Source organism: Winslowiella iniecta (genome assembly GCF_001267535.1).
GTDB classification, from domain to species: domain Bacteria; phylum Pseudomonadota; class Gammaproteobacteria; order Enterobacterales; family Enterobacteriaceae; genus Erwinia; species Erwinia iniecta.
In genome coordinates this window covers 40421-98091 of record NZ_JRXE01000018.1, presented here as the reverse complement: position 1 = coordinate 98091, position 57671 = coordinate 40421, and the positions used below count along the sequence as shown (strand labels likewise).

Annotated in this window: 58 protein-coding genes, 5 tRNA genes and 1 pseudogene (1 of these 64 cut by a window edge); 12 read left to right on the top strand and 52 right to left on the bottom strand. The window is 52.4% G+C overall.

All coding sequences use genetic code 11. The features are described 5' to 3' along the window. Positions 1–293, top strand: the 3' portion of a protein-coding gene (locus tag NG42_RS13900) for a GNAT family N-acetyltransferase (RefSeq protein WP_052900050.1). It extends 235 nt beyond the left edge of the window; only the last 293 of its 528 coding nucleotides appear in the window; its start codon lies beyond the left edge, outside the window; it ends in the stop codon at positions 291–293. On the opposite strand, the gene NG42_RS13895 is transcribed toward NG42_RS13900, so the two are convergent. The 6 genes from NG42_RS13895 to ffh form a co-directional block, all read right to left on the bottom strand. Continuing rightward, entirely contained in the window at positions 264–971 is a 708-nt protein-coding gene (locus NG42_RS13895) for a GNAT family N-acetyltransferase (RefSeq protein ID WP_052900049.1), read from the bottom strand. The genes NG42_RS13900 and NG42_RS13895 overlap by 30 nt on opposite strands. A 141-nt stretch (positions 972–1112) precedes the next feature. Next, complete coding sequence (rplS, locus tag NG42_RS13890; RefSeq protein WP_031374778.1) at positions 1113–1460, bottom strand: 50S ribosomal protein L19; 348 nt, start codon at positions 1458–1460, stop codon at positions 1113–1115. A 52-nt stretch (positions 1461–1512) separates the two neighbouring features. Continuing rightward, on the bottom strand, positions 1513–2277 hold the full coding sequence (gene trmD / locus NG42_RS13885) for a tRNA (guanosine(37)-N1)-methyltransferase TrmD (protein ID WP_053115850.1): 765 nt from the start codon (positions 2275–2277) through the stop codon (positions 1513–1515). A gap of 35 nt (positions 2278–2312) precedes the next feature. Next, positions 2313–2861, bottom strand: a complete 549-nt coding sequence (gene rimM, locus NG42_RS13880; RefSeq protein WP_052900047.1) for a ribosome maturation factor RimM — start codon at positions 2859–2861, stop codon at positions 2313–2315. Positions 2862–2879: 18 nt separating this feature from the next. After that, a complete protein-coding gene (rpsP, locus tag NG42_RS13875) occupies positions 2880–3128 on the bottom strand; it encodes a 30S ribosomal protein S16 (RefSeq protein WP_052900046.1) in 249 nt (82 codons plus the stop codon). A gap of 148 nt (positions 3129–3276) precedes the next feature. Beyond that, positions 3277–4638 (bottom strand): signal recognition particle protein, encoded by a 1362-nt coding sequence (gene ffh / locus NG42_RS13870; RefSeq protein WP_052900045.1) that lies wholly within the window; start codon positions 4636–4638, stop codon positions 3277–3279. 168 nt (positions 4639–4806) lie between these two features. Between ffh and NG42_RS13865 the strand changes: the two genes are divergently transcribed. Together NG42_RS13865 and NG42_RS13860 are read left to right on the top strand one after the other, a co-directional pair. Next, positions 4807–5595 carry a cytochrome C assembly family protein gene (locus NG42_RS13865; RefSeq protein WP_052900044.1) on the top strand — a complete coding sequence of 263 codons (789 nt, stop codon included), beginning with the start codon at positions 4807–4809 and terminating at the stop codon, positions 5593–5595. Between the two features lie 25 nt (positions 5596–5620). Beyond that, entirely contained in the window at positions 5621–6907 is a 1287-nt protein-coding gene (locus tag NG42_RS13860) for an HlyC/CorC family transporter (RefSeq protein WP_052900043.1), read from the top strand. A gap of 85 nt (positions 6908–6992) precedes the next feature. Here the strand turns inward: NG42_RS13860 and luxS are convergent, their stop codons facing one another. The 15 genes and pseudogenes from luxS to tam all read right to left on the bottom strand — a co-directional run bounded on the left by luxS (position 6993) and on the right by tam (position 18011). Next, positions 6993–7508 carry an S-ribosylhomocysteine lyase gene (gene luxS / locus NG42_RS13855; RefSeq protein ID WP_052900042.1) on the bottom strand — a complete coding sequence of 172 codons (516 nt, stop codon included), beginning with the start codon at positions 7506–7508 and terminating at the stop codon, positions 6993–6995. A 152-nt stretch (positions 7509–7660) separates the two neighbouring features. After that, a pseudogene (gene gshA, locus NG42_RS13850) lies at positions 7661–9264 on the bottom strand (glutamate--cysteine ligase). Positions 9265–9295: 31 nt separating this feature from the next. Beyond that, positions 9296–9724 carry a YqaA family protein gene (locus tag NG42_RS13845; RefSeq protein ID WP_052900040.1) on the bottom strand — a complete coding sequence of 143 codons (429 nt, stop codon included), beginning with the start codon at positions 9722–9724 and terminating at the stop codon, positions 9296–9298. Continuing rightward, complete coding sequence (gene yqaB, locus NG42_RS13840) at positions 9721–10287, bottom strand: fructose-1-phosphate/6-phosphogluconate phosphatase (protein ID WP_052900039.1); 567 nt, start codon at positions 10285–10287, stop codon at positions 9721–9723. Before yqaB ends, NG42_RS13845 begins: the two co-directional genes overlap by 4 nt. 221 nt (positions 10288–10508) lie before the next feature. Beyond that, a tRNA-Arg gene (locus NG42_RS13835) sits at positions 10509–10585 on the bottom strand. A 42-nt stretch (positions 10586–10627) separates the two neighbouring features. Beyond that, positions 10628–10704: transfer RNA gene (locus NG42_RS13830), tRNA-Arg, on the bottom strand. Between the two features lie 53 nt (positions 10705–10757). Then, a tRNA-Arg gene (locus NG42_RS13825) sits at positions 10758–10834 on the bottom strand. A 108-nt stretch (positions 10835–10942) separates the two neighbouring features. Then, a tRNA-Arg gene (locus NG42_RS13820) sits at positions 10943–11019 on the bottom strand. A gap of 8 nt (positions 11020–11027) precedes the next feature. Further along, positions 11028–11120 (bottom strand) — tRNA-Ser (locus NG42_RS13815). A 296-nt stretch (positions 11121–11416) separates the two neighbouring features. After that, entirely contained in the window at positions 11417–11602 is a 186-nt protein-coding gene (gene csrA, locus NG42_RS13810; RefSeq protein ID WP_026112062.1) for a carbon storage regulator CsrA, read from the bottom strand. 247 nt (positions 11603–11849) lie between these two features. Further along, a complete protein-coding gene (alaS, locus tag NG42_RS13805; protein WP_052900038.1) occupies positions 11850–14477 on the bottom strand; it encodes an alanine--tRNA ligase in 2628 nt (875 codons plus the stop codon). Between the two features lie 138 nt (positions 14478–14615). Next, entirely contained in the window at positions 14616–15125 is a 510-nt protein-coding gene (locus tag NG42_RS13800) for a regulatory protein RecX (protein ID WP_052900037.1), read from the bottom strand. Positions 15126–15416: 291 nt separating this feature from the next. Further along, positions 15417–16481 (bottom strand): recombinase RecA, encoded by a 1065-nt coding sequence (recA, locus tag NG42_RS13795; protein ID WP_052900036.1) that lies wholly within the window; start codon positions 16479–16481, stop codon positions 15417–15419. 80 nt (positions 16482–16561) lie between these two features. Then, the gene (gene pncC, locus NG42_RS13790) at positions 16562–17071 is read right to left on the bottom strand and encodes a nicotinamide-nucleotide amidase (RefSeq protein WP_052900035.1); all 510 of its coding nucleotides are present in this window, start codon (positions 17069–17071) and stop codon (positions 16562–16564) included. Between the two features lie 166 nt (positions 17072–17237). Next, positions 17238–18011 (bottom strand): trans-aconitate 2-methyltransferase, encoded by a 774-nt coding sequence (gene tam, locus NG42_RS13785; protein WP_052900034.1) that lies wholly within the window; start codon positions 18009–18011, stop codon positions 17238–17240. 125 nt (positions 18012–18136) lie between these two features. Between tam and NG42_RS13780 the strand changes: the two genes are divergently transcribed. Continuing rightward, positions 18137–19039: a dihydrodipicolinate synthase family protein gene (locus tag NG42_RS13780; protein ID WP_052900033.1), complete on the top strand. Its 903-nt coding sequence runs from the start codon at positions 18137–18139 to the stop codon at positions 19037–19039. Between the two features lie 62 nt (positions 19040–19101). On the opposite strand, the gene NG42_RS13775 is transcribed toward NG42_RS13780, so the two are convergent. After that, entirely contained in the window at positions 19102–19443 is a 342-nt protein-coding gene (locus NG42_RS13775; RefSeq protein WP_052900032.1) for a zinc ribbon domain-containing protein YjdM, read from the bottom strand. Positions 19444–19738: 295 nt separating this feature from the next. Here NG42_RS13775 and NG42_RS13770 point away from each other — a divergent pair, with 295 nt between their 5' ends. After that, complete coding sequence (locus NG42_RS13770) at positions 19739–21802, top strand: alpha-amylase (protein ID WP_052900031.1); 2064 nt, start codon at positions 19739–19741, stop codon at positions 21800–21802. Here NG42_RS13770 and NG42_RS13765 read toward each other — a convergent pair. From NG42_RS13765 to NG42_RS13675, 19 genes are all read right to left on the bottom strand, one after another. After that, the gene (locus NG42_RS13765; protein ID WP_156324265.1) at positions 21744–22808 is read right to left on the bottom strand and encodes a hypothetical protein; all 1065 of its coding nucleotides are present in this window, start codon (positions 22806–22808) and stop codon (positions 21744–21746) included. The two genes, NG42_RS13770 and NG42_RS13765, sit on opposite strands and share 59 nt — an antisense overlap. Beyond that, on the bottom strand, positions 22805–24220 hold the full coding sequence (locus tag NG42_RS13760) for a hypothetical protein (RefSeq protein ID WP_052900029.1): 1416 nt from the start codon (positions 24218–24220) through the stop codon (positions 22805–22807). The genes NG42_RS13765 and NG42_RS13760 overlap by 4 nt, the downstream gene beginning before the upstream one ends. Further along, positions 24217–25047: an outer membrane lipoprotein-sorting protein gene (locus NG42_RS13755; protein ID WP_082203890.1), complete on the bottom strand. Its 831-nt coding sequence runs from the start codon at positions 25045–25047 to the stop codon at positions 24217–24219. Before NG42_RS13755 ends, NG42_RS13760 begins: the two co-directional genes overlap by 4 nt. 47 nt (positions 25048–25094) lie before the next feature. Continuing rightward, complete coding sequence (locus tag NG42_RS13750) at positions 25095–25850, bottom strand: SDR family oxidoreductase (protein ID WP_052900028.1); 756 nt, start codon at positions 25848–25850, stop codon at positions 25095–25097. Positions 25851–25871: 21 nt separating this feature from the next. Further along, a complete protein-coding gene (locus NG42_RS13745) occupies positions 25872–27197 on the bottom strand; it encodes an ABC transporter permease (protein WP_052900027.1) in 1326 nt (441 codons plus the stop codon). Continuing rightward, positions 27194–27865, bottom strand: a complete 672-nt coding sequence (locus NG42_RS13740; RefSeq protein WP_053115849.1) for a hypothetical protein — start codon at positions 27863–27865, stop codon at positions 27194–27196. Before NG42_RS13740 ends, NG42_RS13745 begins: the two co-directional genes overlap by 4 nt. Continuing rightward, a complete protein-coding gene (locus NG42_RS13735; RefSeq protein ID WP_082203889.1) occupies positions 27858–28556 on the bottom strand; it encodes an ABC transporter ATP-binding protein in 699 nt (232 codons plus the stop codon). Before NG42_RS13735 ends, NG42_RS13740 begins: the two co-directional genes overlap by 8 nt. Then, positions 28547–29611 carry a hypothetical protein gene (locus NG42_RS13730; RefSeq protein ID WP_052900026.1) on the bottom strand — a complete coding sequence of 355 codons (1065 nt, stop codon included), beginning with the start codon at positions 29609–29611 and terminating at the stop codon, positions 28547–28549. Before NG42_RS13730 ends, NG42_RS13735 begins: the two co-directional genes overlap by 10 nt. Continuing rightward, positions 29598–30872 carry a beta-ketoacyl synthase N-terminal-like domain-containing protein gene (locus tag NG42_RS13725; protein ID WP_053115847.1) on the bottom strand — a complete coding sequence of 425 codons (1275 nt, stop codon included), beginning with the start codon at positions 30870–30872 and terminating at the stop codon, positions 29598–29600. The genes NG42_RS13730 and NG42_RS13725 overlap by 14 nt, the downstream gene beginning before the upstream one ends. Continuing rightward, positions 30869–33430 (bottom strand): beta-ketoacyl-[acyl-carrier-protein] synthase family protein, encoded by a 2562-nt coding sequence (locus NG42_RS13720; RefSeq protein ID WP_052900024.1) that lies wholly within the window; start codon positions 33428–33430, stop codon positions 30869–30871. The genes NG42_RS13725 and NG42_RS13720 overlap by 4 nt, the downstream gene beginning before the upstream one ends. Positions 33431–33508: 78 nt before the next feature. Beyond that, positions 33509–34714, bottom strand: coding sequence for an aminomethyltransferase family protein (locus tag NG42_RS13715; RefSeq protein WP_053115846.1), 1206 nt, complete (start codon positions 34712–34714; stop codon positions 33509–33511). Between the two features lie 6 nt (positions 34715–34720). Continuing rightward, positions 34721–35053, bottom strand: a complete 333-nt coding sequence (locus tag NG42_RS13710) for an acyl carrier protein (RefSeq protein ID WP_053115845.1) — start codon at positions 35051–35053, stop codon at positions 34721–34723. Between the two features lie 29 nt (positions 35054–35082). Then, positions 35083–35589 (bottom strand): ApeI family dehydratase, encoded by a 507-nt coding sequence (locus NG42_RS13705; protein ID WP_241488358.1) that lies wholly within the window; start codon positions 35587–35589, stop codon positions 35083–35085. Positions 35590–35680: 91 nt separating this feature from the next. Further along, entirely contained in the window at positions 35681–36436 is a 756-nt protein-coding gene (fabG, locus tag NG42_RS13700) for a 3-oxoacyl-ACP reductase FabG (protein ID WP_052900022.1), read from the bottom strand. 23 nt (positions 36437–36459) lie between these two features. Beyond that, positions 36460–36831: a holo-ACP synthase gene (gene acpS, locus NG42_RS13695; RefSeq protein WP_052900021.1), complete on the bottom strand. Its 372-nt coding sequence runs from the start codon at positions 36829–36831 to the stop codon at positions 36460–36462. 5 nt (positions 36832–36836) lie between these two features. Further along, a complete protein-coding gene (locus NG42_RS13690) occupies positions 36837–37868 on the bottom strand; it encodes a fimbrial protein (RefSeq protein ID WP_052900020.1) in 1032 nt (343 codons plus the stop codon). Between the two features lie 2 nt (positions 37869–37870). Continuing rightward, a complete protein-coding gene (locus tag NG42_RS13685; RefSeq protein ID WP_052900019.1) occupies positions 37871–40438 on the bottom strand; it encodes a fimbria/pilus outer membrane usher protein in 2568 nt (855 codons plus the stop codon). Positions 40439–40475: 37 nt separating this feature from the next. Next, positions 40476–41162, bottom strand: a complete 687-nt coding sequence (locus tag NG42_RS13680) for a fimbrial biogenesis chaperone (RefSeq protein WP_053115844.1) — start codon at positions 41160–41162, stop codon at positions 40476–40478. Between the two features lie 90 nt (positions 41163–41252). Next, a complete protein-coding gene (locus NG42_RS13675; RefSeq protein ID WP_052900018.1) occupies positions 41253–41798 on the bottom strand; it encodes a fimbrial protein in 546 nt (181 codons plus the stop codon). A gap of 44 nt (positions 41799–41842) precedes the next feature. Between NG42_RS13675 and NG42_RS22695 the strand changes: the two genes are divergently transcribed. Together NG42_RS22695 and NG42_RS13670 are read left to right on the top strand one after the other, a co-directional pair. Further along, positions 41843–42211: a hypothetical protein gene (locus NG42_RS22695; RefSeq protein WP_156322127.1), complete on the top strand. Its 369-nt coding sequence runs from the start codon at positions 41843–41845 to the stop codon at positions 42209–42211. Positions 42212–42441: 230 nt separating this feature from the next. Next, positions 42442–42831: a helix-turn-helix domain-containing protein gene (locus NG42_RS13670; protein ID WP_053115843.1), complete on the top strand. Its 390-nt coding sequence runs from the start codon at positions 42442–42444 to the stop codon at positions 42829–42831. 31 nt (positions 42832–42862) lie between these two features. On the opposite strand, the gene NG42_RS13665 is transcribed toward NG42_RS13670, so the two are convergent. After that, a complete protein-coding gene (locus NG42_RS13665; RefSeq protein WP_052900060.1) occupies positions 42863–43423 on the bottom strand; it encodes an RBBP9/YdeN family alpha/beta hydrolase in 561 nt (186 codons plus the stop codon). Positions 43424–43620: 197 nt separating this feature from the next. On the opposite strand from NG42_RS13665, the gene NG42_RS13660 reads away from it, so the two are divergent. Both NG42_RS13660 and mutS read left to right on the top strand, forming a co-directional pair. Beyond that, positions 43621–44772, top strand: coding sequence for a porin (locus tag NG42_RS13660; protein WP_052900017.1), 1152 nt, complete (start codon positions 43621–43623; stop codon positions 44770–44772). 443 nt (positions 44773–45215) lie between these two features. Beyond that, on the top strand, positions 45216–47771 hold the full coding sequence (gene mutS / locus NG42_RS13655; protein ID WP_052900016.1) for a DNA mismatch repair protein MutS: 2556 nt from the start codon (positions 45216–45218) through the stop codon (positions 47769–47771). Positions 47772–47856: 85 nt separating this feature from the next. On the opposite strand, the gene rpoS is transcribed toward mutS, so the two are convergent. The 8 genes from rpoS to ftsB form a co-directional block, all read right to left on the bottom strand. Further along, positions 47857–48849: an RNA polymerase sigma factor RpoS gene (gene rpoS, locus NG42_RS13650; RefSeq protein WP_052900015.1), complete on the bottom strand. Its 993-nt coding sequence runs from the start codon at positions 48847–48849 to the stop codon at positions 47857–47859. Positions 48850–48906: 57 nt separating this feature from the next. Further along, entirely contained in the window at positions 48907–49956 is a 1050-nt protein-coding gene (gene nlpD, locus NG42_RS13645) for a murein hydrolase activator NlpD (RefSeq protein WP_052900014.1), read from the bottom strand. 183 nt (positions 49957–50139) lie between these two features. After that, positions 50140–50766: a protein-L-isoaspartate(D-aspartate) O-methyltransferase gene (locus NG42_RS13640; protein ID WP_052900013.1), complete on the bottom strand. Its 627-nt coding sequence runs from the start codon at positions 50764–50766 to the stop codon at positions 50140–50142. Then, the gene (gene surE, locus NG42_RS13635; RefSeq protein ID WP_052900012.1) at positions 50760–51521 is read right to left on the bottom strand and encodes a 5'/3'-nucleotidase SurE; all 762 of its coding nucleotides are present in this window, start codon (positions 51519–51521) and stop codon (positions 50760–50762) included. Before surE ends, NG42_RS13640 begins: the two co-directional genes overlap by 7 nt. Next, a complete protein-coding gene (truD, locus tag NG42_RS13630) occupies positions 51502–52551 on the bottom strand; it encodes a tRNA pseudouridine(13) synthase TruD (protein WP_052900011.1) in 1050 nt (349 codons plus the stop codon). The genes surE and truD overlap by 20 nt, the downstream gene beginning before the upstream one ends. After that, positions 52551–53030 (bottom strand): 2-C-methyl-D-erythritol 2,4-cyclodiphosphate synthase, encoded by a 480-nt coding sequence (ispF, locus tag NG42_RS13625; RefSeq protein WP_052900010.1) that lies wholly within the window; start codon positions 53028–53030, stop codon positions 52551–52553. Before ispF ends, truD begins: the two co-directional genes overlap by 1 nt. Positions 53031–53042: 12 nt before the next feature. Further along, positions 53043–53750 (bottom strand): 2-C-methyl-D-erythritol 4-phosphate cytidylyltransferase, encoded by a 708-nt coding sequence (gene ispD, locus NG42_RS13620; protein WP_052900009.1) that lies wholly within the window; start codon positions 53748–53750, stop codon positions 53043–53045. Positions 53751–53759: 9 nt separating this feature from the next. Further along, on the bottom strand, positions 53760–54071 hold the full coding sequence (gene ftsB, locus NG42_RS13615; RefSeq protein WP_052900008.1) for a cell division protein FtsB: 312 nt from the start codon (positions 54069–54071) through the stop codon (positions 53760–53762). A 193-nt stretch (positions 54072–54264) separates the two neighbouring features. Here ftsB and NG42_RS13610 point away from each other — a divergent pair, with 193 nt between their 5' ends. The 3 genes from NG42_RS13610 to NG42_RS13600 are packed head-to-tail and all read left to right on the top strand — an operon-like array spanning position 54265 to position 56551. Further along, entirely contained in the window at positions 54265–55026 is a 762-nt protein-coding gene (locus NG42_RS13610; protein WP_052900007.1) for a basic amino acid ABC transporter substrate-binding protein, read from the top strand. 51 nt (positions 55027–55077) lie between these two features. Next, positions 55078–55842, top strand: coding sequence for an amino acid ABC transporter permease (locus NG42_RS13605; protein WP_052900006.1), 765 nt, complete (start codon positions 55078–55080; stop codon positions 55840–55842). After that, on the top strand, positions 55829–56551 hold the full coding sequence (locus tag NG42_RS13600) for an amino acid ABC transporter ATP-binding protein (protein WP_052900005.1): 723 nt from the start codon (positions 55829–55831) through the stop codon (positions 56549–56551). The genes NG42_RS13605 and NG42_RS13600 overlap by 14 nt, the downstream gene beginning before the upstream one ends. Positions 56552–56619: 68 nt before the next feature. On the opposite strand, the gene NG42_RS13595 is transcribed toward NG42_RS13600, so the two are convergent. Together NG42_RS13595 and cysC are read right to left on the bottom strand one after the other, a co-directional pair. Then, positions 56620–56940 carry a DUF3561 family protein gene (locus tag NG42_RS13595; protein WP_052900004.1) on the bottom strand — a complete coding sequence of 107 codons (321 nt, stop codon included), beginning with the start codon at positions 56938–56940 and terminating at the stop codon, positions 56620–56622. Between the two features lie 126 nt (positions 56941–57066). After that, the coding region (gene cysC, locus NG42_RS23135; RefSeq protein WP_072133748.1) for an adenylyl-sulfate kinase at positions 57067–57671 on the bottom strand (605 nt) is incomplete at its 5' end.

The window sequence follows — 57671 nt, the reverse complement described above, 5'->3', positions numbered from 1 at the left end:
ATGCGCGTGATAAATCCTGCCTGCCGGCAATTGGCTATTGGGTTCGTAGCAGCCAGCAGCGCAAAGGCATTGCCCGTCAGGCGGTCGCATATCTGGCGGAGCAGGCTTTCCGCTGCCCGGAAATTAACACCATCGAAATTCTGGCGGCAGAAACTAACCTTGCCAGCCGCGCGGTAGCCACAGCCAGTGGCGCAGAATTGATCGATACGCGTTATGGCTTGATCATTCTCGATAGCGGCCCGGTGAATACCGCTATCTATCATTTACGCCGCAGGCATCAGGCTCCGCAGTGACTGGAGTTGTTGTCCCTCCGCACTGAAGTTTTGCGGATCGAGCCATGTACTGATTGCCAGATCAATCGCTGGCCACTCGCTATCAATAATCGACAGCCAGTCCGTGTCGCGGTTGCGATTATTGCGCGCCATCATCTGACGAAATCGCCCTTCCCAGCGAAATCCCAGACGCTCTGCCGCCACGCGCGAGGGTGCATTCAGTGAATCGCACTTCCATTCGCAGCGACGATAGCCCAGCTCAAAGGTGGTTTTTAGCATCAGCCATAACGCTTCTGTACCCAGAACCGTGCGCTGCATAGCGGGAGACCAGCTCAGATGCCCCAGCTCCAGCACGCCATTACTGTTATCAATACGCATAAAACACGCCATTCCCACCGCTTTTGCCGTCAGATTATCGACGACAGCAACCGGTACCAAGGTAGAATCGGACACCTTGTCGGCAATCCACTCACGACAGGCCGCCACATCAACCGGTCGTGGACTCATCAGATAGGTCCAGTCGCGATCATCCTGTGCACTGGCATAAGCGTCATACAGATCCTTCGCGTGACTATTAATATCCAGTGGCTCCAGCCGGCAATAGCGTCCGGCGATCACCGCTCGCGGTGGCGACAACACCGGTTGCCAGTCAGGTAATGCTTCACCAATGGGTTGCTGGTACTGATTGGTTCGCTGCATAAAAAGCCTCAGTGATGTTAATGATGTCGTGGCCATTAATGTGACAGCACTGAGCGGTGACTTCCACACAAAAAAAAGGGGCTGACCAGTCGGTCAACCCCTTGTTTGCTATTAACTTTTGGATGCAGCGTAAGCTGTATCTTAGTTAAGACGCTCTTTGATACGAGCTGACTTACCAGTACGCTCACGCAGGTAGTACAGTTTGGCTTTACGCACGGCACCACGACGTTTAACAGTAATGCTGTCGATTACTGGTGAGTGAGTCTGGAATACACGCTCAACACCTTCGCCGTTGGAAATCTTACGAACAGTGAATGCAGAGTGCAGACCGCGGTTACGAATAGCGATAACCACGCCCTCGAATGCCTGCAGACGTTTTTTAGAACCTTCAACGACCCATACTTTCACTTCCACGGAATCACCCGGACGGAATGAAGGTACGTCCTGTTTCATCTGCTCTTGTTCAATTTGCTTAATAATGTTGCTCATAATAAATCTCTTATCCTGGGTAAACTGATATTTAAGGAGGTTAGCGTTACGCTTAACCCACCGCATCATCGTTTTGGTGCCCGGAGAATTCCCGTTGGAACTCTGCCAGCAACCTTGCTTGCTCTTCAGTCAGAGCCAGGTTTTCCAGAAGTTCAGGTCTTCTAAGCCAGGTACGGCCCAGCGACTGTTTCAGGCGCCAACGGCGAATATCGGCATGGTTGCCCGACAGTAACACTGGCGGAACCTCCATCCCTTCCAACACTTCAGGTCGGGTGTAGTGCGGACAATCCAGCAAACCATCAGAAAACGAATCTTCTTCGGCTGAGGCTTGTTTGCCCAGTACGCCTGGAATAAACCGGGATACTGAATCAATCAAGGTCATTGCAGGCAGTTCGCCACCACTGAGAACGTAATCACCAATAGACCACTCTTCGTCGATCTCGGTTTTGATTACGCGCTCATCAATCCCTTCATAGCGACCACACACCAGAATTAACTTCTGGTTAGTCGCCAGTTCGCAAACGCCATTCTGGTCAAGTTTGCGCCCCTGAGGTGAAAGATAAATCACCTTAGCACCTTCTCCTGCCGCCGCTTTTGCTGCGTGGATGGCATCCCGTAAGGGTTGAACCATCATTAGCATTCCCGGTCCGCCGCCGTAAGGACGTTCGTCTACGGTACGGTGCCGGTCCTGAGTGAAATCACGAGGACTCCAGCTCTGAATGCTGAGCAGGCCATTTTTTACTGCCCGGCCAGTTACCCCGTAGTCGGTAATCGCGCGAAACATCTCTGGAAAAAGGCTGATTATGCCAATCCACATCGATGGTGCCGCCTGCTTACCGCTTTGTTCGGAGGTCAAAAACCAGGATCCCAATCTACTTCAATGGTGCCGGTAGTGAGATCGACATTCTTGATAACCTGTTCATCAAGAAACGGAATTAACCGCTCCTTCGCACCGAAGGCATCTTTCAGGTTTGCCTGCACGACGAGAACGTCGTTTGAACCGGTTTCCATCAACTCAGTGACTTTACCCAGCTCATAGCCTTTCGTGGTGACAACCTGGCAACCGATAAGGTCTTTCCAGTAATAGTCACCCGTATCCAGCTCTGGCAATTGCTCGGAATCGACCACAATTTCGCAATTGGTGTACAGTCCCGCAGCATCACGATCGTCAATGCCTTTGACTTTGATGATCATGTCCTGATTGTGGCGCTTCCAGCCTTCCAGCTCGATAAGCTGCCATTGACCCGCACGTTGGATAAACCACGGCTGATAGTCAAAAATGCTTTCGGCGTCTTCGGTGGAGGAAAACACTTTGAGCCAACCACGGATACCGTATGCCGCACCCATCTTGCCGAGAATAAGCGGCTTAACAGGGGGCCGGGCGGCGAGTTGCTTGCTCATGTTGACCACCGTGACAGATTAAGCTGCTTTTTTAGCTTGCTTGATCAGCGTGTTAACGCGATCAGAAAGCGTTGCGCCCTGGCCAACCCAGTGCTCAATACGGTCCAGATCCAGACGCAGTGCTTCAGCCTGACCAGAAGCGATCGGGTTGAAGAAGCCTACGCGCTCGATGAAGCGACCGTTACGTGCATTACGGCTGTCAGTGACGACTACCTGATAGAACGGACGCTTTTTAGCGCCGTGACGTGCCAAACGAATTGTTACCATAACATCCTCTTTAGTTAATAAAACAACCGGGCCCCATCGAGGAACGGGGCCCGGCTGCAATATAAAAAGCCCGAAAATTTTACTCATTTTGGCGCAAAAAGCAATCGAAAGCTCACTATCGTTTTACGCCATGATGTTTCGGGCCCTGTCAGCGACCAGGAAATCCTGGTGGCATCATACCTTTCATACCGCGCATCATTTTTGCCATGCCGCCTTTCTTCATCTTCTTCATCATGCGCTGCATGTCGTCGAACTGTTTCAGCAGGCGGTTGACGTCCTGCACCTGCATACCGGAACCGGTCGCAATACGGCGCTTACGCGAACCTTTAATAATTTCTGGTTTCTCACGCTCTTTGCGTGTCATGGAGTTGATCATCGCTTCCATGCGCACCAGAACTTTGTCATCCATTTGCGATTTCACATTGTCCGGCAGCTGACCCATACCCGGCAGTTTGCCCATCAGGCTGGCCATACCGCCCATGTTACGCATCTGCTTCAGCTGCTCAAGGAAATCGTTCAGATCGAAGCCATCGCCTTTTTTCAGCTTACTGGCGAGTTTTTCCGCCTGTTCGCGGTCAACTTTGCTTTCGATATCTTCAATCAGTGACAGCACGTCCCCCATGCCGAGGATGCGCGAAGCAATACGGTCCGGGTAGAACGGCTCAAGGGCTTCGGTTTTTTCGCCGACACCCATAAATTTAATTGGCTTACCGGTGATATGACGAATCGACAACGCCGCACCACCACGCGCATCACCATCGACTTTGGTCAGTACCACACCGGTCAGCGGCAGCGCTTCGTTAAACGCTTTCGCGGTATTTGCCGCATCCTGACCCGTCATGGCATCGACGACAAACAGGGTTTCTACCGGATTAATCGCGGCGTGAACCTGTTTGATTTCGTCCATCATTGCTTCGTCGACGTGTAAACGACCGGCGGTATCCACCAGCAGCACATCGTAGAATTTCAGTTTTGCCTGTTGCAGCGCATTGTTGACGATATCGACGGGCTTCTGGCTCAGATCTGATGGGCAGAAATCGACGCCAACCTGTTCGGCCAGCGTTTCCAGCTGACGGATTGCTGCCGGACGATAAACGTCAGCTGACACCACCAGCACTTTCTTTTTATGCTTCTCACGCAGGAACTTACCCAGTTTTGCCACACTGGTGGTTTTACCAGCACCCTGCAAACCGGCCATCAGTACTACTGCCGGCGGCTGTGCGGCCAGGTTCAGGGTATTATTTTCATCACCCATCGCCGCGACCAGTTCGTTCTTAACGATCTTGACGAATTCCTGGCCTGGCGTCAGGCTTTTGTTAACTTCATGACCTACCGCGCGCTCTTTGACGCGATTAATAAAGTCACGCACTACCGGCAGGGCAACGTCCGCCTCCAGCAGCGCCATGCGCACTTCGCGCAAGGTTTCTTTGATGTTCTCTTCGGTCAGCCTTCCGCGGCCACTGATATTGCGCAGGGTCTGCGACAAACGATCGGTTAAATTATCAAACATTGTCTCTCGCTCAACGTCGTATAAGAGAGGCCGCACAGGCGACACAATTCGGCGGATTATAACACGAAGCGATGGCGATCTCTGCAATCAGCGATGAGATCGTTTGGTGCATGCTGCTGCTGGCGCTATACTGCTGTTTTTCTTAACGGCCGGTACCTGACAACATTTATGTTCGTATTCGCGATTGTGGCGCTTTTCGCCTACTCACTCAGCCTTGCCCTGATCATCCCAAGCCTGGTCCGTAAAAACAGTGCATGGCGACGTCTGGCGGTTATTTCTGCCTGCGTTGCATTGGTTGCTCACGGCGTTGCGCTGGAGCAGCGGATATTTGGCATGGAGGGTGGGCAGAACCTCAGCCTGCTGAACATCGGCTCGCTGGTCAGCTTACTGATCTGTACCATTATGACGATTGTCGCCTCGCGCAATCGTGGCTGGATGCTGCTACCGATTATCTACAGCTTCGCGCTGATTAACCTCGCCTTTGCCACTTTTGTCCCCAACGCCTTTATCACTCACCTGGAAACCACGCCAGGCATGATGATCCATATTGGTCTGGCGCTGCTGGCCTATGCCACGCTGATTATCGCCGCACTCTATGCACTGCAACTGGCATGGATCGATTATCAGCTGAAAAATAAAAAGCTCGCATTCAGCAATGATATGCCACCATTAATGGTCATCGAGCGCAAAATGTTCCACATTACCCAGGTTGGCGTAGTGCTGCTGACGCTGGTGCTGTGCACTGGCCTGTTCTTTATGCAGGATCTGTTCAGCCGTGAAAACGTCGACAAAGCGGTGCTGTCGATTATCGCCTGGTTTGTTTATATCGTCTTACTCTGGGGCCATTATCATGAGGGCTGGCGTGGTCGTCGCGTCGTCTGGTTTAACTGCGGCGGCGCACTTTTGCTGACCATGGCCTATTTTGGTAGCCGCGTCCTGCAACACCTCATGTCCTGACCTCTCACCACAAGGAATTCCCGCGTTGGAACATGTTTCAACCACTACCCTGATCATCACATTGGTGATTATGGTGCTCGTCTCGGCCTATTTCTCCAGCTCGGAAACCGGGATGATGATGCTCAACCGTTATCGCCTGAGGCATCAGGCGAAGAATGGCAATCGCGCCGCTCGCCGCGTTGAGAAGCTGTTACGTCGTCCTGACCGCCTGATAAGCCTGGTGCTAATCGGTAATAACCTTGTCAATATTCTCGCCTCTTCGCTGGCCACAATCGTCGGGATGCGCCTGTACGGTGATGCGGGTGTTGCCATCGCTACCGGTATTCTGACCTTTGTGGTGCTGGTCTTTGCCGAAGTGCTGCCAAAAACTATCGCGGCGCTCTACCCGGAAAAAGTGGCTTTTCCCAGCAGTTTACTGCTGGGTCCATTACAGATCATTATGCTGCCGCTGGTCTGGCTGCTGAACACCATCACGCGCATTCTGATGCGTATGGTCGGTATGAAAGCTGACGGGGCGATCAGCGCCGCACTGAGCAAAGATGAGCTGCGTACCATTGTGCATGAGTCCCGCACGCTGATGTCGAGTCGCAACCAGGACATGCTGCTGTCGGTACTGGATCTGGAGAAAGTCAGCGTTGATGACATTATGGTGCCGCGCAATGAGATTGTTGGCATCAACGTCAACGATGACTGGAAAGCCATTGTGCGCCAGCTTACCCACTCGCCGCATGGCCGCATCGTCCTCTACCGTGATTCGCTGGACGACGCGATCAGCATGCTGCGCGTGCGCGAAGCCTACCGCATGATGACCGAGAAAAAAGAGTTTACCAAAGAGAACCTGCTGCGCGCCGCCGACGAGATTTACTATATCCCGGAAGGGACACCGCTGAATGTGCAACTGGTGAAGTTCCAGCGTAACAAGAAGAAAGCCGGTCTGGTGGTTGATGAGTATGGTGATATTAAAGGGCTGGTCACTATCGAAGATATTCTTGAAGAGATTGTCGGTGATTTTACTACTTCAATGTCACCGACGCTGGCGGAAGAAGTGATGCCGCAGAATGATGGTTCTGTGCTGGTTGAAGGCAGCGCGAACGTGCGCGAACTGAATAAAGCGTTTAACTGGAACCTGCCGGAAGAAGAAGCGCGTACCGTCAACGGCATGCTGCTGGAGGCGCTGGAAGAGATTCCTTCAGCCGGTACCACCATTCAGTTAGGTGGCTACGCTATCGATATCCTCGATGTGCAGGAAAATATGGTGAAGCAGATAAAAATCATCCCGCAGAAACCGCTGAAAGAGTCGGTCGGTTCTTAACCGGATAAGACGGATAAAAAAGGCGACCCTCAGGTCGCCTTTTTGCTGTGTGTCTCACAGGGGCGGCATTCTCTTTCAGAGAAAACTAGATATGCAGCTCTTGCAGCTTCTCTTTCGGCAGCGCCAGTTCGTCGTTGTGGTTAACGCGAATCTCGCTGTCAACGATATGACGCGCGATTTCCTGTGCTTCGTCCAGTGAGTGCATTTCGTAAGTTCCGCACTGATACTCGTTCAGTTCCGGGATCTTACGCTGATCAGTCACTTTTAACACATCGCCCATCGCCGCTTTCCAGGCGTCAGCAACACGTTGCTCATCTGGCGTACCAATCAGGCTCATATAGAAGCCGGTACGGCATCCCATCGGTGAAATATCAATAATTTCCACGCCGTCGCCATTCAGGTGGTTACGCATAAAGCCAGCAAACAGATGCTCCAGCGTATGAATACCACGCTCTGGCATCACTTCTTTGTTCGGCTTGCAAAAACGCAGGTCGAAAACAGTGATGGCATCGCCATGCGGCGTGTTCATGGTTTTCGCAACGCGTACCGCAGGTGCGGCCATGATCGTGTGATCAACAGTAAAACTATCCAGCAGTGGCATACAGTCACCTCCTGTTTTAGAAAATTTTTTAAAAAAGATGAAACTTTTCTGGTCGCCGTGCGTCTGAATAAGTGAAAGACGCGCATTTTGTTATCATCATCCCTGACAACAGAGATGTTAATTTGGCCACAGTGATGTGGCCTTTTTCTTTTCTAGCCCGCCTTCGTGGCGAGGAAATCGTCAAAGCTTAACGTATCGCTCTCTTCGATCTGTTGCTGACTCGCCCGCGAACGCTCCGCTTCTTGTGCAAACTGCTGTTCAGTCAGCACTTCTAAATGCTCTTCTGCCAGCAACTGACGATATTGTTCCGCCAGCGCCTGCCCGCTGCCGCCAAGGCCATTTTCCTTCATCGCGTGCAGAATGCGTGCTGAATAGGTCAGTTCAGGATCGTCAAACGATGCGACCAGCCGATCGCAAACTTCCTGATAACGACGATCGCCCTGATTACTGTCCAGCGTTTCCGCCACACGACGCAGGTCGCGGAACAGTTGCTTACCGACCTCAACCAGCGGCTGTTGGGCAGTCTCACAGCCCATACCGATAGTCTGACCCGGTTTGCGCCCTTCCAGAATGACACGATTCCAGTTCTGACGGCTGCACAGCAACTCGTCACTGCTCATTTCCGGCGCGTCAGCCAGAGTACACCAAATCAGGAAAAGATCGAGGAAACGCACCTGGTTGGCATCAACACCGATTGGCGAGAACGGATTGATATCCAGTGATCGCACTTCGATATATTCAATACCGCCGCGCAACAGCGCATCGGAAGGCGCTTCACCCGATTGGGTCACGCGTTTCGGACGAATCGGTGCATACAGTTCATTTTCGATCTGCAACACATTGGTGTTCAGTTGCAAATAATCGCCATTTTCATCTTTCAGGCCAATTTCAGCATACTGTTCTGAAGGCGTTTTAATCGCGTTCTTCAGCGCGGTCACGTAATCCGGCAGATTATTAAAGGTAATACCCAGGCTGTTTTGTGATTTGTTGGTATAACCCAGATCGCTCAGGCGCAACGACGTGGCATACGGCAGATACAGCATACCTTTCTCGTCACGTTCAAACGGCAAAGCACTCTCTTTACCCTGCAGGAATGATGAACAGATTGCCGGAGAAGCACCAAACAGGTAAGGAATAATCCAGCCGAAACGGTAGTAGTTACGAATCAGTCGCAGATAACCGTCTGAGATCGCCTCTTTGCCGCTTTCCCTGTCTTTTACGCCCGCCCACTCTTGCCAGAACGACAGCGGTAGCGAAAAGTTATAATGCACGCCGGAGATAGTTTGCATCAGCGCACCATAGCGATTTTTCAGCCCCTGGCGATACAATGTCTTCATGCGACCTATATTGGAACGACCGTATTGGGCCAGCTCAATGTTGTCACTTTCATCAATAAAGCACGGCATGCTGAACGGCCACATCCGCTCTTCGCCAATATCACGCGCCACATGGCGATGGATATCGCGCAGAAACGCCAGCAGGCGATCGATATCCTGCTCAACCGGGGTGATAAATTCGAGCAGCGTCTCAGCGAAATCGGTAGTGATCCATTTGTGGGTCAGCGCTGAGCCGAGTGAGTCGGGATGTCCAGTATTTGCCAGATGACCATCGGGTCTGACACGCAGCGTTTCACGTTCAATACCGCGGCCAATGCCATTTAATGCGTTGGGATGAGCTTCCAGCCAGGAAAGCGCCTGTGATACGTCCGGGATCAAATTGACCTCCCGCTCAGAGAAAAATTATTATTGTTCAGCATAATGTTAACCGTAGCCCCGAATCAGCGAGAATCAATGCCACCACTCCATGCCCTGTAATGTTGCAGTCGCAACTACTATGTAACGTAGTGTCTTACCGATAGCCAGATACAGCACTACCGGGAACCACGAAAAGCGCAGCCAGCCAGCAATAACGCATAACAGGTCGCCAATCACCGGCAGCCAGCTGAATAACAGTGCTGCTGGCCCCAACCGGTGCAACCACGTCATTGCGGTGGCATGCCATCGTCCTTGCTGCTTTTGCGGCAGTAAGCGGCCAATCACAATATTGGTCAAACCACCCAGTGTGTTTCCCAGTGCGGCGATACCAATCAACCCCACCACTGATGACTTTTCTGCAATCAACAGCGCCACCAGCAGTACTTCAGAGCTTCCCGGCAGCAAGGTGGCACTCAGAAAGCTACTGGCAAACAACGAACCGTAAGTCAGCCATTCATTCACAGTAAACGGACATCAACAACGTCCATACCGGCAGCTTTTGCCGCCTGCAGACCAAAATCAGCATCTTCAAACACCACACACTTGCCCGGCTCGACGCCCATCAGCTGTGCGCAACGCAGGAAAGTATCGGGTTCCGGCTTATGGCGCGTCACATCATCAGCACCCACAATCACATCAAAACAGTCGCGAATACCTAAATGGCGCAGCAATCTGTCGGCCATCGCATGTTCACTGCCGGTGCCGACTGCCATTGGCCGCCTTCCGTGATAGGCCTTTACCACCTCAACCAGAGGCAGCGGCTGGACCGACTCCAGTAACATCTCATCAAGCGCCGCGGTTTTCTCCGCCGCCAGTACGTAAGGATCGAGATCCGCCTGATGGCTGGCGATTATCACCTCGGCAATGCGCCAGCTGGGAGAACCGTTAAGCCCAATCATTGCAGCTTCGTCAAAGGTCATGCCGTAGCGGTCCAGCACCTGATGCCAGGCCTTACGATGCGTCGGCTCCGTGTCCAAAATGGTGCCGTCCATATCGAAAATCAAGCCGTCATAACGATCGTACATGTTCTCTCCAGCCATTGAATCAATGAGCCATTTACTTTATCGCAAAGTGTGCGGATTGTCGCTGTCAGCGATTAACAGCAAATGCTTTGAAAGTAATGGAGAATTGACTAAGAAGCTAAAAGAGAGGTAAGCAAAACAGGATGGGTATGGGAGCCAGGATAACAAGGAGCGTGGCGGAATAAGATACGAAAGAGAGAATGCAGAGGAGTGAAGCTCAAGAATGGTGCATCCGGGAGGATTCGAACCTCCGACCGCTCGGTTCGTAGCCGAGTACTCTATCCAGCTGAGCTACGGATGCATCGGAAAAGCATTGTTGAAAAGATACTGCCTGTTACAAAGATGGTGCATCCGGGAGGATTCGAACCTCCGACCGCTCGGTTCGTAGCCGAGTACTCTATCCAGCTGAGCTACGGATGCATCGGAAAACAGTTTGGGAGATAATGCGACTAACCTGAGGGAATACCAGAGAATGGTGCATCCGGGAGGATTCGAACCTCCGACCGCTCGGTTCGTAGCCGAGTACTCTATCCAGCTGAGCTACGGATGCATAACTACTTCTTGTATAACGCAGGGTGCCAACTACTCACCTTGATACGCGCTGCTAACACGATATCGAAATTCTTTCTACTCAGTAGTAAACACTACTGTCGTAGTATGGTGCATCCGGGAGGATTCGAACCTCCGACCGCTCGGTTCGTAGCCGAGTACTCTATCCAGCTGAGCTACGGATGCATCAGTAATGGCGGTGAGGGAGGGATTCGAACCCTCGATGCAGCTTTTGACCGCATACTCCCTTAGCAGGGGAGCGCCTTCAGCCTCTCGGCCACCTCACCATACGCGTTCTTTCGAACTGCACCGCTGAACTTGTTTCTGCTCATCGGCACTGCGTGGCGCACATATTACTTTCCCGCACTTATAAGTCAAACAATTTTTCTGAGCTATTTGTTTGTTTGCACAATTCACAGTCAATTCGAGCACTTTGAACGCAAAAAGAGTGATTTATCAACAAAAAAGCGCTGACAAAGTTCACATAAACAGGAAGCTGACTTTACGAGGTAAGGAAAGAAATCGTGGGGAATAGCAGGAAAAACCGGTAGCGCCTCGCTAAAACAGCGAGGCGCTGGATCCGTTAGTAACTCGTAGGCTGAGTTTTTTCGGCCTGAATACGCTGGTAGATCTCTTCGCGATGTACCGAAACTTCTTTAGGGGCGTTCACACCGATGCGAACCTGGTTACCTTTAACCCCCAGCACCGTTACAGTCACCTCATCACCGATCATGAGGGTTTCACCAACTCGACGAGTTAGAATTAGCATTCTTTGCTCCTTGAAAGATTAAAAGAGTCGGGTTTGTAGGGCTCCCGGCAATATCCATCATATAACGCTGAACGTAGACTATGACAAATAACGCATTGTGCATCATCACGCCAATACATTCTGCTGATACTTAGTTTAGCCGAAATACACTACATCAACCTGACTTTATGATTACAGGGTGCGCAGCACCTGGAAGATCGCCGGGATTTTGTTACCCCGGCGCGCTCTGGCATTGCATTTTTTATCGTTACAGTTTTGCAGCAACCCATGACTCGACGCCAGCCAGTGCAGCAGGCAGCGCCTGTGCATCGGTACCGCCAGCCTGAGCCATATCAGGGCGTCCGCCACCTTTACCGCCGACCTGTTGCGCTAATGCGCCAACCAGCTCACCCGCTTTAACACGGTCGGTAAGGTCTTTTGTCACCCCAGCAATCAGGGATACTTTACCTTCTGCTACTGTTGCCAGCACAATGATTGCGGAACCGAGCTGATTTTTCAGATCGTCGACCATCGTACGCAGCATTTTGGGTTCAACATTGCTCAGTTCGCTGACCAGCAATTTTGCCCCTTTGATCTCAACCGCTTTACTGCTCAGTGAAGCACTTTCCTGCGCAGCCTGCTGGTCCTTCAACTGCTGTAGCTCTTTCTCCAGCAGTCGTACATGTTCAATCACCGAACGCACTTTCTCGTTCAGGTTACTGTTATTGGCTTTAACCAGATGCGCAATATCCTGCAGCTGCTCGCTCTGCGCATGCATCTGCGCCAGTGCACCTTCACCAGTGACGGCTTCAACACGACGTACACCGGCAGCAGTGCCGGATTCAGAAGTAATGCGGAACAGGCCAATATCACCGGTACGGCTGGCGTGAGTACCACCACACAGCTCGGTAGAGAAGTCACCCATGCTCAGCACGCGAACATGGTCGTCATACTTCTCACCGAACAGCGCCATTGCGCCCTTCGCTTTCGCCGCTTCCAGTTCCATGACATCGGTGTCTACTGCCAGATTACGCCGAATTTGCGCGTTGACAATATCTTCAACCTGACGAATTTGTTCAGGTTTCATCGCTTCGAAGTGTGAGAAGTCAAAGCGCAGGTATTTATCGTTAACCAGCGAGCCTTTCTGAGCGACGTGATCGCCCAGAACCTGACGCAGTGCTGCATGCAGCAAATGGGTTGCTGAGTGATTCAGACGGATGCGTGCACGACGTGCTTCATCAACCTGAGCATCCAGGCGCTCGCCGACGCGCAGCTGGCCTGAAACCAGTTTGCCGACGTGACCAATCGCCTGACCGTACTTCTGCGTGTCACTCACCGCGAAATGCGCAGCCGCTGCCTTCAGTTCACCGGTATCGCCAACCTGCCCACCTGATTCACCATAGAATGGCGTCTCATCAAGCACAATCACCCCTTCCTGACCGGCAGTGATTTCGTCTGCCTGCTGACCATCAACGAAGATCGCCGTCACGGTAGCGTTCAGTTCCAGCTGGTCATAGCCTTTAAAGGCGGAAGCAGAATCAATACGGATAACATTGTTGTAGTCAGTACCAAAACCGCTGGCATCACGTGCACGACGGCGCTGCTCCTCCATCGCCTGCTCAAAACCGGCTTCGTCGATTTTCAGATTACGCTCACGACACACATCCGCAGTTAAATCCACCGGGAAACCGAAGGTGTCATACAGACGGAAAACCGTTTCGCCATCCAGCGTGTCGCCTTCCAGCTTAGCCAGTTCGTCGTCCAGCAGCGCCAGACCACGTTCCAGCGTCCTGGCAAACTGCTCTTCTTCGGTTTTCAGCACCTGCTCAACCTGAGCCTGCTGATTTTTCAGTTCTTCACCCGCAGCGCCCATCACATCAATCAGTGGCGCAACCAGTTTGTAGAAGAAAGTGCCGGTCGCGCCCAGCATATTTCCGTGACGCACCGCGCGACGAATAATTCGACGCAGCACATAACCACGGTTTTCGTTCGACGGGATAACGCCATCAGCAATCAGGAAAGCACAAGAACGGATGTGGTCGGCAATCACGCGCAGTGATTTATTCGACAGATCGGTAGCACCTGTCACCTGAGCCACTGATTTAATCAGTTTCTCAAACAGATCGATCTCATAGTTGGAATTAACATGTTGCAGCACTGCGGTAATACGCTCAAGGCCCATACCGGTATCAACCGATGGTTTTGGCAATGGCAGCATGGTGCCATCGGCCTGACGGTTGAACTGCATAAACACGATATTCCAGATCTCAATATAGCGATCGCCATCTTCTTCTGGTGAGCCAGGCGGGCCCCCCCAGATATGATCGCCATGGTCAAAGAAGATCTCGGTACATGGACCACAAGGACCGGTATCGCCCATCTGCCAGAAGTTATCTGACGCGTAAGCACCGCCTTTATTATCACCGATGCGGATAATACGCTCGCGCGGAATACCCACTTCGTTTTCCCAGATGGCGAATGCTTCGTCATCAGTTTCGTAAACGGTCACCCACAGACGATCTTTCGGCAGGTTAAACCACTGCTCACCGGTCAGCAGCTCCCAGGCAAAGGCAATCGCTTCATGTTTGAAGTAGTCGCCAAAGCTGAAGTTGCCCAGCATCTCAAAGAAAGTGTGATGGCGTGCGGTATAACCGACGTTTTCCAGATCGTTATGCTTACCACCGGCACGCACACAACGCTGCGAAGTGGTGGCACGCGTGTAACTACGCTTATCCTGACCAAGGAAAACGTCTTTAAACTGGTTCATCCCGGCGTTAGTGAACAGTAACGTTGGGTCGTTATTGGGTACGAGGGAGCTACTGGCTACAACCTGATGTCCCTTGCTATGGAAAAAGTCGAGAAACGCCTGACGGATCTCAGCAGTGCTCTTGCTCATAATTGTCCTGGAATCACGATAACGAACGTTCCGTGCATCTTACGACGCGGACCCACCCTGTGGCAGCCCGGTGATACACGAACAAAAAGTGGGAATAAGATAAATTTTCTTCAGTGCGAAGTAAAATCCCATCGGAGGTCAATCATCAAAATTTCTGAAAATGGCCTGAATATCTTCCATAAAGAAGCCTTTCGACAGCAAATGACGCTGCAATTTAGCTTTTTCCTTCCATTCTGTTGGCAGTGGCAAACCAAACTTACGTTCAGCTACCTCAAAGGCTCGCGCTGCCCAGTCAATCTCTGTAGCGCCTAACGTCGCTTCAGTCAGCTCCCTGTTTACGCCTTTCTGCCCCAGCTCCATACGGATACGTTGTGGGCCATAACCTTTACGACTACGACTTATGACAAAACGTTCCGCAAAACGTGCATCATCCAGCCAGCCGTGCTGATAACACCAGGCCACCACTTTTTCGATATCCTCTTCAGCGATTTCTGGCGCTTCTTCCTGACGAAAACGTGCAGCACGCTGCGTAGACAGCGTCAGCTTCTGTCGAAACTCGGCTTCACTGTGGTCGCGCATCGCCAGAATGCGCATCGCGCGATCGAGCAGACGAGAAAATGGGTTACGGGCGGTGGTGGCGTCAGACATAACACTCCGGGCAGTTAAGGACTTTTTGATACTTAACCAGACAATAATTGCTTACTGGCAAGCAGAGCGTAACGAGAAATCAATACAGAAACAAAGGAAGTTGAGCAATAGCGAACAGAAACCGCTGGATTACGCGCAGAAAACAGGTCGGGAAGTGTGTAAAAACGGGGTGAGTACAGCAGGTGCGACGTCGATACGAACCCGTTTATAGAGCAAAGGCGGCATGAGTGCCGCCTTTATATTGATATCATCTGCAATCAGGGCGGCATCTGTGCCGCCCCGACATACATATCAGAAGTCCTGATTCGATTCGCTGGCTTCTTTCTCAAAATCGTCAGCAACGAAGTCTGGCTTATCGCTTGGATTATTCAGCAGCATCTCACGCAGCTTAAGCTCAATCTCATTGGCAACCGGCTGATTTTCTTTCAGATAGTTACCCGCATTGGCTTTACCCTGGCCGATCTTGTCACCATTGTAGCTGTACCATGCACCGGCTTTCTCGATCAGCTTGTGCTTGACGCCAAGGTCAACCAGTTCGCCGTAGACGTTGATACCTTCGCCGTACATAATCTGGAATTCAGCCTGTTTAAATGGCGCAGCAATTTTGTTTTTCACCACTTTGACGCGGGTTTCGCTGCCGACCACATTGTCGCCCTCTTTAATCGCGCCGATACGACGGATATCAAGACGAACAGAAGCGTAGAATTTCAACGCGTTACCACCGGTGGTGGTTTCCGGGTTACCGAACATCACACCGATTTTCATACGAATCTGGTTAATAAAGATCAGCAGAGTATTGGACTGCTTCAGGTTACCGGCCAGTTTACGCATCGCCTGGCTCATCATACGTGCCGCGAGGCCCATATGAGAGTCACCGATTTCGCCTTCGATTTCAGCTTTCGGCGTCAGCGCAGCAACGGAGTCGACGATAATCACATCAACTGCGCCTGAACGCGCCAGTGCGTCACAGATTTCCAGCGCCTGCTCACCGGTATCCGGCTGAGAACACAGCAGGTTATCGATATCTACACCCAGTTTTTTCGCGTAAACCGGGTCCAGCGCATGCTCAGCATCGATAAAGGCACAGGTTTTGCCTTTACGCTGGGCAGCGGCAATCACCTGCAGCGTCAGCGTGGTTTTACCTGAAGACTCAGGGCCATAAATCTCAACAATACGCCCCATCGGCAAACCGCCAGCACCCAGCGCGATATCCAGGGAGAGTGAACCGGTAGAGATGGTTTCCACGTCCATAGAACGGTCTTCACCCAGGCGCATGATGGAGCCTTTACCGAATTGCTTCTCAATCTGGCCCAGCGCGGCTGCCAGTGCTTTTTGCTTGTTTTCGTCAATAGCCATTTCCACTCCTAATCATGCAGGGTAAAGCACACTCGAGGTTGCTTTGCTGTAATACGAATGACAGTAATTATACTGTATAGTCATACAGTATCAAGTTTATTTTCGAGAAATTCATCATGCAGCGTTTGCAGCGCGTAAGCCGTTGCCTGACGGCGTACCGCTTCACGATCGCCAGCAAAAAGCTGACGTCGGGCCACCGCCCTGCCATCAGCCGCAGCAAAGCCAAACCACACCGTACCGGTGGGTTTTTCTGCACTGCCGCCGTCAGGACCCGCGATACCGCTGACCGCGACCGCAAACTGCGCATCGGCGGCGCGCAGTGCGCCCTGCGCCATTTCATTAACGACCGGTTCGCTGACCGCGCCCCATTTCGCCAGCGATTCGCCACTGACGCCAACCAACTGCTGCTTGGCATCATTGCTGTAAGTAACAAAGCCGCGATTGAACCAGGCGGAACTGCCGGCAATATCCGTCAGCACCTTACAAATCCAGCCGCCGGTACAGGATTCTGCGGCGGTTACCGTGGCGTTATCGCGCTGTAAAAGACGGCCTACAGCGGCGCTCAGTTGATTGAGTTGATCATCTGTCATATCGATTTTCCTGGCTGCGGGTAAGAGGCAACGTTAGCAATAAAGTGGCGCGAAGGCGTAGCGTTTTTCATGGCTATACACGGCTAAGTGCCGGTTTTGCGAGACGTATTCAGAACTACAGATGGGGGCGCACAGCATAAAACTCAAGCGCACCCCCGCATTCAGCTCAGCGCTGTTGTGCCACGATAAACAGGCGCGGAAAGGCCAGCAGCACATTGCCGTCGGTTTGCGGCAGATAAGCCTGACGGATTTCCGTCAGATAGTGCTGCAAAAACGTCTGTTGCTCTTTTTCATTCAGTGAAGCAAGGAAAGGACGCAAACCGGTGGCCTTCAGCCAGTCAATAATCGCCGCCGCATCCGGCATCAGATGATAGTAAGTGGTGCGCCAGATATCCACGCGGCAACCCGCCTGGCTTAACACATCGTAATACTGTTGCGCCGTAAGCAATTTTTTACGGTCGGCGACATGACTGCTGATTTTCTGTTGCCATTCCGTGCGTGCCGCAACGTCGCGCATCAGGCGGTGCGAAGGCTCGTCCAGATTATCCGGCATCTGAATCGCCAGTACGCCGTAAGGTGCTAACTGTGTAACCAGCTGCGGCAGCAGCTGTTGATGCTGATCCAGCCACTGCAATGAGGCGTTAGCGAAAATCACATCCTGCGGCGCGGTCGCCTGCCAGCTGCGGATATCCGCTGGCATAAAATGGCAATCAGGTAAGCGTTTTTTCGCCTGTTCCAGCATCGACAGCGAACTGTCCAGCCCGGTAATTTTCGCCTGCGGCCAGGCGCGCCACAGCAGCTCAGTGCTGTTGCCCGGCCCGCAGCCAAGGTCGGTCGCCCTGCTGACGTCAATCGCCGGAATACGCGCGACTAACTCCCGCGCCGGACGCGTTCTTTCCGCTTCAAACTGACGATAGAGATCGGGATTCCAGTCACTCATAAACACCTCACGATAGGATAAAAATGCGATCCAGCTCGGGGAATCAGAATAGCAGCTGTGACATCAACCGCGATTCAGCACTACGTTAAAACAACGTTTCATTTTCTGCGCGCAGGGAGAATACATTGAGTAGCCAATCTGAATTTCGTGGAGTCTGGTGCCCTTCCGTGACCCCATTTGATCGTCAGGGCCGGATTGATTTTGCGGCACTGAACCAGCACTTTGCCCGCTTGACCGCTTCCGGCATTGATACGCTATTACTGATGGGCAGCATTGGCGAATTTGCCTCGCTAAGCCAGCAGGAGCGCCTGTTACTGTTGCGTGAAGCGCGCACGATGTCGGCGCTGCCGATGGTCGCCAATGTTTCCTCCACCTGCATCGCCGATATAGTACAGCTGGCTGAACAGGCTGATCAATCGGGTTACGATGCCGTAATGGTGTTACCGCCTTATTATTATGCTCAGACGCGTCGACAGCTGCTGAGTTACTACCGCGAGCTGGATAAGCGCCTGCCGGGCAAGTGGTTTGCCTATAACTTTCCGGCGCGAACCGGCTGCGATCTTGACGCGGCCCTGGTGGCGGAACTGGCGGCGGAACTGCCGAAATTTGTTGGCATCAAGGACACCACCGATTGCTTGTCGCACAATCGCTTATTGATAGATGAGACCCAAAAGGTGCGGGCGGATTTTGCGGTGCTGTCGGGTTATGATGAATACCTGCTACCCAACCTGCTGGCTGGCGGCGCCGGGATTATCTCCGGCCTGAATAATCTGGTTCCCGAACTGTTTGCCGCGGCAATGCAGGCGTGGCAGCGCAAGGATTTAGCCGCACTGACGCGCATTCAACAGCGCATCGGCAGACTGATGGCGATTTATACTATTGGTGATGATTTCGTTAGCGCCATCAAAACTACTGTGTCACGCCGTTTTGGTTATATGACGCCTGACTCGCGCAATACTGGCGGCGCGCTGAGTGAACAGCAGTGTCTGGCAGCCGAGCGGTTATTTTCCGAGGAGAATGAGCGGTAACCCGCCGCAACGCGCCACTGCCGTACCACCGTCAAGTGGCAACGGCAGTAAGCCGCGCGCAATCAGTTTTTCTTCACGAACTCTGACTTCAGCTTCATCTGACCAAAGCCATCGATTTTACAATCGATATTGTGGTCGCCTTCTACCAGACGAATGCTTTTCACTTTAGTACCGATTTTTAGTGTTGAAGAGCTGCCCTTCACTTTCAGATCTTTTACTACGGTAACCGCATCACCGTCTGCCAGCAGATTGCCATTGGCATCACGCACTACCAACCCTTCATCTTCTGCCGCTGCCGACGGGTTTGCCGACCATTCGTGGCCGCACTCCGGGCAGTTAAGTTGCTCACCTTCCTGCCAGGTAAATTCAGAGCTGCATTTTGGACATTCTGGTAACTGTTGCACCTTAACCCCTTAAAATTGAATTAAATAAAATTAAAAACCTTGTGAATCATAAACCACAACGTTTGTATGTGTACATTTTACACTGATTAACCGCCGGAAGAACAGCCTCTTCAACGGATAAAATGCGGATTACGCTCTGCCCGCACTATCAAAACTGTTTTTTATCCGCCACTTATCCCTCCCCCTTGCCTCTCATCCCCCCAGATTCAGGTGACAGGATGAGGTGTTTTTTTCATCAGCGTCCATATTAACTGCATATCTGAAAATTCTGTTTGCTGCCCTGATAAGGAGAGCGATGAAAACCCTGCTTCTTTCGCTGCTGATGTTGCTGTCACCGCTGGCCGCAGCCAGCTGGACGCTGGAAAGCTTTCCCGCCTTCACTGCCGCCGGAGACGGACTGTTCACCAGCAGTGCCAGACTGCCAAAAGGCCAGCTGCCGCTGCGTCTGTATCAGGATAACCAGTGCTGGCAACCGGCGGGCCAGATCCGGCTGAACCAGACACTCTCTCTGCAACCCTGCGGCGATACGCCAGCAGTCAGCTGGCGGCAATTTCGCGCTGGCGAATACCAGTTGCGGATTGATACCCGCAGCGGCACGCCAACACTGCAACTCAGTCTGAAAAACAACGATCAACTCACCCGCGCTGTCGTCAGCCAGATCTGCCCGCGCTGGGATGGCAAACCGGTGACCATTGACGTGAGCAGCAGTTTTGCCGAAGGCGAAACCGTTCGCGACTTCTACGCCGGCCAGACGGCAACCGTCACGCAGGGCAAAATCACCCTGCAACCGGCCGCAGAAAGCGGCGGGCTGTTGCTGCTGGAATCCGCCGCCACGGCAAACAAAGCGCCGTTTAACTGGCACAATGCCACGGTCTATTTCGTGCTGACCGATCGTTTTGCTAATGGTGATCCGACTAACGACCACAGTTATGGCCGCCGCAGCGATGGCCAGCAGGAAATTGGCACCTTTCACGGTGGCGATCTGGCCGGATTAACGCAAAAGCTCGATTATCTGCAACAGCTGGGGGTTAACGCGCTGTGGATCAGCTCTCCGCTGGAGCAGATTCATGGCTGGATCGGCGGCGGCACTAAGGGGGACTTTCCTCATTATGCTTATCATGGCTATTACACTCTCGACTGGACGCGCCTTGATGCCAATATGGGCAACGAGCAGGATCTACGCGCCCTTGTGGAACAGGCACACAAACGCGGCATCCGCCTGCTGTTTGATGTGGTGGTCAATCATGTCGGCTACGCCACGCTCACTGATATGCAGACCTGGCAGTTTGGCGCGTTATATCTGCAAGGCGCAGAGCGCGAAGAAATCCTGGGTAAACACTGGGGCGACTGGCGACCGGCTGCGGGTCAAAACTGGCACAGCTTTAATGACTACATCAATTTCTCTGACAAAACCGGCTGGAGCCAGTGGTGGGGTAAAAACTGGATTCGCACCGACATCGGCGACTATGACTCGCCGGGTTATGATGACCTGACGATGTCGCTGGCTTTCCTGCCGGATATCAAAACCGAAGCGCCCGGCGCGAGCGGCCTGCCGCTGTTTTATCGCCACAAGCCTGATAGCGCCGCGCGTGAAATTCCGGGTGCGACGCCACGTGATTATCTGACCCACTGGTTGAGTCAGTGGGTGCGCGAGTATGGCATTGATGGCTTTCGTGTTGATACCGCCAAACACGTTGAAAAAGCGACGCTGGCGCAGCTGAAGCAGCAGGCTGGCGTGGCACTGGCGCAATGGAAAGCGCAGCATCCTGAGCAAGCCGTCGATAACGCGCCGTTCTGGATGACCGGTGAAGCCTGGGGCCACGGCGTAATGGAGAGTGATTATTATCAGCATGGCTTTGACGCGATGATTAATTTCGATTTTCAGGATCGGGCCGCCCAGGCGCTGAACTGCTTCAGCGCGATTGATGCTACTTATCAGCAAATGGCGGACAAGTTACAACGCTTTAATGTGCTGAGCTATATTTCCTCCCATGATACCCGACTGTTTTTCAGCCATGACGCCGGGCAGTCGCTCTCTTTGCAGCAGCGCGCGGCGGATTTGCTGCTGCTGGCCCCCGGCGCGGTGCAGATTTATTATGGTGATGAAAGTGGCCGTCCGTTTGGCGCTACTGGCTCCGATCCCTTGCAGGGCACCCGCTCCGATATGAACTGGGATGAACTGCAAGGCAGCAAAGCGGCATTACTGCAACACTGGCAGAAACTGGGCACCTTTCGCGCCCGCCACCCGGCGATCGGCGCTGGCATGCAGCAATCTCAGCAACGGACAAACTACTACGCTTTCAGTCGCCAGCATGGACAGGATCGGGTGATGGTGGTGTGGGTGGGCGACCGTCAGTAATTGCCCGATAGTGTGAGAGCAGCAGTCTTTTGCTCTCCAGCTGACAATGGATCGCACTGGCGAACAGGTAGCTGTCAGTAATGCGCCGGTAGCGCTCCAGCCACCAGATCATCATCACCGGCAGCAAACCGGTGTAATAGAGTGGAATAAAGTTAACAGGAAAAGCAGCAACCGCGACCAGATAGCTAAGAAACAGCGCCCAGCCGACAATCAGCAGCAGATAGATCAGATAGCGTGCCGGATGACGCGGCAACCATGCCGGGATGCGGCTGAAATTAGCCGCGGTATTGCCCGCCAGCCGCTCTCCCAGCATCACATAACCGCACTTCACCCGGCCAAAAAACAGCATCATGGTTAACACGATGGTCAGCAGCAGGGTAAAAGCCCACGCAAAGCCCAGCGGCTGATAGCCGCTATGCAGGCTGAAAGTCGGTTTCTCCACCAGCGGCAGCACTACGACAGCGTTAATCAGCAGGCTAACTACAAGATCCGCCACCAGATAATCAGTGACGGTTTTCTGTTTGCCACCAACGGTGATTGAGGATTTTTCCGCTATCAGCGCGGCATAATTTTTTACCCCCCAGGCCAGCACCAGAGTGATAAGTAACGGCATCAACAGTAAACCGCTGAGGTAAATAAACGGATAACGCCAGGCGGAAAACAGCCAGTCAAACAGCAGGCAGCTGGCCGCCATTGCCGCAAATGTCAGCAGTGAAGCCAGCCAGGGCGATAAATACCAGTCTGGCAATTCTTTGCTGCTGACACCAACAGGATGAGTCACTTTCAGCGCATGGATAAGATAAAACCAGTAGCTGTACGCGTCGCGTATCACAATATATGCCAGTGCCGCACAAATAATACCGGAGCCAATTATCAGTTGCTGCAGCGAAACAGCGGTAACATTACCGGCAAACAAGGCGCTGAACAGCGCGCAAGGCAGCAGCAATCTGACTGCGCTGACCTTTAACCAGCGCCAGAAGTATTGGTAAGCATCAGGCAACATCACCACACCATCCTTAGTCCCATATAGAAAACGCCTTTTTCACCAAAAAAGCCAAACTCCGAACGCGTCGATCCCAGCGCGGCTCGGGTGCCGACATAACCTTCCAGCGCTTCGGTTAAATATGAATTGACCTGTAGCGTCATCATGTTGCTGCCATCCACCAGGTTCATCAGCCCCGATAAGGTGATGCTGGGGCGCAGTATCCCGCTGTTCTGGCGGCTAATCCATGCAGAGAGATAGTGTTTGCCTTGCAGATAGCCGTAACGCCCGCTGTTATCCACTTCTGCTGCCATCCAGCGCGCGTACTGTCGGTAGCCCTCACGCAGCTCCGGCGTCAGCCATTCGGGGGGAATATGTGGCTGATAACCGCCATTCACCCACTTCGCAGTATCAAACATCGTGCGCCATTCGGCGCGGCTGTAGCCCTGGCTTTGCGCGTAATACTCAATGCCGTATTCCGTTTCATACTGACCGGCATAACGCAGCCCCACGCCCAGCTCAGCCCCCATATGCTGGCTATTTTGCTGAAAAAGGTTATCCACCGGTTGCTGACTTTGCAGCTGTTGCGCCACCTGACCATTAAGATGACGCCACTTTTGTCCCTGCGTCAGCGCGCCCTCAATGTTAAAGATAATCTTGTCATTTAGCGCGCTACTGCCGCCAAGCGCCAGTGCCGGTGTCTGCCCGGCGAGCAGCACGACCGTCGGGTTAAAGCGGTCAAAACCACCGGAGGTATAGGAAAGACTGTAGCGGTCGCTGGCGTTGGTGCGCTCCAGCATTTTCCAGTCCGCGGCCGAACGACGCGGATTACGGCCGTGCGTCAGCTGTGGCAAAGCCAGCAGTTCGTAAGTGCCCTCATCGCGAAACAGCGAAGCACTTAATCCTAAAGAGCCTTCATCATAGAAATTGCGCCAGCGGGCACCGGACGGATTAACCTGCACATTGCGCATAGAACTGACGGGATTACGCAGCACATCCAGCGGTGAAATGGCGAGCAGATAACCGCTGCTGCGACGGATTTTCCCGATATCCAGCGCCAGATCGTCGCGCATCGCCCAGCTAAGATAGCCCTGATTAACCACCAGCAAACCTTGCTGGCGCGCGCCCTCAAACTCGCCGAGTCGGGAAAACTGTCGCGCATACTCAGCACCCGCCTGTAGTGTTGCGCTAATTCCGGGCTGTATATCACAACCGGCTTTGGTCGAGAGATAGCCGTTGACCGACTGACTGGCACCAAACCCGTGGCGGCTATTATTCCATTCACTACTGCCGTTGCTTTTGCTGCTGGCCTCAGTACCGATAAAGCCACGTTGCCACTGGCAGTCCAGCGCCCAGGCAGCGGGAGTGATAAGCATCAGCAGTGACCACCACAGCCCTGAGTATCCAGGCCGACCGGAGACTGGCTGCAGCTTCATCCGTTGAACCTGAGCAAATACTCTTTCTGGAAATAGCTTTCGGGTAACGACTCCAGCACCATCTTCGAGTAATTCATGGTGGTGTAATTGTCCTTATGCAGCGCATCGACAATCACAATCTGGTGAGGACGAAAGGTGCCCAACGCAGTGCGGTAGTCCTTATACCATGCGCGTTTGATAAGCCGCCCGTCAGCGGCCAGAAAATCCGCACGATACGGACGATAACTCTGCTTTTCTACCCAATATTCAATCGCCGGATAAGTGACATAAGCCCAGCGACGCTTCAGCGCTAACTTGTAGCATTGCTGACTACCGCAGGCTTCTTCAGCCACTAAGGTCGAGATATAGGAGTAGTCAAAATCCGCCGCTACCACATCGCCATTGGATATTTGCCCGGTCAGCCGCTGCTGGCGGGAGATCGGAATGGGGCGACGGAGATCCGGCGCGTAATACCACATCTTATCGAGGTCTGAGAGCAAGACTTTCCCTTTGTCTCTGGCCGGTAAGATATAGCGCGCCAGTGCCCGTGCATCGCCTTTTTCGTGAATTTCCGAAGGCTTATAAAAACGCATTGAGATATCGAGGGTCTGCTGGCGGTCAGTAAGATCCCGCCCGTCTTTATGCTCCAGCAGCGTCAGGGTATAACGGAATGGGCTGTCGGGCGCACGCACCCGATCGGCCAGCCGGATAATGCGCCGCGCTTCCTGATCGTCTTGCATCAGGGCGTCAAGCTGCGCACGATCCAGCGATTTTAGTGCCTGCGGCAGTTCTGCATGGCTACCTGCCGCTATCAGTAGCAGCAGGAAGCCGGATAAACGCTGATTCATGGTCGTCCTTTCCATTTGCCTGCCGTGACGGGCAGGCAGTTGATCCATCAGGGTTGCAGCGTGATGCCGAGATCGGCGGTCAGGGTAGTGCCGCGAATAGCGCTGGAGCGCTCTGATGCCAGAAACAGCGCAATATCAGCCACCTCTTCCGGCTCCACCAGCCAGCGACGCGGATTGCTTTCGTAGCGGCGAAACATCTCCGGCCACAAATCTTTTAAAAACGGCACCATATCTGTGTTGACGATACCGGCGCAGATGCCGTTGACCCGAATACGCTTATCGTACAACTCCACTTCGAGATAGCTGACCAGGCTCTCCAGCGCCGATTTCATGACGCCCAGCGGGTATTTTGGTAAAACCCGCCGGCTGCCAAGACTGGATATCGCGCACAGCGTACCGCCCGCGCTCATCAGCGGAACGACCTGATTAACACAGGCAACATTGCCGATCAGATTGACGTTCAGCAGCAGCTTCCAGTCGCTGCGCGTCATCTCGGAAAAATGTTTAAACGGTGTCGAAGCGGCGTTAAGGATCAGATGATCGATGCGCCCGATGCCCTGATCTTTCAGGGCGTTAACCATCTCGCTAATTTCACGTGGCTCGCCCATATCCGCTTTCGCCAGCGTCACGCTGACGTTGTTTGCCAGCCCGCGAGTGATAAAACGCTGCAAATTGGCGCGGCTTTTACCCTGCTCGCTGCGATAATTAAGAATCAGGTCATAACCTTCCTGAGCAAATTTATTCGCCAGCGCCAGACCAATACCTCGTCCGGCGCCGGTTATCAGCACCCGTTGTCCCTTCATCTTCTCTCCCTGTAAAGCTGATTAAACAAAACGAAATGCCTGCGCAATCACCTGCCTGCCGGCGCGATGTGCAGGAATAATCGAGGCGATCACCGCGGTCACCAGCGGTAACGCACATGCGAACCAGAACAGCCGGAAATTCTGATCCCACATCACAAATGCCAGATAGCCCTGGCTGTAACCCGGCGAGGGCGGCATCGGCACCCCATGAATATTGATTAATGCCGCCAGCGCAACCCCGCTCAGCACGCTGCACGCGCAACCGATTAGCCCAATCACGACCCCTTCCAGCACAAACAGACGGCTGATATAGCCCCGGGTTAAGCCCAGCGCACGTAAGGTGGCAATCTCGCGCGTGCGCTCCACCACATTCATCATCAGGGTATTACCAATCATAAACATCACGATCACGCTGACGATAGCTTTGATAAACCAGAAGATTCCCTGAAACAGATTCACCACCTGATGATAGAAAATCGCCAGTTGATCCCAGGACCGCGCTTCCAGTGACAACTGATGGCGCTGCAACAACTGATTAATCCGCGTCAATACCGCCTGGGTTTGCGCCGTATCATTCAGCAGAATGATGATTTTGCTCACCCCATCGGTTTGCAGCAGTTGCTGTGCCTTGCTTAGCGGCAGCTTGATGGTGGCATCGTCATAGGCTTTCACGCCGGATTGAAACACCCCTCGCACCTGCGCTGACATGGCGTTTTGCCCCCCTTCGGCATTAACTACCAGCAAATCAACCCAGTCGCCATAGCCTGCCTCCAGTGCGGAAGCCACTCCGGCACCAAGAGTTATCGCCTGCGACTGAACACGCGACAAATCGCTGCCGGAAATAATATGGTCAAGCGAACCGAGGATTAACGAGCTTTCCGCTTCAATTCCGACGCCGGAAAAAAACGTTGATGCGCCCTTTTCATAACGGGAGAGAATGCCGGTGAACTCCAGCTGACCGGTGATGGATTTGATTTGCGGGGCAATGCTGCTGTCCGCCATCAGCTGCTGCTTAATCCGCTTAAAATCAGTAATGGTGTATTGCAGCGTGTTGGTCGAGCCGCTGGCGAGATAACCCTTCTGATACAACTGGATATGACCAAGATTGGTGCGAATGGTCTGTTCACGCAGCGCCCAGAAGGTGTAATCAGCAAAGCCACCAAAAATAAACACCGCCACCCCGCCGAGGGTAATCGCGAACAGCGTTACGCCGGAACGGCGACGCTGGCGGAACAGGTTAAGAAAGGTGTAGCGCAGATCGACAGGCCGCCGGATCGCACAGTACAGTACCAGCAGCAGCGCATAGAGCATTATCGCGCTGGCAAGATAAAACAGCAGCGTGCTCATCGCGTTGGCTCCAGCAAGGGTTGCAACACGTCAGCGATCTCCGCCGAAGTAATAAATGGCGAACGGCCGTCAGCAGTGATACCCGCCTGTGCCAGCGCGAGTCGGGCGATGGCGGCCTGTTGCGGCTGATGGCAGGTGGTCGCCGCATGCAGTTGCATCAATGAAATCATCGGCAGTAAACGCAGCGGAACCTCAGCCTGCTGCTGTAGCCAGCCAGTATCGCTTAGCGCTATCACACAGCGCCCTTCAAATGCCGCAAGGAAAGCATCGTAGCGTGCGCGCAGATAACGGATGCGCCAGTTATCCGGCGGGCTTTCGGCCGCTTCATCAAGATAAAAATAGCCCTGCTTCGCCAGTTCAGCCGCCCGCAGATAGTTCTTCTGCCGCCAGTACTCCGCCGCCAGCAATAACTGGCCGTAACCGAAATAGATTTTCAGCGTGCGATCTTGCGGGCTTTGTGCCAGGAGTTGCTCAAGCCGGGCCACCGCCTGCGGCACCTGCTGTCGGGTATACAGCTGGACAATCGCCTGTGCGCCGCTGTCGCCAGGCCGTAGCTGACTGAGCTGCTCCAGCATCCGCTGGCTGGTGACGATATCGGCTAACACCGGCAGCGCAAACAGTATCAAGCCGCTAAGCAGCAGCCCTATGAAACACCCCGGTTTAATCATCTTTTAGCTTCCCGTCTTCAATTTCCAGTATCCGTCTGGCGCTGGCACGCAGCTGCGGCGAGTGGGTTGAAATCACCAAAGTGGTGTCTGACTGCGCATTCATCTCCAGCAGCAGCTCAATAATTTCCTCGCCAGTACGCATATCGAGATTGCCGGTTGGCTCATCAGCGACCACCAGCGCCGGACGTTTAACCAGCGCGCGGGCAATCGCCACCCGCTGCTGCTGCCCGCCTGACAGCTCGCCGGGCGGGCGGCGATAGTGATTAATCAGCCCGACCCTCTCGATCATCGCCATGACCTGCTCATCTGCCAGTTTGCGACTGTAACCGTTCAGCATCAGCGGATAATAAATATTGTCGTAAACGCTGAGCACCGGTAACAGATTGAAAAACTGGAAAACGAAGCCGACCGATTGCGCGCGCAGGCGGGCGGTTTCCCTGTCGCTGAGCAAGCGTAAATTCCGCCCCATCAGCCATACTTCTCCCGAAGTGGGATAATCAATGCCGCCGACCAGATTCAGCAGGGTGCTTTTTCCACTGCCGGAAGGGCCGCACAGGGCAATAAACTCTCCCGGCCAAATCCCGGCAGTGACCTCCTGTAATGCCTGGACCTTACCCGCGCCTTTGCCATAGCATTTGCCAGCCTGCTGCAATGACACCAGCGGCAAGGGGCGGGCTGGAATTATCGCCATGATGATTTCTCCCGCGCATCGGGCCATATGCTCATCAGCCAGCCTGCTCCGGCACCATCGAGGGCATTAACCAGCAGTTGCGGATGCTGATTGTTTGCCGCGATGCGCACCGAAGGCAGGTGCAACAATGCCAGTAGCGGATTAATACAGCCGCTATCGCCATAGGTCGTAGTAAGGGCGTGCCAGGGTAGCGGCATGATTTTCAACGCTGCCTGCTCCAGCGTCAGCATTGCAGCACTGGTGTGGGTTGCTCCCAGCAACGCGCAGCATCCGGGCGTCCAGTGTCGCTGCCAGCGCTGCGCCAGTTGCTGTGCTGCCAGCTTCGGCTGACCCGACAACAAAAAGTAATCACTGAGATGCAGAGCCGCGCCTTCGCCTGCCGCCTTGCGCAGAATCAGCGCCGCGCTACGTTCGACGCTGATGTGAGTGGTGCCTTTCGCCGCCCTGACGCTGGCCGCGCTATGCTGAGAAAACACCATTAGCGGTAAGCTACGATAGTGGCCGCACAGCAACACGGTATCGATACTGCCACTGTTCAGCTGATCGATCGCCACCCGCAGCGCCAGCAGGAAACCCTGATGTTCACCGCGCACCTTGCAGGAGAACTCTTTAATGTTGTAATCACGCACGATACTGGCGGGTAGTACATCAAGACTGAGCGCATCACGCCAGCTGACATCCGTTTCAAACAGCGCGCTTTCTCCCCAGCAGTCAAAATAGATCAGCGCCGTTCTTTCGCAACGAATGCGCTGCCTCTGCTGGCGATCCAGGCTGGCAAACGCCTGGCAGCAAGCCTGCTCAATCGCGCGCAGAGAAGCGCGACAGTCCGCATCGCGCAGACGGGCACTGACCGGAATAGCATTATCGGTTGAGGTACCAAAGCGATTGAATAGCCACTGCGAAACACCGCTGCGCCGACGAGCCTGATACCAGAGCTGGCTTTCCCAGGCATTCAATCCGTCAGGCTGATAAGCAACTGGCGCGGCGGCAGGCTGAAGTACGCTTAAACCCACGACATATACCGCCGCTGGCGGAACCGCCTCAGCGGACACCATGAAAACCGCCAGATTCTTCCGCGCTGAACGCAGAGATGACGCAGGCCAGTGCCGCTCCGCCGAGGCCGAACGACGATTTTACGATATGCCGCTGCTTCAGACTGAGTGGTGTCGCATTACTGTGCAGCGACAGCTTCGAACGGTTATCCAGCGGCAGATGAGCAGTGAAAGCCAGTAACCGCCTCTGCCGCAATGCGTCAGTGGCAATAATCACATCGGCCAGTCCACTACAGCTCGACAGATAGCCCATTTGCGATTTATAACTGACCACCGGCACCGCCTCCGGCCCCCAGATATTGGCAATCGCCATCGCCTCAGCATTGTCGCTGGAGCAGATGCCGTTACCGTGCGGCAGCACTGCCGCAATCTGCGTGGTCGTCAGCCGGGCCTGTTGCAGCGCCCGGTTGAACGTACTGGCCATCACGCGAAAATCGGCAGCAAAAGCATGGCCGCCGCGGCGCTGGCCACTGGCCGATGCGCTGATGCCAACCCACGGATGCCGATCGCGCTGACGCGCATGCTGCTCACTCTCCAGCACGAATGCCACCACACCGCTGACGGGCAATACGCCCTGACTTTGTGCGGAAAACGGCTGATTATCGCCGTCACTCAGCATATTTTTAGCGCTGAGCAGCATCAGGTCTTGTAAGGTTTGGTCCATCCAGCCGACCACCAGCGCAATATCAATGATGCCCGCCGCGATATTTTGCTGCGCGAGGTGCAACGCCGACAGTCCTGAACTGCTGGCGGTGTAAATCTGCACGGGCGGCCAGCGTAATGCGTAGCGGGCAGCAAGCCGGTTTATCAGGCGGTCCTGGCGAAAGCTGTCACTGTGCAACGCTTTGATCTGCCGGAAAAACTGCAGATCCTGCGGATCGTTATGCTGCTTATAATGGATAAAATCGGCAATATTGGCGCGCATGGCATTACCGGCGATGTAACAACGCGAGCGCTCGCCCTGCAATAATATCTCTGCCATGCCAGCGTCGTTTAACGCCTGCCCGACCACCTTTTCCAGCAACAACAATACCTTCTCACCGTTCGGCGTGTGTGGCGACTTACTGCTGTGCGGCAATGGCACATAGCGCGGGTTAACCGGCAGACTCAGTGTCTCCGCATCACTGTCCCGAGCGAAAAAAGGCTCACTGGCGATCACTTTCCCCTGCTCAAGCTGAGCGATTAGCGCCTGGGGATTTTCGGCATAATGGTTGTAAAAGCCCTGACCGCTGATAGCGACCCGATCGGTAACCTGCGCCGTCATACCGGTTTACCCAGCACGAAAGCGTAATAATTACCGCCTTCACTGGCGCCAATCACCAGGGCGATACTCACCGGCTGCTGGCGAACCTCCGTGACAAAATCGATATCATCTGCGCAGAATTGCCGGGTCCAGGGAATCGGCAAAATCTCGCCGCGCTGCATCATATCCAGCACCACCAGCATATTCAGAATGCCGTAACAGGACTCTACCACGCCAAAATAAGCGGTATAGTTCACCAGGGGAATGTCGCGACTACGCGCGGTAAACACCCGGCGAATGGCTTCCAGCTCAATCTGTGTATCATCGTCGGTGCCATCGCTGGTGCCACAAATCAGCTCAACCTGTGCAGTAGTGATAGCGGCTTCATCCAGCGCCTGCCGGATGGCGCTGACCAGCCCCTGGGTGCGCTCGTCCAGTCGACTGCGATCAAAGTAGCAGCAGTCGTTAGCTTTGCCGTAGCCCAACAGCTCTGCCAGCAGCGGAATGCCACGAGCGCGGGCAGTATCATAATCCTCAAGAAACAGCATGGCTGCCCCTTCGCCCATCAGATAACCGCTGCCCTGCTGAGCGTATATCTGGCAATCTGCCGGATCGTCAGTCAGCCGCCACTGCTGATTCATCGCCTGCATGTAAACCACAAACTTATTCAGATTCTCATCCGCGCCGCCGACAATCACCTGCGGTTGTAAAGCCTGTCGCACCAGCTCATAGCCGTAACCTAACGCCCCGAACGCCGCATTGGTGCCGGTCGCCAGCGTGGTGTTATAGCCTTTAATTCCCTCGGCAATTGAGCAAAAGGTTGAAACTGCATTCATCAGGGAACCGGGAAATTCTGAGGTTCTGGCTTTGCCCGGATCGGGAAACAGGCTGTTCAGGTAGCGCTCAACCGTGGTTTGTGGCCCTTTCGACATGCCGAGAACCATTCCCAGCTTTTCGCCATCACGCTTTATTTTACGCCCGGCGCTTTTCATCGCCTGAGTCAGCGCCAGTAAGGCATAAGTGCTGACATTACTGGCTTTACGGTCGTCGAAGCGGCGCAGATAGTCGCGCGGATTTAAGTCACTAACCTGGTGCAGCCACACCGACTTATCGGACATGCTGCCGATATCATCCAGCGAAAAAGGCCCGGTAGTTAACTGCGCTAATTCAGGATGCGCGTTAACAATATTATTGACCAGCGCAGTAAACCCTTCACATATTTGCGCATTCTGCATCAGCGGCACCCGACTGCCACCGCATTTTCCGGCGCGGATATTCTGCAAAATAACCGATAATTCATGCCCCAACGATGACACCGCCCCCATGCCGACAATCGCCACCCGTTTGGGTTGATAACGGCTTGCCGGAATTTGCGCCAGCTGTGGGCTGGCAATAATGCAGCAGTTATTACCACCAAAGGCGTAATTATTTTTCATAAAAAACTGCACATCGGCGTGAATAAAATGGTTCGGCACATAATTTAAATCGCAATTTGGCCGTGGTGTATCGAAGTTTAAGGTTGGAGGGATCTGTTTTTCAGGCAAGGTCAATAAGCAGGCAATAAACTCCAGAATACCTGCTGCACCAATATTATGACCGATATAAGCTTTGGTCGAACTAATCGCAATCGAATGAATATGACTAAATACCTTTTTCATCGCCAGCGTTTCACAACGGTCATTGGCTTCCGTACCGGTACCATGCGCATTGATGTAGCCAATTTTCTCGGGTTGCAGCCTGGCGTTCGCCAGCGCGTTAACCATCACCTGTACCGCACCTTCGGCGCGTGGATCCGGTGCGGTTTCATGATGCGCATCACCCGATGTGGCATATGCGAGCATTTCGCCATAGATAGTCGCACCGCGCGCGACCGCGTGCTGGTACTCTTCCAGCACCAGCGATCCCGCCCCTTCGCCAATTGACATACCCGGTTCGCCGGAAAACGGGCTGGAAGGTGAGCGTTTCATCGCTTTCAGCGCATAGAAGCCGGCAAAGGTCGGCAGATAGAGCGGTTCAGTGCCAATCACCAGCATCGCCGGATTTTTGCCATTCTGAATCTGATCGTAAGCAATGCCCATTGCATTGGTGCTGGCGGTGCAGGCGGTGGCGACGATTTCAAACCCGCCTTTCAGTCCCAACAGGCTGGAGATAATCGCACTGACCGAGAAAAAACTGCCGCAGGTTTGCGCTTTTTTCAGGGAAAAGCGAGCAAACTGTTGTTCAAAAAGGGGTAACCAGGCTTCAGTTCCGGCCGAGGATACCCCAATCGTTAGCCCCATTTTTTCACGTAATCCGGCATCATTTATCGCTGCCAGCGACAGCGCCTCATCGCCCACTTTTAACGCCCAAAGCGCGACTTTATCGAGTTGCGCGATAAGCCCGGCGTCCACTCCCGGGTATTCAATCTCTGCCAGCACCTCAGAAGCATTCGCTTCTGCAAAATGGTGCCGGAAGCGCTCACTGGGTTTAATGCCGCAGCGTAACGCAAATAATGCAGTTTTGAAGTCTGTGATATTGGTCGCGAGTGACGATAATTGCCCCATACCGGTTATTACCACACGTTTACGTATCCGGGTCATAACGGCTACTCCCTGGCAAGAATAAAAGCTGCCCAATCCGGTGGGCAGCAAGAAATAATAATGGCTAAAAAAAGGTGATCAATCAGCCTGCACTACGCAGGTTTCCTGCTGTTGCTTCCATTGAGATTGTTCGAGAATATTTTTTGGCCGCGCCGGATCGATAAAACTATGTTCAGCGGGGTTAACCATAAAACTGAAGTTGCGAATAAAAGGTATGGCGCTGGTGGTGACATCCCTCGCCGTAAACTCACCCTGAAGGATAAAGTGGTTAATGTTGGCATAGGCGACATCGCTGTTTAGCATCACCCTGCCAACAGACGCCTCTAATTCAGGACAGTAAGCAGCGGTAATTAAGCTTCCTGCCGGTTTATTATCGAAGAAAATAGTCTGATTGGGCTGCTGCTCTGCTAACGGTTCCCCTTTGATTATGATGCCGATGGCGCGCTGAGCGGGCCCTTGCTCGAGTCGTTGCAACACCGCGTCACGACCCACAAAATCCCCTTTGTTGTAGCGCAACATCCACTGCATCTGCAGCTCGACCGGGCAACGGCTGAAAGGAGCCAATACCTCCGGTTGCCAGCAGGGATTTTCCAGCCGCACCTGTCGTTGATAATCCACTCCACCGGTGCGTAACTGATATTTTTCTCCGGCGACGATGGCCCGCTGCCAGGCATCAGCCAGTTGGTCAAATGTACCGATTAATTTGTAAGAGAACTCACCATGTTTACCCGCCCGCAGCAGCAACATATCATCGGTATGCATGTGCTCAAGGAAAGGCAGCCCGATAACATCGATACCGTAGAGCTCGCCCAGTAGCTCCCAGCTGTAGGGCCCTTCAAAGTGCAACATGCCCAGCGTAGTATCCAGCGGCAGCACCTGTTCAATTTCAGGTAAATTTTCGCGATGCTGTTGCCAGATATGGTTAATCATCTCGCACAGGGCTTCACCGCTGCACCATTCGGATAACAGTATAAATCGGTCTTCATCGCAAAGAATGTAGAGGTCAGTGACGATATAACCTTGCTCATCAAGGATCAGACTATAAATCGCCTGTTCATCACGAATGGATGAAACATCCGCCGAGACCAATAAATTCAGTAATTCCCAGCAATCTTCCCCGGCGACCTGCGCAATACCAAAATGTGAATAATCAGTCAGTAATATATTCTGACGAACAGCCTGATACTCAGCGTCCGGCTGACCATAGTGGAAAGGAATGGTGCGCTGATTACGCAGCCCCATTACGGCACCGTTAGCATGGTGCAGTGCAGTAAGTTTATTCATAGCGAGTTATCCCTGATTAATCTTTGCAGTATTCAGTGATGGAGCAACAGCCGGGCTGGCTGCTACATGCTGGTGCTGTAACACAAATGACGCCAGGCTATTGACACTGCGCATATAAGAAGGATCATCACCAACGGAAACGCGAATTCCAAACATCTCATCTAATAAAACCATCAGCTCGGTTGCATCAACGGAATCCAGTTTTAATCCATGACCAAACAGTGGTGTATCATCATCAATTTGTTCCACGCGCTGATAAAGGTTAAGACGCTCAATTAACCCCAGCTTGATTTTCTCCAGCACAACTTTTCGTTTTGCTATTTCGCTTTGATATTCCATATCACCTCTTACTTAATCCATTATTGATGTTAACGCCCCGAACGCTCACTCTGTTTATTTTCGCTACGGTAATTAATAATCCTTCCGCAGCTGGCAATATGGCGCCCAACGCGCGCCTCAACGTTATAATGACAGAACCCCTTTTCATCTACGGCTGTGAGCTGACTGGTGACATATAAACTATCCCCAGGAAAAACCACATGTTTAAACTTAATATTTTGTGCAACCAGATAACCAATAATACGCTTACGTTCAGCGATGATTGTTGCGACGCCACTGTCTGTAGTCAGTGCTTTTGCCACATCATCAAAACTGACCAGCGCTTTTCTCCACTCGTTTTGATAACGATCGGTAAAATCATTCAGCAGGCTTAAATATTCACTGGCCTGACTGAATACTTCCGCAATCATCACGCCTGGCATCACCGGGTTATCAGGATAATGCCCTGTTATATAAGGCTCATTAAACGTCACATGCTTAACCACAGTAATCGAAGCATTCTCTCCAGGCTTATAATCGGCAATACGATCAATCATAAATATGGGTGCACGCCAGGCACCAATCTGAAGCAATAAACTGGCCGACACCAGGCTCTTATCTAATCGGGACATCCTTATTCCTCATCAGTTAACGCATCACTAAACCGCCATCTACCACCAGCGTCTGACCAACGATAAATCCGGAAGCCGAAGAGCTTAAAAAAGCTATGGCATCGGCTATCTCTTCTGCGCGCCCAAGGCGCTTTAACGGTGTGGCAGAGACAACAGTCTGCACAATTTGACGCGGCACCTTTTTCACCATTTTTGACTCAATCATGCCCGGCGCTACCGCATTAATCCGGATACCTTTCGCTGCATATTCGGCCGCCAGAGAACGCGTCAGACCATTTATTCCCGCTTTGGCCGCGCTGTAGTTAACCTGACCAAAACTGGCGGTCACCCCAGCCACAGAAGAGACGTTTACCACCGTCGCACCTCTGGCACTGCGCAACATCCCCAACAGCGATTTACACAGGTTAAAAGTGCCGTACAGATTCACCTTGATCACACGGTCAAACTGTTCATAGTTCATAGCGCTAAACAGATTATCACTGCATAACCCGGCATTATTCACCAGCACATGCACACAACGGATCTGCTGCTCTAATTCAGCAACCAGTTTCTGCACCTGATCAGCATCCGTAATATCACAGCTTTTAATGATTAAATAATCGCCACGGGGATGGCTGCTTTTAAGCTGTTGCAGCATATTCTGGTGACTATGCGCCACAGCGAACACCTGACAATTGAGATTCAAATATTTTTCACAGATTGCCAGGCCTATATCACCATTAGCACCAGTAATAACCACGCTTTTATCTGATAAGTCGGGGTAAACAGACATTCAACATCCTTTGTCGACATTTATTAACGGGTGAATACCGCAACCGCAACGGCATGGCTCTGGCAGTGTGAAATGCTAAGTGCCGAACGTGTATATCCGCATTGTAAATAACGAATCTTAAACGCCCCACTAAAATGATAAGCAGGTGCGCCATCTTCATTATGCTGAATCTGAATATCATAAAAAGATATACCATCCCGGAAACCGCTACCCAGCGCTTTTACCGCTGCTTCCTTGGCTGCCCATACACCGGAAAAACGATGGATATTTTCGTGCACATCTCCCAATCTCTGCTGCTCTTCATCACTTAATACCCGCGCAATAAATCCAGCACCACTTCGGGATACCGCCTGTAATATCCGGCTATGTTCGACAATATCAATCCCAATATTCATATTATTTACTGAATGTCAATTTTAAGCGTTGCCATCGCGTTAAACGGTCCGGTAGCAGGGGTTACGCCTGTGGTACTGACGGGATAAGTTTTAATGGTTGTGCTCGCAACCTGTGACTGATAGTCAAAATTAATCGGCATACGATCCTGGTTCGGCTTAATAATCGCCCCCTGTTCATTTTCGATCACCACGCCAATATTACTGTTATTGGTAGCAATAGCATTCGGATAACTGGAATCATTACGCGCTTCAAAATATAATTCCAGCGTAGCTCCATTATCAATATTATTGCAATTAAACGTTAACGAATAGCTACGCGGAGTAAATCCATCAGGTTTCTGCCCCTGTTGATTAAACTTCGAGGCATGCAGTGAGCCGAAATCAACATTAAGCTGATTACCCTGAAGATCACAACCTTGCACCACAGTCACTCTTCCTCTCATCGTGACGACACTAACCAGCGCAGAGTTATTTTCAGGAACCTGATTGTCAGTCGCAGCGTAGATTCTGGCCAGTTCGACAAGGGGGATATCACGTATGCCCACAAAAGCTTTCAGAAACCTCAGCGTAATCGTCCCTCTTGAGCCGGTTTCAAACCCGGTGACATCACTGTTACAGCGCAGGGGAACCGCACCCGGAGCCTGACTGTATTGATTGCTCAGGTTAGTAAACGGCACCGCTTTGTAGGCCAACAAGCCACCTTTTACATAGATCTCAGTCGCAGCTTCAAGGTATTGATCGAGGACGATATAGTACCCAGGCGACCCCTCTGGCAGCGTGCTTTTTGCCGTGTAATAAACATCATAGTATGTACCGCTGTTACACAGGCAATGCATACTGTACTCACCTCCGGTGGCGCTCCAGTCATGCGGCGGCAGAGTAAGGCCGGGACGGTTATCATCCGGCGATGTCAGGCTGGGCGTATAAACAAACTCATACCTCTTTACTCCACCGGCGGGGCTACAAGCGCCAGCATAAGCCTGGGCACTGATCGCCATCAGCAATAATCCTGATAATATTTTCGCAATAGATAACATATTTATTCCTGACCCTGCTGGCACTGTTGCTGCGACAGAGTAATTAACGGTGTTGATGATTTAATTTCCGCTGGCAGATGATAATTGACCGTACAGGACTGAGTCCTGTCCTGCCCCCACTTCACTTTTAATTGCCCTTTTTCTGGTAATCCGGTGAGATAAACCTGACCGCGTTCATCGACAATGGCCGCCAGCGGCTCTTTGGCACGATCATCGACTAGCGACACCATGGCACCAAACGGCACCAGCTTGCCGTTAGATTGGTGCAGAGGCATCATCACACGATGTCCGACACGGGTAGCAAACTCGGCCCTGACGACTGCTCCACGGGTAGGAACCACATCTTTAGCCGTTTCCAGTAGCTCCGCGTTATTATCCAGTGAGGTGGCATCAACCCGGATACGCGTTTCGCGATAGGCAACCGACGAAGGAACCACTGCATAGCCACGCCAGTCGGTGCTTACCCCGCTGTTACTTAAGACGCGCAGATGACTGGCACCCGGTGCTTTAACCAAAGCAACGGTCTCATTCAGCGACTGCGATAAGGTGACCCCATCCTCATGGCCCACGACGCCACCACGCAGTCCATAGGTGAATTGCTGCTGATTAGGGTTATAGTAATAACCTAACTGGCTGCTACCTTGAGTTCCGCTGTAGGCCAGCGAAGCATTGCCACTGGCACCGTTTCCGTTATGACTGTAGCTTTGCTGCACGCTATAGCTCAGATTGTTATCTTCTAATAATGAGCCACTAACCCCTGCCTGCTGTGTTGTCTGACCACCACCGCGGGTTAATGAATAGTTGGTCCAGACCGGTCGACGCAGCAAATCATCAATCGGCACCGACATACTAAAAGACACAATGTTGTCGTTACTGGCATCATTGCGCGACGACTGGCTAAGACTGTAAGAAAGTGCATAGCTTATCCCCTGCCAGTTGCCGTTATAGCCGGTCTGCATTGACAGCTGGTTGCGGTTTCCATCCCAGTAATCCTGACGACTGAGGTTAAAAAATACCGAACCGTTATCACTGACTCTCTGGTTAAGCGAACCCTGAAGCTGGCTGCGTTTACGATAAGACGAGGAGGTGTTTGGATTCTGATGATCCAGCCGCCCATTGGCCTTCATTGCTTCATCAAAGGTATAAAAGCCCTCGGTAGAATAGCGGTAGCCCAGCAGGCGAAAGTGGGTGCCACTTTCAGCAAAGGATTTGGCATAAAGGAAACGCAGCGACTGCCCGTCACGCCGTCCGTCACTATTATGCAAATCGGCCAGTGATTGGGTGATATCAAAAGAAAGCGCCCCGAAAGAAGCGAAATTCTTGCCCAACCCCAGTACCGCTGACTGGTACTTCTCCGCCCCCAGCGCACCGCCATACAGTGTCATTCCCAGCGGTGAGCCCCACATCAGAGATCCCTGGGCGAAATTGCTGCTCTGACGATCATTGCCTCCGCGATACTCACCGGCAGCCAGGTTATATTTTATTCGCCCTTCACGCTGCATAATCGGTAAGGCGGAAAACGCCTGAATATAGTGCTGAACCTTGCCATCCGCCTCAGTGATGGTGACATCCAGATCACCACTTGAAGAGGTGGGAAACAGATCGGCAATAATAAACGGTCCGGGAGGGACATAAGTCTGATAAATAACATAGTTATTCTGCCGGATGGTCACCTGGGCACTGGTCTGAGCGATGCCTCGAATAACGGGCGCGAACCCCCGTAAACTATCCGGATACATGCTGTCATCGGAACCGAGTTGCACACCGCGAAACTTAATACTGTCGATAATCTCGCCCGGCGAAAAACTATCACCGACCGTGAGTTGCGACTTCAGCGCGACAATATTGCGTTGCAGATAACTGTTAATGGTTTGCCAGCTGGCGCCCCGTGGCTGGTTATACCAGGTAGAATAATTGCGCAGTCGCCATGCTCCAAGATTCAGGCCACTGCGTAAGTTAAGATATTGTGATCTGCCATTACCGCTGTTTTCGCGCTTTAGCTGTTCACTCCCGCTAAAGCTGTAATCGAGCAGTGCGGCAGGAATACCGTCATCCCAGCGTGAAGGATCGACCTCACCACGGGCAGTTCGTATCATTGATGCCTGTGGAAAGCTCAAATTAAGCCGTTGCTGAGAAAACACAAACTCAGCCGCAGATTGCGGAATGATTTTCTGAAAAGGGACACAGGCTTGCTGCTGGTATTTTTCATCCCTGAGCGCTGCAAAAGCCTCGACCATTACGCCAAACTTTTTTAATTGCGCCAGATTCAGACAGGGTTGCAACTCATCATTGGCAGAGTTTTCAGAGTGGCTGAAAATGAACTCCTCCGTGTAACCACTGTAGCTTCCGTTGACATAAACGGCGACCCGATAGGTACCGGGTAGCTGTGCCTGGGGGGAGAGCGTGAAAGCGCTCAAATCCGCCACTGCATTCTGGCCGTTAATATTTTCCAGAAAACTCGGGTTATACGTTGTCGGTGTCGCCGCCAGTGACGGCACATAAATAACAATATAACCAACTAACAGAGAAAGTATAAATCGACTCTGTTCAGGGATAGACAAGCCTTTCATATCATCATTCCTTGATGCATATTATCTTTTTTTATTTTTATTGAACCACGCCCTGATAAGCGGACGTATTCCCGCCAAAGTCATTAATGACGCCATATTTAACAACACTCCCGCGCCTGATAAGTTTTTTATTGCTATTCGGTATAATTAACGTGTCTTTAGCCGCGACAAAGTCGACTTTCCCCATCTCCCCACCATCAACCGTCACCCGCGAAATCACCACTGCGTAAGCACTGTCATTGATCACCTGTAACTGGTCACCGTTCAGTTTCCAGATTAGCTTGCTATAAGCATCCTCAGGCTTACCCGGAATACCCTCTGGGCGATAGAATAGTTTCATCCGCGTTTTAATTGCCAGCTGCAGGGTATTTTTGTCGCTCTCCGGTGCCGGGGGAATGGCTTTAATGCTAAGCCAGTAAACAGACTCGCGATCGCCAGGCATCTCCTCTTTGACTCGGACAATACGCAACATATTCTCTTTTTTGCCATCAAGGCGAAAAAGCGGCGGAGTCACAATAAAGGAATCGCTCTTTCCCCCCTTCTCATCTTCAACCCAGGACTGGATTAAATAAGCAGCACTGTAATTATTTAGCACTGTCATTGATGCTTCTTTACTTCTGGCATCATAAATTACACGCGTTGCCCCCACCGAAATACCATTCGCCAGAGTGGCAGAAGCAAAGAGAAATGAGAACAGAAACAATGAGCTGCGCCAGATACTCATAATATATCCAATCAGATAATTATTATACAGGCCGGGAAGGACATTCCGCCCGGCCTTACCGAAAGTGATAATCTAATAAACCATCACGGGTTACTGATAGACCAGGCTGAACTGAGCTGTAGCATTACCGGTACCCGGAATAACAGCAGCTGCGGTGGATACATAGCTGGAAATGAAGCGTAATGTTGTTTGCCCAGGGGCAAGATCAAATACAGCACTTGGCACACCATTATTAATTCGGGTGTTAGTTCTGTAATCGGCAATTTCTACCCCAACGTTTTTCGCCGCACTGGTCGCCAGTCCAACACCGAACAAGGTACTGTTACCTGTTCCTGGCCCCGGCACCGGGTCACCGTCGAACTGTATAGTCACCTTAGTCAGTGGATCAGTACCGCTAATATCACAATTCTCCAGCTTGATACTAAACGGCTGTGGGTCGGATTTACTGCCGACTGCCGTGAATTTTGCCGTGCGTACCTGCCCCAATTGCACTGTCTGGTTAAGATCACCAATAATGACATTACATGGCGCATTAACAATGCTACCAGTGAAGTTAACTGTGCCGTCTGCTGCAAAAGCCTGTTGAGCCATTACTAATGCCGCTAGCGCCCCAAGAGTAGTAAATACTTTTTTCATCATTCATCCTTGTATTTTATTTAGTCGCGGTTGCAGAGATACCATTGAAAAATGACATCCACCAGAAATCCTTTCCTGATAATTCAAGCAAGAATTTTTGCTGGATTCATACTGCAACAATGCGCGGGTTAATCGAACCTACATGCTTTGTATTTTGGCTATCCGATGCCGGTAAGGATTCTAGGCCAGCGAAACAGGAAAACTCAACCGGCACTAAACATAAAAGCGATCAAACCCGGCCTAAACAACATAAAAAACTGATTAAACACCTACCACTCACCTTTAAAGAGAGGAACAGATATCCTTTGCAGCAAAAAAGACCAGAAAATACATTTCAGATAATACAAAAATTGGTTAAATCAGTTTTTCCTTGGTTTTTTTCATCTTTAATAATAAGAGAAGTCTTAAAATAACCATCAAAGACTTTATACCAGGATTTCCCGCCTGCTGACTTCATCTGTTACAGGCGGCCATCCGGAATAATTAATTAAAATTCATTGACAATACTCTGTCACCCAGACTAAATAACACCAAGCCCCAGCTCTAATTAAGTTCACCTGAAAGAGTGGTTAATTAATCCATGCCGTTATTATATCGGTTAACTTTTTATAGATAGGATTCGAATTTATAGCCAGGTAATAATATGTTCAATATCATGTCTGAACAATTTTTGGGTTACTACATTATCTTTGACAATGGTATATCGATGATTTTTGTCAGTCATAGCGGCAGTCTTATCCGGCTGGAGGAAAAAAAAACCTCCTCGATTAAGCTGAAAGGGACAAATAAACTGCTGTTAGAGTATCTGCTGCGCAACGGTTTTGGCGAAACCATCAAGAAAGAGGATTTACTCAGGCACGTCTGGGATGAAAACAACCTGAGCTCGTCCAGTCAGCGTATGTGGCAGGTGTTTAAAAGCCTGAAAAGTAAAATAGCCATCCTCAATTGCCCCGCTGATTTCATTGTTTATACCAAAGGGGTGGGTTACTCGATAGAAAACGTCCATGTCAGTAAACTCTGGTATAACGTGTAGTCTGCCTGTCTTTACCGTTCGCTACCGAAAATTACGCATCACTACGCGCAATAAGCTGCTGGCCGGAAAGGCGATTAATCAATGCTTCGCCATCAGGCCATTCCCCGAATCCTGCGGCGGTGTGCAGATGACCCGCCCCCGGAAGCGTGATTAAACTCGCCCCCCAGCTTTCGGCAAGTTGTCGGGCTTTGCGGTACGAAAGAAACTCATCGTTATCACTGCAAACCACCGTGGTGGGAAAAGGCAGTGGCTGAAAAGCAAGCGGGCGCTGAACAATAATATCCTCAGGGATATCAGGACTATCCACATCGGCTGGAGCGACTAATAAAGCGCCAGTGATGCGATCGCAGTGATATTTTTCTGCCCACTGGCTAATGGTGACAGCACCGCAGCTGTGACCAATCAGGAATACCGGTCCCTCAACACTGTCGATAGTTTCATTTAATCGTTGCATCCATGGCTCCCTTTTTGGTGAAAACCAGTCATCCTGCTGCACCCTCAGCACCCGCTGATACTTTCTTTCAATGTGAGACTGCCAGTGCTCGGGCCCGGAATTGGTATAGCCGGGCACGATGATAAAAGTCACCTTCATGCTCATTAATTCTCCATGTTAATTTTAATTTGAGTTAATACGCCATTTATGTGCTGTCCGTAAATGGTTATAACGTCTTTTGTTAATTAATTTAACCGCAATAATGATAAAAATGCCGCCGCGGGGCCCCTTCCCGTTAAATTGAAAGATTAACGCCCGTGCGTTATTAATTATGGCAATGTTTAACAGGTATAATAATGGCAATGAATTTGCGCGTTTTAAGCCAGGCAGTAGGTTTAGCCCTGGTTGTTGGCAGCACCTCTTTCGCAGCCCAGGCTGAAATCACGGTATTAAAGCAAGATCCGCAGGCTGGCGATCCGCTCAGCCGTCTGAACTTTACCGTCGGCGGCAGCATCCGCGCACAGTTCAACAATATGACCGGTGACGGTGATAAAGGCTCATACAAGCGTAACGGCTTCGACGGCGGTACTCGCTTCCGCTTCGCCGCTGACTACTACCTGTTTGATGATATTAGCTGGGTCAGCTACTACGAGTTAGGCGTCAATGTTCCGGCACTGTTTGACTGGGATAATCACCACGCCGACGGTGCCAACAATACCAGTCGCCGTATGCTGTATACCGGCCTGAAAAGTGATACCTGGGGACAGCTGACCTTTGGTCAACAGAATAGCGTTTACTATGATGTGGTTGGCGCTAAAACTGATATCTGGGATTACGATATGATCGCCCAGGCATCAGGTAACGGTATTAATGGTGATTACGACGGCTCTTACCGTTCACGCAAAATGCTGAAGTATAAAAACAGTGTTGGCGATGCCGACCTCTACGCCTCTTATCTGTTCAGCGACAATGAGTACCTGCCGGGCAACGGCCTGCGTTATAAGCGTAAAGGCGGTGGTTCACTGGGTGTGAATTATCACCTGACGCCGGATCTGAGCTGGGGTACTGCGTGGAACTACACCCGTGCAGAGATGCGTAACCCTGCGGACAGTAACAGCAAAAAGTACGACCAGAACATCGTCGGTACTTCTCTGAGCTGGAAGCCAGACAACTGGACACTGAGCATCGGCGGCGGTTGGTATAATAACTTCCTGACGACGAAAAAGGCTGATGTGGCTAACTCTTTCGCTGGCGATGCCTGGGGAATCGAGTACTTTGCCGGTTATGCCGTACCAGTCGGTCAGTATGCAGTGAAATCCGTTATGCCTTACTTTATGGGCGATCGTCTGGAGTACGTCAACGGCCGCGATTATCAGCGTATTGATAATGGCCTGGGTGTCGCCGTCCAGTTTGATTACGGCTTCCGCGTTGATGTCGAACATGTATTGACCTCCAGCACCGACAACCTCGGTGATATGACGCTGGTGCGCGTACGCTACGACTTCTGATAAATTAGCGGCCCCTCGTCAGGAGGGGCAAGACAAGATAAAAAGCTGCCGTCAGGGAGCTTTTTATTCTTCCCCGGTTTTAACTCGTCTCCTCCTTACTGTTTACAGTTCAATTTTGCGGCATGCTTTCAGCTTTTACCTGTGACAGTCGATTGCTCCCCAGGCTAGTATAGCGCGCGTAGCCTGAACCCAGGCTTTAGCGCCTGATGCCGGGTTCTGCCTCCAGGCTTCATCATTGATCGTTGTGCACGATAAAGATTTGCCAGCCGCTTTGCCTGTCGGATAAGCTCCACTTTATAGACCAACTGATTGATTTACTTGAGCGGAATGATGACTGCTCAACCGGTATAATTGAATAATTTTTGACAGGACACTGTGATTGCTAATGATGACAAAGAAATCACAATTAACTTTAATTTCAATGGACTGGAAGCGGTAAACTTATGAACAGTACTGACAAACTCGACGCCCACACCCCAATGATGCAGCAGTACCTGCGCCTGAAGGCCGATCATCCGGATATCTTACTGTTTTACCGTATGGGTGACTTCTACGAGCTGTTTTATGACGATGCCAGACGTGCATCGCAGCTGCTGGAAATCTCTCTGACCAAACGCGGTGCATCGGCAGGTGAGCCGATTCCAATGGCGGGTGTGCCTTATCATGCGGTGGAAAACTATCTGGCCAAGCTGGTTCAACTGGGTGAGTCAGTCGCCATTTGCGAACAGGTTGGCGATCCGGCGTTAAGTAAAGGGCCGGTGGAGCGTAAAGTGGTACGCATCGTCACGCCAGGTACCATCAGTGATGAAGCTTTGTTACAGGAGCGCCAGGACAATCTGCTGGCCGCAATCTGGCAAGGTTCGCGCGGTTTTGGTTATGCCACTCTCGATATCAGTTCAGGCCGTTTCCGTCTGGCTGAACCGACCGATAAAGAGACCATGGCAGCAGAGTTACAACGCACTAATCCGGCCGAACTGCTCTACCCGGAAGATTTTGCTGCGATGGAGCTGATCGACAATCGTCGTGGCATGCGCCGCCGCCCACTGTGGGAATTTGAGCCGGATACCGCGCGTCAGCAGCTGAACATGCAGTTTGGTACCCGCGATCTCAGTGGCTTTGGTGTTGAGCAGGCGCATATGGCGCTACGTGCGGCAGGTTGTTTACTGCAATATGTGAAAGATACGCAACGTACCTCGCTACCGCATATTCGTTCGCTGACCATGGAACGCCAGCAAGACGGTATCATTATGGATGCCGCGACCCGACGTAACCTCGAGATCACACAAAACCTCGCCGGTGGCATTGAAAATACGCTGGCTTCAGTGCTGGATCGTACCGTAACGCCAATGGGCAGCCGCATGCTTAAACGCTGGCTGCATATGCCGGTACGCGATGCGGCAGTGATCAATAACCGTCAGGAAAGTATTGAAGCGCTGCTGGAAAGCGGTTCAGAGCTGCAACCGTCATTACGTCAGGTGGGAGATTTAGAGCGAATTCTGGCTCGTCTGGCTTTGCGTACCGCCCGTCCACGCGATTTGGCGCGCATGCGCCACGCTTTTCAGCAGCTTCCTGATTTACGCGCGTTACTGGAAACCAGCAAAGTAAAACATCTGCAGACGCTCCGCGAGCAGATGGGTGAGTTTGACGAGCTGCGTGACCTGCTGGAACACGCAATTATCGAATCACCACCGGTGCTGGTACGCGACGGTGGTGTGATTGCACCCGGCTATAATGCTGAGCTGGATGAGTGGCGAGCGCTGGCCGATGGCGCCACCGATTACCTCGATCGACTGGAAATTCGTGAACGGGAAAAACTCGGGCTGGATACGCTGAAAGTCGGATTTAACGCCGTGCATGGTTACTATATTCAGGTCAGCCGTGGACAGAGCCATCTGGTGCCGATCAATTACGTTCGCCGCCAGACGCTGAAAAATGCCGAACGCTACATTATCCCTGAACTGAAAGAGTACGAAGATAAAGTGCTGACCTCTAAAGGGAAAGCACTGGCGCTGGAAAAAAGGTTATATGAAGAGTTGTTCGAGTTGCTGCTGCCGCATCTGGAAGCGCTACAGCTCAGCGCGGCGGCGCTGGCCGAACTCGACGTCTTAGCCAACCTTGCTGAGCGCGCCTGGACACTGAATTACAGCCGCCCGACCCTGAGTGATAAAACCGGGATTAAACTTACTGCTGGCCGTCATCCGGTAGTCGAACAGGTATTAAAAGAGCCATTTATTGCCAACCCCCTTGCCCTGTCACCGCAGCGCCGGATGCTGGTCATTACCGGCCCGAATATGGGAGGTAAAAGTACCTATATGCGTCAGACCGCGTTGATTGCGCTGATGGCATATATCGGCAGCTTTGTACCGGCGGAGCAGGCAACCATTGGCCCTATCGATCGTATTTTTACCCGTGTCGGTGCGGCTGACGATCTGGCATCGGGTCGATCCACCTTTATGGTGGAGATGACTGAGACCGCCAATATTCTGCATAACGCCACTGAATACAGCCTGGTGTTAATGGACGAAATTGGTCGCGGCACTTCAACTTACGATGGGCTTTCGCTGGCCTGGGCCTGTGCTGAAAGCCTTGCCAATCGCATTAAAGCGATGACGCTGTTTGCCACTCACTATTTCGAACTGACTACCCTGCCGGAGAAAATGGAAGGGGTGGTTAACGTCCATCTGGATGCGATTGAGCACGGCGATACCATCGCCTTTATGCACAGTGTGCAGGAAGGCGCGGCCAGCAAAAGTTATGGTCTGGCGGTAGCGGCACTGGCTGGGGTACCGAAAGATGTGATTAAACGCGCGCGTCAGAAGCTGAAGGAGCTGGAAACGTTATCAGGCAGTGCGTCAGTATCCAGTGCCGATGGCCCGCAGTTGCCGCTGTTGGTGGAAGAGACCTCACCGGCAGTTGAAGCGCTGGAGGCGCTGGATCCAGATTCTCTGTCGCCACGCCAGGCACTGGAATGGATTTATCGACTCAAATCTCTGGTGTGACCAGGTTTTATTCAGGCAATAAAAAAGCGGTGGGATTAACCACCGCTTTTCGCATTTACTCATCGTGGATTAAAGCCTGCCTGTTTTACTCACGAAACAACGCTTCAATGTTCAGCCCTTGTGTCTGCAAAATTTCACGCAGACGACGCAGACCTTCAACCTGAATCTGACGTACACGTTCGCGGGTCAGTCCAATTTCACGACCCACATCTTCAAGCGTTGCCGCTTCATAGCCCAACAGGCCGAAACGACGAGCCAGTACTTCACGCTGCTTGGCGTTCAGTTCGAACAGCCATTTAACGATGCTTTGTTTCATATCATCGTCTTGCGTGGTGTCTTCCGGACCGTTGTCTTTCTCATCGGCCAGAATATCCAGCAGCGCTTTTTCAGAGTCACCGCCTAACGGTGTATCGACTGAAGTAATGCGTTCGTTGAGACGCAGCATACGGCTGACATCATCAACAGGTTTATCGAGCTGTTCAGCAATCTCTTCCGCACTCGGCTCATGGTCAAGCTTGTGAGAAAGTTCACGTGCTGTACGCAGATAAACATTCAGTTCTTTTACAATGTGAATCGGCAGACGGATGGTACGGGTTTGATTCATGATCGCCCGTTCAATCGTCTGTCGAATCCACCAGGTGGCGTAAGTTGAGAAACGGAACCCTCTTTCCGGGTCAAACTTCTCAACGGCGCGGATCAGACCGAGGTTACCCTCTTCAATCAGATCCAGCAGCGCCAGACCACGATTGCTGTAACGACGGGCAATCTTCACCACCAGACGTAAGTTACTTTCAATCATGCGGCGACGAGACGGTACGTCACCGCGTAGTGCACGGCGAGCGAAGAAAACTTCTTCCTCTGCCGTTAAAAGCGGAGAATATCCAATCTCTCCTAAATAGAGCTGCGTCGCATCCAGGACTCTCTGTGTCGCACCCTGCGACATCAACTCTTCTTCAGCTAAGTCATTATCACCAGGTTCGTTTCCGACAAGAGCCTTCTCGTCAAAAATCTCAGCTCCGTTCTCGTCGAATTCCGCGTCTTCGTGTAACTCGTTAACTTTCAGCGTATTCTGGCTCATAAGCGGCTCCTACCCGTGATTCCAGGGCAGAACACCAATCTTCAGGGTTCTGCCGGTTTATCGCTGCGGTAAATAACGCAACGGGTTGACGGATTTCCCCTTGTAACGAATTTCAAAATGCAATCTAACTGAACTGGTACCTGTGCTGCCCATCGTCGCAATCTTCTGTCCCGCTTTCACTTCTTGTTGTTCACGGACCAGCATTGTGTCGTTGTGCGCGTAAGCACTCAGGTAATCATCATTATGTTTGATGATTATCAGATTACCGTAACCGCGAAGAGCATTACCTGCGTACACCACACGCCCTGAGGCAGTGGACACAACAGGCTGTCCGCGCGACCCCGCAATATCGACCCCTTTATTGCCACCTTCGGAAGCAGAGAAGTTGTCGATGATCTTACCATCAGTAGGCCAGCGCCATGTTCCAACCGGAGTGGAACTATTGGAGGTGCTACTGACTGTCGGAGCGGTAACCGGGGCTGTTGTCGTTGCAACAGTTGTTCCCGACGAAGGCAACATTTTGCCTCCACTTGATTTACCAGAATCCTCAGAATACGTAATAACGGGTTGCTGTGCAACCGTTGGCGCTTTAATTTGCGTTGCGCTTGGTGGCGTCTGCACGCCGCCCTGCGTTGCATCGGCAACCGTAATGGCATTGCCGCCAGTAATCGGTGAACCGGAGCCGTTACCGACCTGCAAGGTCTGGCCAACGTTAAGGCTGTAAGGTTCAGGCACATTGTTGCGCTGGGCTAAATCACGGAAATCGTTGCCGGTAATCCAGGCAATATAGAACAGCGTATCGCCACGTTTGACCGTGTAGGTGTCGCCGCTATAGCTACCTTTGGGAATATTCCCGTAAGCGCGGTTATAGACGATACGACCATTCTGCGTCTGCACATTGGCGCCGGATGAGGCCATCGGGGTGGCTGGCGCGCTTCCCGATATCATGCCACCACGGCTGGCAGGCTGGCTGCTCATACCGGAGTTACTGCCTACGGAGCTGATAGGGGCCTGTGTTGAGTCGTTAGAGCAACCTGCCAACCAAAAACCAACAAGTGAAACGGCCGCAATACGGCTTAATTTAAAAACTGGGCTTCCCGTGCTCATTTATCCCCCGTGACGGCAAAACTGTGACCAATTATTGGCTTAAAACCGGGTGGCTCACGCAACGCGTGGCGTTTGCCCGGCATCTACAAACTGGTAGATAACAATGGATACTAACAATATCAACACCACCGTGCCATTACGCAGTTGTGTATAAATACTGAGAAGGGTGGCTGACGCATAACTTTATGCCAAATCGCCCTTAACCAGTGGAACAAAACGCACCGCCTCGACAGTATCGACAATAAACTCCCCGCCTTTACGTCGAATGCGCTTTAGCGCTTGCTGCTCTTCCCCCACCGGCAACACCATAATGCCGCCTTCGTCGAGTTGCGCCAGCAGTTCTGGCGGAATTTCCGGCGGCGCGGCAGTGACAATAATCGCATCAAATGGTCCGCGTGACGGCCAGCCTTGCCAGCCATCACCGTGGCGGGTGGAAACATTATGTAAATCAAGCTGCTTAAGCCGCCGTTTGGCCTGCCATTGCAAACCTTTAATCCGTTCGACCGAACAGACATGCTCGACCAGATGCGCGAGGATAGCGGTCTGATACCCTGAACCGGTGCCGATCTCCAGTACCCGCGAGGTCGGTGTCAGCTCAAGCAGCGCGGTCATTTTCGCTACCGTATAAGGCTGCGAAATGGTCTGGCCTGAGCCAATCGGTAACGCCACGTTTTCCCAGGCTTTATGTTCAAAAGCCTCATCGACAAAACGCTCACGCGGCACCTCTTCAATTGCCTTTAGCAAACGCTCATCGTCAATGCCCTGCTGACGCAATTGCGTCAGCAACGTATCAATACGCTTGCTCACCATTCCTTATTAACTCCGGCTTTGGTTAACCAGCTGGAGAGCACATCCTGCGCGCCGTGCGCAGTTAAATCGACGTGCAGCGCGGTGACCGAAACATAACCTGCATCGACCGCAGCAAAATCGGTATCCGGGCCGGCATCAAACTTATCGCCAGGCGGGCCGATCCAGTACAGCGTATTGCCGCGCGGATCCTGCTGCGGAATCACTTGATCGGAGGGGTGACGGCTACCACAGCGTGTCACGCGAATTCCTTTAATCTGATCGAGCGGCAGATCCGGCACGTTAATATTCAGAATGCGCCCGGTGCGCAGCGGTTCACGCTGCAATGCGCGCAGAATTGAACAGGTAATCGCCGCGGCAGTGTCGTAATGCTGATGACCATCCAGCGATACCGCCAGTGCCGGTAAACCGAGATGTCGCCCTTCCATTGCCGCCGCAACGGTACCGGAATAGATCACGTCATCGCCCAGATTAGGCCCGGCGTTGATGCCTGACACCACAATATCCGGCTTCGGCTGCATCAGGGCATTAACGCCCAGATAGACGCAGTCGGTTGGCGTGCCCATCTGCACGGCAATATCACCGTTGGGGTAAGGAAAAGTGCGTAATGGTGTTTCCAGCGTCAGTGAGTTTGATGCGCCGCTCCGGTTACGATCGGGCGCGACAATCTGCACGTCAGCAAATTCACGCAGAGCTTTGGCTAAAGCCTGAATGCCCGGCGCATGAATACCATCATCGTTACTCAGCAATATCCGCATCGTCACCTTCTTGTTCGAGGATTTCACGCACTACGCTGGTGGCAAAGCTACCGGCCGGCAGCCAGAAATTCAGCTCTACCGTAACATCATCCCACCAGTTCCAGCGTAGCTCGCGCGGGATAACTAACATCGCACGACGTGCCGCTTCAACACGTTCACGCTCAAGCAGTGTAATCAATTCTGCCTCTGCTGCCAGGCACTGTTGTTCAAATGCCAGTGCTGCATCACGGCTTCCCCATTCGCCACTGCCCGGCAGCGGCGCGGTAATACGCAATTCATTATTATCAACGCGTTGCTGCAACGTCTCAAATTCCGTCTCTTCAGCGACAAACCAGCTGCCGCGGCCGGTGAGCTGTAACGCATCACCTGCCATCACTTTACACAATGATTGCTGCTGCACCAGGCGCTCACTGACAACCTGATTAAACATGGCACTGCGCGCCGCTGACAACAAGAAACTGCGCTTATTGCGCTCACGCACGCGAATTTCATCCGCCGCCCAGCGCCGCGCCAGCGTCAGGTTGTTACCTTCATGGCCAAAGCGTTGCAGGCCAAAATAGTTTGGTACACCCGCCTGACGAATCTGCTCCAGCCGCTGTTCGACCGCATCGCGATCGCTTACCTGACGCAGAATCAGTTTAAAAGCATTGCCTTGTAACGCGCCCGTTCGCAGTTTGCGACGATGGCGCGCGCTTTCCAGAACTTCACAGCCTTCCAGCTGGAAGGTGCTCATCACTGGCGTCTCTTTACCTGGCAGACGCAGGCAGAACCACTGTTCGGTTACCGCATGGCGATCTTTCATCCCGGCAAAGCTGACGTCACGGGGATGAATACCGGCAAATTTAGCCAGCGCTTCGGCAACAAAGCGGGTATTACAGCCGGTTTTGCGCAGGCGCACCAGCAGCTGCTCGCCGTCGCCATCCGGGGTATATCCCAGATCTTCGATCACCACAAAATCTTCGGGGTTGGCTTTCAGCTTACCGCGTGCTGCTGGTTTACCGTGCAACCGGCTCAGATTCAACATATCCATTAAGACTGCGCCTTCACAAGCAGCGCCACCGCTTCACAGGCGATGCCTTCACCGCGCCCGGTAAAACCAAGCTTTTCGGTGGTGGTGGCTTTGACGTTGACGTCATCCATATGGATGCCCAGATCTTCCGCGATATGGATACGCATCTGTGGAATATGCGGCAGCATTTTGGGTGCCTGAGCAATAATGGTCACATCCACATTACCGAGTCGATAGCCTTTTTGCTGAATTTTATTCCATGCCTCGCGCAGCAGCTCGCGGCTGTCCGCGCCTTTAAACGCCGGATCGGTATCAGGAAACAGTTTGCCAATATCCCCCAACGCCGCGGCGCCGAGTAACGCATCCGTCAGCGCATGCAACACCACATCGCCGTCAGAATGCGCCAGCAAACCTTGATCGTAAGGAATTCGCACGCCACCCATAATCAGCGGGCCTTCGCCACCAAAAGCATGGACATCAAAACCGTGACCGATACGCATTTTGCGCTCTCCTTAATTATTTAATTGAGTCAGATAGAACGCGGCCAGCGCCAGATCTTCTGGCCGCGTGACTTTTATATTATCGCTACGCCCGACCACCAGCTCAGGATGATAGCCGCAATACTCCAGCGCCGACGCTTCATCGGTGATGGTTGCGCCTTCATTGAGCGCGCGCAGCAAACAACTGCGCAGGAGTTCAAGCGGGAAAAATTGTGGCGTCAGCGCATGCCATAACGCCTCGCGATCGACGGTGTGGGCAATCGCCGCGTTGCCCGGCTCCGCGCGTTTCATGGTGTCACGCACTGGCGCGGCAAGAATACCCCCGACGCGGCTGCGGGGCGCAATCGCCAAAAGGCGCGCCAGATCGTCTGCATGCAGACAAGGTCGTGCGGCATCATGCACTAACACCCATTCGGTGCGACCGGCAGCGTTAAGTCCGGCCAGAACCGAATCGGCACGTTGGTAGCCTCCGGTGACCGTAGTAATGCGCGCATCCCCGGCAATCGCCAGTTGCTGAAACTGCACATCCTCAGGACTCAGCGCCACAATCACACGCGTGACTGCCGGATGTGCCAGCAAGCTGGCAATACTGTGTTCAAGGATGGTTTGCGTGCCAATGGTCAGATACTGCTTGGGACACTCAGACAGCATGCGGCTGCCGATACCGGCCGCGGGAACCACGGCGATAACGTCCGGAAAGGAACCTGCAATGTTGGTCATTATTTATCGTTATTGGTTTTGAGCAGCCTGTTGCGCGTTTCGTCTGTTTTGATCCGGCACAAGGCGATAGAAAGTCTCGCCGGGTTTAATCATTCCCAGCTCGCTACGTGCGCGTTCTTCAATCGCTTCCGAACCGCCGTTCAAATCGTCGATTTCGGCAAAGAGCTGATCGTTACGCGCTTTTAGTTTGGCGTTATTCGCCTGCTGCACCGCGACGTCTTCATTGACGCGCGTATAATCATGAATGCCGTTCTTGCCCAGCCAGAGCGAATATTGCAGCCAGCCTAATAGTACAAGTAACAACAGCGTAAGTTTACCCATCCCCGCCCCCTGAAAAACGGCTCAATCATCCCATAACTTCTCGCCCGACTCCACTACACAGGCGAAATTGAACTGCTTTATCAGAGCAGCGCCCAAAAGTACTGCAAACAGCGCTTGCCTGACCGCTAATGAAAATGTATTTTTATGCACTTAAAATGCATAAGTAAGAACATTTATATTACCGGGGGAACACATGTTAAAAAGATTTGCTCTAATCGGCACCCTGCTGGCGCTGCTGACCTCTGCCGCTCAGGCGGAAACCTGGGTGGTGGGTTCAGGTGGTACTTATCGTCCTTTCGAGTTTGAGAATAGTCAAAAACAGCTGGAAGGCTTTGATATCGATATTATTAAAGCGGTGGCCAAAGCGCAAAATGCTGAGGTTAAGCTGATCAACACGCCATGGGAAGGCATTTTCGCCACTCTCGGTTCCGGCGATCGCGACATTATTATTTCCGGCATTACCATCACCGATAAACGTAAACAGATGGTGGACTTCTCCGCGCCTTACTTCCCGGCAGAACAGTCCATCGTGGTGCCAAAAGATTCAAAAATCGACTCACTGGCGGCGTTGAAAAATGAAAAAGTCGGCGTGGTGAACTCCAGCACCGGCGATATCGTGGTTTCCGACGTATTAGGCAAAAACAGCACCGCAATCAAACGCTTTGATAACACTCCGCTGCTGCTGCAAGAGCTGTTTGAAGACGGTATCGGTGCCGCAGTCGGCGACGTCGGTGTGGTGAAGTACTACATCAAAACCCACCCGGAAAAGCAGTTTAAGCTGGTGCCTGACGCCAAATTTGAACGCCAGTACTTCGGTATTGCGGTAGCCAAAGGTAACGATGCACTGCGTGAAAAAATTAACGCTGGTCTGAAAACTATCGTGGCCGATGGCACTTACGCCAAAATTTACAGCGCCTGGTTCGACAGCAACGTACCAGTACTGCCCGCAGAATAACCTCTCTTTTTCGCCGCCGCGTGCGGCGAATTCTCTTTACAGGATTGTGGTATGACAGGATTTCGTTGGGAAATCATTCAGGAATATATGCCGCTGTTTATCGACGGCGCGATGATGACCCTGAAATGTACGCTGATCTGTGTGATCACCGGTACGCTCTGGGGTCTGACCCTCGGCTTAGGCCGACTGGCGCAGGCTCCGCATGGCCCGTGGAAATTTATTCTGCGCTATTTCGTTCAGTGGCCGGTACGCATCTACATCAGCGCCTTTCGCGGTACGCCGCTGTTTGTGCAGATTATGGTGGTGCACTTCGCGCTAATTCCACTGTTTATCAATCCACGCGACGGCTTGCTGGTGACCAGCGGGCTGATGTCATCTGACGTGGCGCGTACTCTGCGTTCTGATTACGGCGCGTTTCTCTCCTGCATTGTGGCGATTACGCTGAATGCCGGTGCCTATGTGTCAGAGATTTTCCGTGCCGGTATCCAGTCAATTGACCGCGGTCAGATGGAAGCGTCCCGTTCACTCGGTATGCCGTATGGTCGCACCATGCGCAAAGTGATTTTGCCGCAGGCGTTCCGCCGCATGCTGCCGCCGCTGGGCAATAATGCCATTGCGATTGTGAAAGACTCCTCGCTGGCTTCCGCCATCGGCCTCGCCGATCTGGCCTACGCCGCGCGTACCGTTTCCGGTGCCTATGCGACTTACTGGGAACCCTACCTGGTGATTTCACTGATTTACTGGGTATTCACCTTCCTGCTTTCGCTGCTGGTTCAACATATGGAAAAGAGGTTCGGCAAAAGTGATTCACGTTAATAATTTGCAGAAACAGTTTGGTGAAAACCTCGTACTGCGTGGCATCAGCTGCGACATTAATCCGCAGGAAGTGGTATGCGTTATTGGCCCATCAGGCTCCGGCAAAAGTACGTTTCTGCGCTGTCTGAACGGGCTGGAAAGCATTGAAGGCGGCAGCGTTGAGGTCAACGGCTTTGCGGTGCATGATGTCAAAACCAATATTAACCAGCTGCGCGAATCGGTCGGCATGGTGTTTCAGCGCTTTAATCTGTTCCCGCATATGACGGTGCTGGAAAATCTGATTATGGCCCCGATGGAGCTGCGCAAGCTGTCGCGCAAGGCGGCTATCGAGCAGGCGAAAGTGCTGCTGGCAAAAGTCGGACTGAGCGACAAGATTGACGCCTGGCCAAACAGCTTGTCCGGCGGCCAGCAACAGCGCGTGGCGATTGCGCGGGCGCTGGCGATGGAGCCAAAGATCATGCTGTTTGATGAACCGACGTCGGCACTCGATCCTGAGCTGGTCGGTGAAGTGCTGGCGGTAATGAAAACGCTGGCGCAGGAAGGGATGACGATGGTGATTGTCACCCATGAAATGGCCTTTGCCCGCGAAGTGGCCGATCGGGTGATGTTTATCGATCAGGGCGTGATTCAGGAAATGGGTCATCCCGAGCAGCTGTTCAGCGCGCCAGTTAACCCACGTACCGCATCATTTCTCAGCAAAGTTTTGTAACGCTGTAACGGCGAATACGGGTCATCACAGGGGCGGCGAGAACGTCGCCCTTACAAAATTGATCGCACTCACCAGCCGGTCAGATACGAAAACACCAGCCAGAACAGACATACCACCAGCAGTGCAGTAAGGATTAGCGTCCAGATTAAACGCCCGCGCAGAAGCAAATTCATCGCAATACCCACCAGAACCGAAACCGGCAGCAGAGCAAGAAAGAAAGGCCAGGTGTAGAGGAAGAAAAACAGCGTGTTGGAGCCGTAAAGCACAAAGGGAATCGCCAGCGCGAACCAGTAAGCAACAAAGCCAATGACCCCACCGGGGAATGACCAGCCGTGCTCTTCCTGATCACCTTCATCTTTACGAGCAAGCATGGGGGTAACGTTCTGCATAAGTATCCTGTTGACGCGTTGTCGGCTCGCTCTCTGGCGTTAATAATCCTTATTTATTCGGGCCGCAGACAGTTGGCGAACCAACCGACCTGCAACCTGAAAAATGACGGATTAGCCGTAGCTATCTCAGGACTTGATAATATCGCGACCACGCAGCACGTCTAACAATTGCGCTATCAATTTTGTTACCAATTGTTCACCATCAAGATGGATTTCTGCCTGCTGCGGCGACTCGTAAGCCGCATCAATACCGGTGAAGTTGCGCAGTTCACCGGCGCGGGCCTTTTTGTACAATCCCTTCGGATCGCGCGCTTCGCAGATGGCTAATGGCGTATCAACGAACACTTCAATAAAGCGCCCTTCACCAAGCGCATCACGCACCATCTGACGCTCGGCGCGATGCGGAGAGATAAACGCTGTCAGGACCACCAGACCGGCATCCACCATCAGTTTTGCCACTTCACCGACCCGACGGATATTCTCTTTGCGATCGTCATCGCTGAAGCCTAAATCGCTGCACAGTCCATGACGCACATTGTCACCGTCCAGCAGATAGGTGCTGACGCCCTGCTGGTGCAGCGCCTGCTCCAGCGCTCCGGCCACCGTTGATTTACCCGAGCCCGAAAGCCCGGTAAACCACAACACCACGCCCTGATGACCGTTCAGCGTCTCCCGTTCCGCACGCGTTACCGCGTGCGAATGCCAGATGACGTTTTCATCATGTGTGGCAG

Coding starts and splice junctions, on each gene's coding strand:
- NG42_RS13895 (WP_052900049.1), bottom strand. CDS start 971: ATGCAGCGAACCAATCAGTACCAGCAACCCATTGGTGAAGCATTACCT.
- NG42_RS13760 (WP_052900029.1), bottom strand. CDS start 24,220: ATGAAGCTGCAGCCAGTCTCCGGTCGGCCTGGATACTCAGGGCTGTGG.
- NG42_RS13640 (WP_052900013.1), bottom strand. CDS start 50,766: ATGGTGAGCAAGCGTATTGATACGTTGCTGACGCAATTGCGTCAGCAG.
- NG42_RS13865 (WP_052900044.1), top strand. CDS start 4,807: ATGTTCGTATTCGCGATTGTGGCGCTTTTCGCCTACTCACTCAGCCTT.
- luxS (WP_052900042.1), bottom strand. CDS start 7,508: ATGCCACTGCTGGATAGTTTTACTGTTGATCACACGATCATGGCCGCA.
- ftsB (WP_052900008.1), bottom strand. CDS start 54,071: ATGGGTAAACTTACGCTGTTGTTACTTGTACTATTAGGCTGGCTGCAA.
- surE (WP_052900012.1), bottom strand. CDS start 51,521: ATGCGGATATTGCTGAGTAACGATGATGGTATTCATGCGCCGGGCATT.
- NG42_RS13720 (WP_052900024.1), bottom strand. CDS start 33,430: ATGACCCGGATACGTAAACGTGTGGTAATAACCGGTATGGGGCAATTA.
- NG42_RS13595 (WP_052900004.1), bottom strand. CDS start 56,940: ATGCAGAACGTTACCCCCATGCTTGCTCGTAAAGATGAAGGTGATCAG.
- ispF (WP_052900010.1), bottom strand. CDS start 53,030: ATGCGTATCGGTCACGGTTTTGATGTCCATGCTTTTGGTGGCGAAGGC.
- NG42_RS13735 (WP_082203889.1), bottom strand. CDS start 28,556: ATGGCGATAATTCCAGCCCGCCCCTTGCCGCTGGTGTCATTGCAGCAG.
- truD (WP_052900011.1), bottom strand. CDS start 52,551: ATGGATATGTTGAATCTGAGCCGGTTGCACGGTAAACCAGCAGCACGC.
- NG42_RS13715 (WP_053115846.1), bottom strand. CDS start 34,714: ATGAATAAACTTACTGCACTGCACCATGCTAACGGTGCCGTAATGGGG.
- NG42_RS13730 (WP_052900026.1), bottom strand. CDS start 29,611: ATGGTGTCCGCTGAGGCGGTTCCGCCAGCGGCGGTATATGTCGTGGGT.
- NG42_RS13690 (WP_052900020.1), bottom strand. CDS start 37,868: ATGTTATCTATTGCGAAAATATTATCAGGATTATTGCTGATGGCGATC.
- csrA (WP_026112062.1), bottom strand. CDS start 11,602: ATGCTAATTCTAACTCGTCGAGTTGGTGAAACCCTCATGATCGGTGAT.
- ffh (WP_052900045.1), bottom strand. CDS start 4,638: ATGTTTGATAATTTAACCGATCGTTTGTCGCAGACCCTGCGCAATATC.
- NG42_RS13660 (WP_052900017.1), top strand. CDS start 43,621: ATGGCAATGAATTTGCGCGTTTTAAGCCAGGCAGTAGGTTTAGCCCTG.
- NG42_RS13725 (WP_053115847.1), bottom strand. CDS start 30,872: ATGACGGCGCAGGTTACCGATCGGGTCGCTATCAGCGGTCAGGGCTTT.
- tam (WP_052900034.1), bottom strand. CDS start 18,011: ATGAGTGACTGGAATCCCGATCTCTATCGTCAGTTTGAAGCGGAAAGA.
- NG42_RS13680 (WP_053115844.1), bottom strand. CDS start 41,162: ATGAGTATCTGGCGCAGCTCATTGTTTCTGTTCTCATTTCTCTTTGCT.
- pncC (WP_052900035.1), bottom strand. CDS start 17,071: ATGACAGATGATCAACTCAATCAACTGAGCGCCGCTGTAGGCCGTCTT.
- NG42_RS13665 (WP_052900060.1), bottom strand. CDS start 43,423: ATGAAGGTGACTTTTATCATCGTGCCCGGCTATACCAATTCCGGGCCC.
- NG42_RS13800 (WP_052900037.1), bottom strand. CDS start 15,125: ATGTCTGACGCCACCACCGCCCGTAACCCATTTTCTCGTCTGCTCGAT.
- NG42_RS13610 (WP_052900007.1), top strand. CDS start 54,265: ATGTTAAAAAGATTTGCTCTAATCGGCACCCTGCTGGCGCTGCTGACC.
- recA (WP_052900036.1), bottom strand. CDS start 16,481: ATGGCTATTGACGAAAACAAGCAAAAAGCACTGGCAGCCGCGCTGGGC.
- NG42_RS13685 (WP_052900019.1), bottom strand. CDS start 40,438: ATGAAAGGCTTGTCTATCCCTGAACAGAGTCGATTTATACTTTCTCTG.
- mutS (WP_052900016.1), top strand. CDS start 45,216: ATGAACAGTACTGACAAACTCGACGCCCACACCCCAATGATGCAGCAG.
- rpoS (WP_052900015.1), bottom strand. CDS start 48,849: ATGAGCCAGAATACGCTGAAAGTTAACGAGTTACACGAAGACGCGGAA.
- NG42_RS13675 (WP_052900018.1), bottom strand. CDS start 41,798: ATGAAAAAAGTATTTACTACTCTTGGGGCGCTAGCGGCATTAGTAATG.
- rplS (WP_031374778.1), bottom strand. CDS start 1,460: ATGAGCAACATTATTAAGCAAATTGAACAAGAGCAGATGAAACAGGAC.
- NG42_RS13745 (WP_052900027.1), bottom strand. CDS start 27,197: ATGAGCACGCTGCTGTTTTATCTTGCCAGCGCGATAATGCTCTATGCG.
- fabG (WP_052900022.1), bottom strand. CDS start 36,436: ATGTCTGTTTACCCCGACTTATCAGATAAAAGCGTGGTTATTACTGGT.
- NG42_RS13670 (WP_053115843.1), top strand. CDS start 42,442: ATGTTCAATATCATGTCTGAACAATTTTTGGGTTACTACATTATCTTT.
- rimM (WP_052900047.1), bottom strand. CDS start 2,861: ATGAGCAAGCAACTCGCCGCCCGGCCCCCTGTTAAGCCGCTTATTCTC.
- NG42_RS13770 (WP_052900031.1), top strand. CDS start 19,739: ATGAAAACCCTGCTTCTTTCGCTGCTGATGTTGCTGTCACCGCTGGCC.
- acpS (WP_052900021.1), bottom strand. CDS start 36,831: ATGAATATTGGGATTGATATTGTCGAACATAGCCGGATATTACAGGCG.
- NG42_RS13740 (WP_053115849.1), bottom strand. CDS start 27,865: ATGATTAAACCGGGGTGTTTCATAGGGCTGCTGCTTAGCGGCTTGATA.
- alaS (WP_052900038.1), bottom strand. CDS start 14,477: ATGAGCAAGAGCACTGCTGAGATCCGTCAGGCGTTTCTCGACTTTTTC.
- yqaB (WP_052900039.1), bottom strand. CDS start 10,287: ATGTACGATCGTTATGACGGCTTGATTTTCGATATGGACGGCACCATT.
- NG42_RS13705 (WP_241488358.1), bottom strand. CDS start 35,589: ATGATTGATCGTATTGCCGATTATAAGCCTGGAGAGAATGCTTCGATT.
- trmD (WP_053115850.1), bottom strand. CDS start 2,277: ATGTGGATTGGCATAATCAGCCTTTTTCCAGAGATGTTTCGCGCGATT.
- NG42_RS13750 (WP_052900028.1), bottom strand. CDS start 25,850: ATGAAGGGACAACGGGTGCTGATAACCGGCGCCGGACGAGGTATTGGT.
- nlpD (WP_052900014.1), bottom strand. CDS start 49,956: ATGAGCACGGGAAGCCCAGTTTTTAAATTAAGCCGTATTGCGGCCGTT.
- ispD (WP_052900009.1), bottom strand. CDS start 53,750: ATGACCAACATTGCAGGTTCCTTTCCGGACGTTATCGCCGTGGTTCCC.
- NG42_RS13605 (WP_052900006.1), top strand. CDS start 55,078: ATGACAGGATTTCGTTGGGAAATCATTCAGGAATATATGCCGCTGTTT.
- rpsP (WP_052900046.1), bottom strand. CDS start 3,128: ATGGTAACAATTCGTTTGGCACGTCACGGCGCTAAAAAGCGTCCGTTC.
- NG42_RS13710 (WP_053115845.1), bottom strand. CDS start 35,053: ATGGAATATCAAAGCGAAATAGCAAAACGAAAAGTTGTGCTGGAGAAA.
- NG42_RS13755 (WP_082203890.1), bottom strand. CDS start 25,047: ATGAATCAGCGTTTATCCGGCTTCCTGCTGCTACTGATAGCGGCAGGT.